This is a genomic window from Candidatus Aminicenantes bacterium, assembly GCA_026393855.1.
In the GTDB taxonomy this organism is placed as follows: domain Bacteria; phylum Acidobacteriota; class Aminicenantia; order Aminicenantales; family UBA4085; genus UBA4085.
In genome coordinates, this window is record JAPKZJ010000022.1 from 1 (window position 1) to 56893 (window position 56893).

Genomic DNA, 56893 nt, shown 5'->3' on the forward strand with positions numbered 1-56893 from the left:
AGTGGCCATGGTCGAGCCGTCTCCCGCCCACACTGAGAGGGGGATGCGGGATCTGACCCGGCAACAAGTCGCCGAGGAGGCGGCCGAAGCCGGGTATAAGCTGGAAACCGTGATCGAGGGGAAGTTCGAGCACGAAAACGTCTTCATCCTGCGGCCGGCGGTCTTCAAGAAATAGAAATTCCGCACATGAAAGGTTGCCGCGCCTCGCCTGCGGCGAAGGCTCGCAACGACAAAAGCATCTCTTTCCGCCGAAGGCGCGCAACGATACACGGCCCCGCTTTCCCGGAATCGGCCTACGCTGATATAATCGGCCGCAAAGACATCCATGCCGGAGATCGGAGTCCGATCATGAAGAAAACGCTCTCGGCCCTGATCCTCGCCGTCCTGCTCGGCCCGTTCTCTCTCGGGACCTCCCCGGGGCAAGCCCAGAATCTCAACGCCCTCCAAGCCGAACAAGCCCTGCGGCAAGGGATCTTCGAAGCCGAGAACAGCCGGGCTCCGGACGCCGCCGCCCTGAAAGCGCTGACCGCCGCTTTGAAAGACCAGAAGGCGGACATCCGGAGGATCGCCGTCCGGGCTTTGGGGCGGCTGGAACGGCCGTCTTTAAGCGAGACTATCGCCGTGCTTCTCGCCGATCCCGATGCGTCAGTGCGGGCCGAAGCAGCTAATGCCATCGGCCAGAGCGTAAACGCTCTCAAACCGGCCGGACCCGCCCCGGAAACCGGCCGCAAGGCCGACACCGCTTTCGTCGCCGCGGCTCAAGCACGGCTTTTCTCCCGGCTGGATTCCGAGCGGGATCCGGCCGTCCGGGGCGCTCTGGCCCAAACGATCGGCCGCCTTCCCTACCGGGATGTGGATTCGATCCGGGCCGCGGAAAAGGCCCTTCTCGCAGTCATCGGAGAGATCGGCGCAAGGCTCGATCCCGTCCGCCTGCCGGCCATCCACGGCGCGGCCAAGGGGGCGGAATCGCTCTTTCGCCTGCAGGCCCGTATGGGACCGGCCGGACCCGAGCTGGTCGCCGCCATGAAGTCCATCGTATCCGCCAAGCCCGATCCCGGCTGGAATCCGCGAACCCGGGAAACCGCGGCCGGGGCCCGGCGGCTCGCTCTCCTAGCCCTGACCTCGGCCAACAGGCTCGACGAGCCGGTCTTCGAAAGCGCGGCCGCCGACCCGGACGAGCAGTTGAGGCGGCTGGCGATGGCCGGCTTGAGCGGCCGAGTGCAAGGCTCGATCCCCGCGGCAGCCGTGGAGCGCTTGGTCCGGCGCGGACTTCAAGATACCTCCGGGATGGTCCGCTATGAAGCGCTAAGGGTTTACGGCCGGAGGCTGATGGCCGCCGACACCGCCCCCGCCTTCGCCGCCGTCCGGGATTCCTGGCCGCATACGGCGCTGCTGGCCTTGGACCTTCTGGGCCAAGCCGCGGCGCCAAAGGACCAGGTTCGGGAGCTTTTGGAAAAGACGGCCCGCGGGCTTCCGACAAATGCCGCGGCCTGGCACACAGCCGCCCACGCTCTCGTTTCGTTGGCCCGCATCGCACCCGATGCCGCCCGTCCGATTCTGCCCGCCTTCGAGTCCGCGGCCGCCTGGCCCATCCGCATGTACGCCGCCCGCGCGGCCGGCCTGCTCAAGGACGAGGCGGCCCTCCGAAGGCTGGCCGGCGACCCGCGCGACAATGTCCGCGAAGCCGCCCTGTCCGCTCTCGTCGGCCTGATCGGCCATCAAGCCGACGCCCTCCTCGTCGCCTCTCTGTCTCGGCCCGACTATCAGCTCATCCAGACGGCGGCCCGGGGCCTGAAGCAGAGCTCCGCCGCCGAAACGGCGGTTCCGGCCCTCCTCGAGGCCCTCGATAGGGTGACCGCCGAGAGACGGGATACATCGCGCGACCCGCGGCTGGCCCTCCTGGAGCGGATCGGCGAGCTGGCCACCCCCGCGGCGGCGACCCGAATTGCGCCCTATGCCGCGGACTTCGATCCCGCCGTGGCGGCCTCCGCGGCCGGAATCGTCGAGCGTTGGACGGGCCGCAAGCCGGAGGTCCGCCCACGGCCGATTTCGGTTGTTCGGGCCCGCATGGCGGAGGTGGAAAAGCTTGGTTCGGCCGTCGTTCAAGTGACCATGGCCGGCGGAGGTGTCTTTGAATTGAAGCTGCTCACGGACGAAGCGCCTGCGACTGCAGCCCGGTTCGCAACGCTGGCCCGGGCCGGATATTACAACCGGCTGACGTTTCACCGCATCGTGCCCAACTTCATCATCCAGGGCGGGAGTCCCGGCGCCAACGAGATTATGGGAGACGGGCCGTACCTGCGGGACGAGCTCGGGCTCGCTTCCCATGACCGCGGGACACTGGGCATCTCGACCCGCGGCCGGGACACCGGCGACGCCCAAATCTTCGTGAATGTCGTCGATAACCCGCGGCTGGATCACGACTACACCGTCTTCGCCCGGATCATCTCCGGGCTGGACGTCGTCGACCGCATTTTGGAATGCGACGTCATCGAGCGGATCGACGGACTTATTCCACAACGGCACGAATAAGCGCTGACAACAGCCACCCGCTTTATAGCGCCCCAAGGCAGAGAAATAAGGCAAACAATCAAACTAATCCGGTACGCGCTTTTTGCTTTACTGAATCGGCGAAGGGTGAGCGTCCATCGGCCAGTCGATATCGACGATCACGTTGTTGGTGTCGAGCTTCATCCACGCCCCCGTTGCCGCATCGACGATGACGGGGACAAGGCCAGCCAGGATATCGAGAATCAAGTATCCGGCCGCCATGTGATTGGTCAGCCGGAAGGTTTTTGCCTTGCCGTCAAGCTTGAATTCGATGTTGTAGGTCTTCTTCGATTCGAGCTTGAGTGAGACCGGCGTCGTGCCGATCTTTTGTCCGTCAATCCAAACCTCAGCTCCGCTGGGCTTGCTCTCCATCCGAACTTCTTCGGATGCTCCCTTGAACAGGGTTGCACATCCTGTGGCGACCAAGCCGATGACAACGAGCAGGGCAAAAATCTTTTTCATAGTACCCCCATGAAGAATATTAACGGCAATCGCTTTCGGAGTTTATAGGAAAAAAGCCTTCATATCAATCCTCTAGGCAGGGGGAGCGCTCGGCCAATCGCCTCCCCCGCCTCCTCCCTGAGGCGGTTTATTGACGGCTAATTGATCATATCAATCTCGAGGCAGGCGCCGTAGGCGGCCTGGGCGTCCGCGGTCATGGCCAGGGAGAACAGCAGGTCGTCGGCCGAGGGCTTGACCGGGCCGCGATAGGCCTCCCGGCCGTTGACCCGAACCACGACGTCCCGGGTCAGATCGACGAGCGTATTGCCGGTAACCGCAGCGTGGATTTCGGCCCCGGCCGGGGCTCCCTCGGCCTCGATCCAGAAGCAGCGCGGATAAGCCGCGTCGGCCAGAACGAAGTCGATGCGCCGGGGATAGGCGTTCCGCCGCCCGGACGCGAAGACGTCCAAAATTTCGGCGATGACCTCGCGGATGTCGATGTTGTGCTTGCGTCCGGGCATGACCCGCTGGGTCACTTGCCCGTCCGCCTGGCGCAGGATGTCGGCGGTCCGGCGGTCACCCTCAGGAGTCACCTGATCGTCCTGCGCGCCGTGGCTTAAAAAGACCCGGGCGTTGGTCAGATTCTTCAGGACCTCCAGGTTCTGCGGCTGCTCCAGGAATCGGCGATCGACAACCGGATAGCCCATATTCGCGGCCAGGCCGGCGAACCGGTCGGGCAGACGGGTTCCGAAGTAGATCGTCCCCATCCCGCCGTTGGAGCTGCCGGCCAGGAAGACCTGGTTCGTATCCACGGACAGCGTTTTCAGGGCGGCCGTGAGCACCCGGTTGACGACCGGTTCGACGTCCTTATCCCACCATTTGCCGTCGGCTTGGGGCACGAGCAGGATGAAATGGGACAGGGCCCCGGCGGCCCGCAAGCCGTTGTAGATGGCCTGGAAGGCCAAATCGCCGCGGCCGTCGCCCATGCCCAGATAGACGATCATGGGATAAGTCTCGGCCGGATCGTAGTCTTCGGGCAAAGAGACATAATAGGGATGGCGAAAATCCGTCGGCTCGCCGGGGAGGTAGTACCGGTAGCAGCCGCCCACGGCATCGTTGGCCGGCTTGAGAAACCGGAGCAGATCGCGCAGGGATTCCTCATCCCCTTGGAAAAGATCGGGCAGCTCCCCTCCCTCGTACAGCCAATTCTGGAGAACCCAAAAGACGAACTTTTTGTCGGGCGGCAGAACGTCGGTGCTGTGGTTGAAATAATCCGCCGCCCGGCGGGCGACATAAGGATCCGCGTCGCGGATCTTGGCGATGAGCGGGCGGGCGTCGCCGCCGAACTTGGAGAGCGCCTTGGCGGCGTTGAATCGGACGATCGGGTTGCGGGCGTAAAGGTAGCGCTTCATGTCCAGTCCGTCGGGGATGCCCCGGCGGGCGCAATAGGCCGCGGCCAGATTCTGCTCCTGGACGTCGGATCCGGCCAGAAAGCGCTTGATGATCCCGGCTCGGCAGGTCAGCCCCGCATCGGTGATGGCCCCCAGGACCAAGGCCCGGTCGACCATCGGATCCTTGTCCCAGGCGTGCCACGCGTCCCGTTGGACGCCCTTGAGCCGCACCGAGGCATGTTCGCGTCTCCGCTCGCCCGCGCCGCCGTAATCGGCGGCATATTCGAACCGGGCCGGCAGGCCCAGGTCGCGATCGACGGCCATGAGGGCCCAGCCGGCCGGGTGCCGGCCGCTGAAAACATGCTGGAACGACGAGCCTTCCTTCTTCACGCCTTCATAGACGATATCCATCGGCTGATCGCCCGAGGGTGTAGTACTCCATCCTTCCCAGATCGACTGAGTGGGAAGGATAAAAAGGCCTTTCATGGACGAGACGACGAACGAGGCGGCGTCCTGCAGGCTGTAGCTGCGGTTCAGGCTCCGCCCGAATTCGTCCACGATCCGGTAACGGACGGACGTCGTCTCGGCCCGCTCATAAAGCGACAGAATGTTGTCGGCGTCGCTTTCGCCCAAGGCCCTGACCAAGGCGGCACGCCCAGTGATACGGAGCTTGGTCCGATTGGCCTGGATGGCCGTCCCGACGGCGGTGCTGTTCCGGTTGACCACCGCGGTCTTGATCAGCCACTCTTCGTGGACCGTGTATTTCACGTCCGGATGGTCGAGCGGGCTGTTTTCGGTGTCAAAGACCCGCTCGTAAACCAGCACGTCGCCGACCGGAAACGCATACCGCAAATCGGACGGAGCCGGAGTTAAAGCGTCCGCGGGGCGGTTCGCGGGCACGGGCAAGCGACCGGCCGAAGGACCGCCGGCCAGAAGAGCTAGAACTATCGCGATGCCGAGATGCATCTCGGGCCTGCTTTCCCCAAGAACTTAGGACGCCGGACGGACGGCATTCCTTCCCGAAATATTATCGTCTTGCGCCGGGCTACTCTTTTCCCCCTGTCTGTGATAGGAAATCAACGATCGAATCAGGAGGTTCTTATGCCCCTCATCCGTCATCTCGTCTCCCGCCGATACTCCCGGGTGGTCTTTATTTCATCGGCCGTCCTTCTGGCGGCCTGGTTTTCTATCGCGCTCGCGGCCGAAATCGCTCCCCCGATGGCGGCAGCCGAGCCCGGCGGTAACATCCGGGCCGTCGATCTCCGCTGTCAAGGCGCCGTGGAGCCGATCGGCATCGACGCCCCCTTGCCGAGCCTGTCCTGGAAGATCGCGGGAGACGGACGCGGCCTGCGCCAAACCGCCTATCGGATCCAGGCCGCCTCGCGGCACGAGATGCTGGCGGCGGACCGGCCGGACCTCTGGGACAGCGGCAGAGTCGACTCGGGTGATACCGTCGGCATCGCCTATGCCGGCTGGCCTCTCGCCTCCTTCAAACGGGCGGCCTGGCGAGTCCGGGTCTGGGACCAGGACGGCCGGGAATCGTCTTGGAGCGAATCGGCCGGCTGGGCGATGGGCATCCTGCGACCCGGGGAATGGCGGGCCGTCTGGATCGGCGCCCTACCGGATAGAACCCCGCCCGCCCCCACTCGCCTGCTGCGCCGGGAGTTCGCCGTCCGGGCTCCTCTCGTCCGGGCCGACATGTTCGTCTGCGGGCTGGGTTTCTACGAAGCCACGATCAACGGCCGCCGGGTCGGGGAGTATCTTTTCTCTCCCGGTTGGACCAAATATGACAAGACCTGCCTCTACGATACCTATGACGTGACCGCCTTGGTGCGTCCCGGCGCGAACGCCATCGGGATTCTATTGGGCAACGGCTTCTACAACGTCACCGGCGGCCGCTACACCAAGTTCAAGGGCACGTTCGGCCCGCTCAAGGCCGTCGCCCTGCTGCGGCTGGAATATGCCAATGGCGCGGTCGATTTCGTCGGCAGCAACGGATCCTGGCGGACGGCACCCGGCCCGATCACCTTCTCCTGCGTATACGGCGGGGAGGATTACGACGCCCGGCTCGTCCCGCGCGGATTCGACGAGCCCGGCTTCCGCGACACGGCCTGGTCCGCGGCCGCCGTCCTGCCCGGGCCCGGCGGCGCGTTGCGCGGTTCCGCCGCCGCCGCGCCTGCCATCCGGGCCATTGAGACGCTCCATCCGGTGGGGACCCGGGCCCTGCGCCCCGGTGTGGAAGTCTATGACCTCGGCCAAAACGTCTCCCTCATGCCCCGACTTGTCGTCCGAGGGCCGGCTGGATCGTCGGTGCGGATCATTCCGGCCGAGCTCCTGGCCGCGGACGGATCGGTCGATCGCGGGTCGGTCGGCGGCGGGGAGGCCTACTGGCAATACACCTTGAACGGGGCGGGAACGGAAACGTACGTCCCCAAGTTCTTCTACCACGGTTCCCGTTATCTGCAAGTCGAACGGACGCCGGCCGAGCCGGGCGGCAAACAGCCTGTGATCGTCTCGCTGGAGGGAATCGTCGTCCACTCTTCGGCCGCGCCGGCCGGCGAGTTCGCCTGCTCCTCGGACCTCTTCAACCGGATCCGGACGCTCATCCGCTGGGCCCAGCGCTCGAACCTGATGAGTCTCGTCACGGACTGCCCGCACCGCGAAAAGCTGGGCTGGCTCGAGCAATATCACCTCAACGGGCCGTCCCTGCGCTTCGAGTGGGATCTGTCCCGGCTTTTCGCCAAGACCATGATCGACATGGCCGACTCCCAGCTTCCGGACGGACTGGTTCCCGACATCGCCCCCGAATACACGGTCTTCAGGGGCGGGTTCCGCGACTCGCCGGAATGGGGCAGCGCCTTCGTCCTCGTGCCCTGGCAGCAGTATGAATGGACCGGCGATCCCGATCTCCTGCGGCGTTATTACAACGGGATGAAGCGCTATGTCGACTACCTGTCGACCAAGGCCGTGGACGGCATCGTTTCGCACGGCCTGGGCGACTGGTACGACATCGGGCCCAAGCCGCCCGGCGAGGCGCAGCTTACGCCCAAGGCGCTGACCGCGACCGCCTTCCATTACGCCGACACACTGATCCTGGCCAAGGCGGCCGAAATCCTGGGCCGGCCCGAGGAAGCGCGGGCGTTCGCCGCCCGGGCCGAGGCCGTCAAGGCCGCCTTCAACGCCCGCTTCTTCAATGCGGCCGCCGGAGTCTACGCCTCCGGATCGCAAGCCTCCCAGTCCATCGCCCTGGTCATGGGGCTCGTCCCGCCCGGGCGGGAAGCGGCCGTGCTGGAGGCCCTGGTCAAGGACGTGCGGTCGCGCGGCGACGCCCTGACTGCGGGCGACGTGGGGTTCCGGTACCTTCTGCGGGCCCTGGCCGACGGCGGCCGTTCGGATGTCGTCTACGATATGAACAGCCGCTCGGACAAGCCCGGCTACGGCTTTCAGCTCAAGGCCGGAGCCACCAGCCTGACCGAAGCCTGGGACGCGGGCCGGGCCTCGTCCCAAAACCACTTCATGCTCGGCCACATCATCGAGTGGTTTTACCGCGACGTGGCCGGGATCGGCGGCGATCCGGAGGGCCCCGGCTTCAAGAAAATCCTCATTCGGCCTCAACCCGTCGGCGGACTGACCTGGGCCCGGGCCGCGATCGAGACGGTCCGGGGCCGGATCGAAACGGAATGGCGGATCGAGGGGAAGCGCTTCCGGCTGGCGCTGACGGTTCCGCCGAATACGAGCGCCGCGGTGGAGTGGCCCGGACACGCGTCCGGCCCGGTTCTGGAGGGCGGCCGGCCGGCGTTGGAAAGCGCCGGCGTCTCGGGCGTGACGGCGACGGCATCTGGCCGGACCATCATCCGCATCGGCTCGGGGCGCTACGTATTTGAATCTGCTTGGGAATAAATAACTCAATCCCCAATCTGTGTGGGATGGTGAGGCGGCGTGGGGATTGGCACCGGCGAAATCGCGAGGGTCTAGCCTTTTTCCACTTCTCTCCGAGGGAAGCCAGCGGCCGCCGGAGGATGTTTGAGCACGCGACTTTCAAGGAGAACGAGACGGAGTGGGTGGTCAAGGAAGCCTTAATGGACAAACACGCGGAGTTCCGGAGGCGCCAAGGAGATCGGTGGGAAAAGGCGTTAAAGACCCGAAGCCGCCGGGCCAATCCCCGCGTCGCAGGCCACACAGATTGAAAGTGAAATAAATGGAACCGTCTAGCGGATAACTTTGAATATCTCCCGCCACGAGGTGATCCGCAGGAGGGCCCCGACGGGCTGCTCCAGACGCTCGATCGTGGAATCGTATTCCTGGATGTAGACCTCGCGCTTATAGGACCCCGGCGCCTTCTGCCGCTCGCCGATGGTCACGGCCTTGCGGGCCTTGCTGGCGAGCTGAAGGCTTTCGACCGCGGTTCCGGAGGAGCTCTTCAAGGCCGAGCCGCCGAGGACGCTGCCGGCCACGGATTGGACGAATCTTGCGTACAGGCGGCCGAGGCTGGCCAAGTTGAGGCAGGGATTGACGTTCTCGATACTGCCCATCAAGGTGCTGAAATAAACGATTTTGTCCGAAATGACGGGATCGGCCCAGACCTTCTCGCCCGTCCCGAACGATCCCTTGCGCAGCGAAGAAGCCAAGCCCGTCTCGGCGGCGTCGCCCATGTACCATTCGATCGTCTGGGAGGTGCCGTCGTCGCGCAAATCGATGAGGGCATAGGGACGATCGGCCGGGGCCCGGTCGTCGCCGCCCGTGCCGAAAAAGACTCGCACGGGCAGACCGCCCGAAGCGGGATCCGGGTACAGCGCCGGCTTGGTGATGATCGGGTAGTTGCAGCGATCCGTGTAGATGGCGTTCAGCGTCCAATAGGTCGTACTGGTGGAGCTCAACGGCATCCGATAGAGGCGCCCGTCCAAGTCGCCGACATAGACGTATTCCGTCTTTCCGTCGCGGTTGATGTCCACCGCCGACGGCGAACCTGGGATTGCGTTGTAGATGTCGGTATAGCGGTGCGGATGGCCGGTGACATTGGTGTTGACGTTGGCCGCAGTCCGGTTGACCAGGATGGCCCCCGTGTCGAGACGGACCACATAGAATCGGTTTCCGACTACGGCGCTGGTGCTGTTGTCGTAGCCCGAGCCCATGAAGGCCACCCAGCGTGCGGTCGTGCTCTGGGTGACTTGGCCGATGGCGGGAACGGACCACGTTTCGCCCATATTGGCGTTGGTGAGCTCCCAGAGCGGCAGGGGATTGGCCGGGTCGGTGACGTCCAGGGCGAAATAGTAGTTCAGGCCTCCCCCGATCGAGCTTCCGTATCCCCCGCCCTGACCGCAGATGAGAACCGTCTTCCAAGCGCCGTTGATGTAGGCGTCCCCGATACTCGGGGTGCCATCCACAAAGAGATCCGACCGGAAATACCGTTCGCCCGTATAGGCGTCCTTGCCGGACATGTTCTTCAGCTTGGGGATCAAGTTGTAGGGGATCCAGCCCCACAGCTCCCGCCCCGTGGCCAGCTCGAAGCAATGCAGCATGCCGTCGTTAGCCCCGACGAAAACGACCGGCGTTCGCCCCGCCCAGGCCTGCATGAAGGCGGCGTAGCCCGCGCCCATGGCCACGGAGTCGCCCGCAGGCGGCCCCATGATGGTCGGACTGGAATGGAGGATGTCGCCCAGCTTCCAACTCCGTCCGACGCCGCGGACAAACTCGATCAGTCCGGCGTTGTCGGCGTCGGGGTCGACCAGGAGCGAAGCCAGGGTGCCGGTGTTGGCGGTCGTAAAATCGCGCCGCGAATAGGCCGTCGAGCTGTTCGGCCGGTAGGAGCAGTAGATCGTCCGGTTGGCCGGGTCCCGAACCTGCAATTGCTGCCCCGCGTCCCAGAAGATCTCGCCCCCGGAGGCGACGGTTCGGCCCGTGGAGCTGAACGGATCGGCCTGGGAGATCGTCTGGATGGTCGAGCCCCCGGTCGAGGAGACCCGGATGTTGGTCACGTCATAGGCCCGCAATTGACCTTCCGATCCGGGAAAGATGAAGGACGACGAGATCAGGAGCTTGCGGCGCCGGCCCGAAAGATCGGATGTCGTGGCCGCAGCCGAGGACCGGGAATACTCGCGCCGCTCCACATAGACATACTCCATCCGGAGGGTATCGACGACCGGCGTTTCGTAGGAGGCGTCGGTGTAGTCGGTCATCGCGTCTTCGGCGGCGGTGAGGACGGCCTTCCAGCGCAGGCTGGAGCCATAGGTATGGAAATCGTGCCAGGGTTGGTTGGTGACGTTGACGATTTGAGAACCGTCGTAGCCCGCGTAGTATTCCCAGTTTTGTCCGTCGTTGTTGGAGACGAAGTAGTCGATGGTCAAGCCGCTGGAGGAGCTGCCGATAATCCTTTGATCGATGGCCGTCATGCGGGCCTTGGTGATGGCGTACTGGCGGCCGGACATGGTCGGCGTGAGATTCAGCGACAGGCCGAGTCCCGACAAGTTATAGACGTCGGCCAGCGAGTTGACGAACAGGTAGTAATACTGGGAGTCGTTGCCGTCGGCGATCAGAAAATCCATGGATCCGTCTTTATTGAAGTCGAGCACCGCCCCCAGGTCGAAATCATAGACCGCGGGGGACTTGAGCGGGCCGTTGAAGACCAGCTTGACGGTGAAGTTGCCCGAGCCGCCGTTCTTGAAGTAATAGACCTTGCCGCCGTAGCCGTTGCCGCCGTAATTATAGTTGTCCGTCCCGATGATCAGGTCCTGATCGCCGTCGCTGTCGAAATCGTAAACCAGGCTGACGGTCGCTCCCCCGTCGTACATGTTGTTGTGGAGGTCGCCGGAGCCGTCCGTAAACGAGGCGGCCAAGTTGAAGTGCCCGGTCCCGTCGTTGCTGTAGAAACGCAGGTCGGCGGTGGAGACGCTGCCGACGATGATGTCCAGCCCGGGCGAGCCGTCGAAATCCGCCACCGAGACCGTGTTGACGCCCCGTCCGCCCCAACCGGTTGAGATGAGGGGGGTCGTCTCGACGAGGAACGTCTGCGCGTTGATCCGATTGTTCTTGGTGTTGGTGATCTTCAGGATGTCGCCGTCCCGGTTACCCATGATGACGTCGACGTCGCCGTCGGCATCGAAATCGATGGAGACGACCATCGTCGAGGACCAGGCGATGCCGCCGACCGTCCCGGACCAAGCCGAGGTCAGATCGGTCCGAACAAAGGACAAGACTCCCGTATTGCGGCCGCCCGAGATGAGGGTGTTTTCGTAGAGCCAGACCCGTTTCAGGTCGCAGCTACCCGCCGTGGTCGAGACGATCAGAATGAAATCGATGTCACCGTCGCCGTCATAGTCGCCCGAGGTCATGCCGCAATGGCCCTCATTGTCGATGGCCGCCCCGCCGACGCCGCGGGTCGGCCAGCCGGAGGCGTTGCCGGTGGAGCCGTCGATCCAGGAAGCGATCTGGAAAGTCCCGGGTGATCCCTGCGCCCCGAGGTTCCGGACGAAGGCCAGGCAGTTGCTGTAGGAGCTGCTGGTGCCGATGTAGTCGGGCCAGCCGTCCAGGTCGAAGTCGTTGGCCGTCAGGGCGTTGATCCAGGCCGGGACGTAGCTCGGGTTGGCGGTTTCAAAATTAGCCCCCACCCGATTGTTGGTCATGATGTCGCGCGGATTGGCCGGATCGTTGAACCAATACTTGACGGAGCTCGCCGCCGTATCCAGGTCGGAGGCGTCGCTGAAGGTCTCGGCAAAGGTCCCGGTGTTCTCCACACAGCTCTGGGACGAGGCCGTACCGACGAGCAGGAGGACCAAGGCCAGGGCAAGGGCGGCCGCGCCGATCCGGATGATGCGTGGCGTCATAGTGTCACTCCTCAATTTCCCTGGGCCTGGTAAGAGAGGCCGATCTCAAGGCGGGTCGAGGCCAGGGTGCGGGTCCCCTGGCGAACCTCGCCGATGACGACCAGCAGGGCGTCGCTCGGGTCCGCCGCTCCGCCGCCGGCCTCGTCGTTGATAAGAAAGGCCGTATAGACCAGCCGCGGGTCGACTGCTCCCGCTCCGTCCAGGGCGAACGTCTGCCGGAAGGCGACGAGGGGAGCCACGTCCGGCGTGCCGTCTCCCGCGGCGTCGAACAGCCGCATGAGCTCGTCGTCGGTCTTCCGCCGGAAATAGGCGGCGTTCGCAACACCGGAATTGAAGGGGATGTCGATGCCCGTCGGGACGGTCAGGGTGCGGCCGGAGAAATCGGTCCAATCGCCGACCGCGAAATGGTCCTCGATCTCGGCCCGGGCCGCATCGAAACCCGCCTCGGCGGCGTTGAAGGCCTCTTCCTGGGTTCGCAGGCCGCCCGCCATTTTGGGCCCCATCGCGGTCAGGGTCAGGATCGACAGCCCCATCGCGGCCAGGCAGGCCGCGATCAGGATAACGATAAAGAGGCCGGACCCCTGCTCGTGCTTGCGTCGCGCGGCCCGGCTCATCGCATCCCCGTGTTGTAGAGGTTCATGGACAGGTTCCGGATGGCGGAGGAGGATTCCAGCAGGAACCGCTTGTGCCAATCGTCGGTCGCGGCGGCGGCGGTGTTGGCCAGGGCCGGCCGGCGGTAGATATGAAGGCCCGGCGAGGCGACCTTGCCGATCGAGGCCATGACGTCGCGCGTCCGGCCCAGGATCTGGATCCGGACCTCGCGGATGCGGCCGATCTGAGCGTTGGTCCAGGCCGTACTCCAGTTCTGGAACCCGTCCAAGCGGCCGTCCGCATCGCCGTCGAAATCGCCGTTGTACTGGAACTGGAGGGACTCGATATTCTGGGCCAGAGGGTAGTGGACGCCGTTGAGGGTCATATAAAGGACGCCGCCGACGCCGCCCCCGATGTAGCCGTTCTGACCTGCGGTCAGCCCGGACACGCTGCCGGTGACGTCCAGCCAATACTCGCGGATGTCGGCGAATATGATGCTGCCGCCGTCGAAAAAGTCCGAGTCGGCGCAGACGTCGCGCAATCCGTGCTTCGGATTGATATTGGAGAGATCCTTCGTCGAGAACTGGAAGCCTTCATGGGTCCCCGGTTCGTTATGGAAGACGCCGGTGATCTCCCTTAAGGCGCTGCCGTTGCAGCCCGACGAGGGGTTGGGCAGGACCATGACGATTTTCCCCAGGTAGAAGGAGTCCGGATATCCGCTTCGCTCCAGGCTGTAGTCTTCGATCGTCACGTTTTTTGAAGAGCCGCTGTAGTTGGCAATGCGCAGGACAAGTGGATTCTCGATATTGCCCACGATGCACAACCGGTCGGGCGTTTCGGCGGTGCCCGTGGCTTCGTTGTCGACCCCTTCCAGGGCCCAGCCCGCGTAGACGTCGGGCAGCCCGGCGCCAGCCATGCGAATGTCCCGGGTCAGAAAAAACATCGCTCCCCGGACATCGTGCTGGAGCTCGACATACTGCTGCTGGTCTGCCGAGGACTTGTTGCTGCGGGAGAAGATGGCCAGCCCGCTGACCACGACGACCAGCATGACCGTGCTCGCGATCAGAAGCTCGAGCAGGGTGAACCCGGAGCGGCGCGCATCGTGTCTCATCGGCCGATCACCGTGTTCAGGACGGCCCGGACGCCGTTGGCCCAGGGGTCCGCCAGTAGTGTCGCCGCCGCAACCCCAGCCCGGGTGGACGGAAAGACGAGAACCTTGACGCTGTAGATCAGGCCCGAAACCTGGATCCGGGTCAGGCGGCGGAAATCGAGGTTGCCGTCGGAGTTGAAGTCGATCATCTCATCGGATTGCTCGCCCCGCGAGGTCGTGGGATACGATTCCAGCTCCTCGGCCGTCAGGGTCCGAAGATAATCGATTCTCTGTTGGGCCAGGAGGGAGGCATGGCCGATCTCCCCCGCTCGGCGGTTGTTGGCCATACCGATCAGGAAGGCCTGGGCCAGGCCGAGCATGGCGATGCCCATAACGGCGATCCCGATCAGGGCTTCGATCAGGGTGAAGCCGCGGCGGTCGCGGCGGAGGGGGAAAAAACGCCTCGGCTTCATCGCTCATCCTCCGTTGTCCGCCGACAAGAGGAACGATCCGCTGGCAAAAATGCGGATCAGCCGGCGGCCCGACTGGCCCATACCGGTCAGCTTAGCCGAGGCCAGGGCCACCGTGTTGCGGGCGGTATCGAAGCCGTCGACAAAGCCGGTCGGCGTGAAGATGACCGAGGCGTTGGCCGGCAAGGTCAGGGTCAGGACGAACTTGGTGGCCACGCTTCTAGTGGGTTGGCCGGGCTTGGCCGTCCAGGTGCCCGTCTGGCTCTCGAACTCGATGGCGTACCACCAGCGGCCGCTCAGGGAGTAGAAGCGCACGCGGTGATTGAGCTTGGCAGAGGCGGCCTGCCACTTGGCCAATTGTAGGGTGGACAAGATCTCTCGGGAGCCCATATCCAAAGACCGGACGTCGGTCGGGTTCATCAAGTTGGGATAGAAGGCCAGGGCCATGATCCCGATCACGGCGACCGAGATGATCATCTCGAACAGGGTGAATCCCGCGTTCGAGCGCCGCCGGCTCCCCATGGACATGAACCTCCATAAAGGACGGGATCCGGACGAATCCGCTCCCGTATCCGCCTCTTATGATACAGAAGGGCCGCCGCCGGGGCAATCGCCGAGGCCGATGAACCCGGGGGTGAAGAAAACGGCCGGCGACTAGCCGTCGGCGGCGAGGGGGGTGAGAAGGGCGGGCGCGGCGCGAAAAATCCCGTCCGGCGCGGGAGAAACGCTCACTCCACGAAGAGCAGAATCGGAGCAGGATGTTGGTGCGGAAGGGGGGACTTGAACCCCCACGGCCTTACGGCCATAAACTCCTGAGGCTTACGCGTCTGCCATTCCGCCACTTCCGCACGGGAAGAAAAACTCAGCCTCGGAAAGGGAAGGTATTATAGCCGGAAGGCATTCCAATGTAAAGAATTCGCGGCCCCTGAAAGAATCTTCTAAACACGCTCGTTTCTGGTATAATTTTCCACTCGAAACGACGCCGCCGGCCCGGGAGCGGTCGATTTCCACCCGTAAGGAGCAACCGATTCATGGACGCCGAACTCGGCAAACTCATCGAAAAACTTAAGTCGGAGGGCGTCGAGGAAGGCCGTCGGATCGGGCGGGAAAAGACCGAGGCGGCCGAGAAGGCGGCCGCGGCCATCCTCGATGAGGCGCGGAGCAAGGCGGCCGATATCCTGCAGCTGGCCGAGAACCAGGCTGAAATGTTCCGGGTCAAGAGCGAGACGGCCGTGCAGCAGGCGGCTCGGGATATCCGGCTTCTCCTCAAGGCCCGGATCATGGAATTGTTCGAACGGGCCTTCAAGACGGAAATCGCCGCTGCGCTGCGGCCCGAGCTCGTCCGGGACCTGATCTTAAAAGTCGTCGAGGACTGGTCCGAGGGCGGCGGGATCGAGCTCAGCGTAGCGGATCAGGACCTGACGGCGATCAAGGGCCTGCTCGGGAACGGCTTGCAGAAGCTGGTCGAAGACGGGGTCGTCCTCAAGACCGGCGCTTCCCTCCGGCACGGCTTCCGGGTCGCCCTCAAAGGCCGGGATGTCTTCGTCGATTTTACCGACGAAACCCTGGGCGAGGCCCTGTTCTCTCTCCTCAAGCCCCAATTGCGGGCTCTCTTGGACGGGACGGGCAAATGAGCGACAGATACTATTACCTCGTGGCCCAATTGCCGGGCTTGCGGTTCGGGCGGGAGCCGGGAATTTCCCTTCCGGCTTTCCTGGCGGAAACCGGCAAGTGGCTGGGCCGGAAGGCCATGGAGACGGTCCGCCAGGCCGCGCTCTTCGACCTCTCGGACGAGCCCGGCCCGTCCTCCCTGCTGAACCGGATCAAATCCTTCGAACGGGACTTCCGGACCGAGCTGGCGGCTTGGCGGCAGGCCCGTCTGGACGGCCGGGACCTCCGCACCTCTTTTCCGCCCGGGCTGGTCCGGGAGGGCGATCCACTCGAGGTCGAACGCCGGCTTCTTCGGTTTCGCTGGGACCGGCTCGAGGAAGAGGCACAGGGCCACCACTTCGATCTTGAAGCCGTCCTCATCTACCATCTCAAGCTGCAGATCCTGGTCCGGCTGGCGGTCTTCGACGCCATACGGGGCCTGGAAGCCTACCGGGATCTGACCGGGCGCGCGAGCTTACAAACATGACCGGACACATCACCGGCATCAACGGCAATATGCTCACAGCCTCCTTCGAGGGCGCCGTCACCCAGAACGAGGTCGGCTTCGCGATCAGCGGCGACGAGCGGCTCAAGGCCGAGGTCATCCGCATCCGCGGCAACACCGCCTTCCTCCAGGTCTTCGAGAGCGCCAAGGGGCTCCGCGTCGGTGACCCGGTCGAGTTCACGGGCGAGCTTCTCTCGGTGCATCTCGGCCCGGGCCTGCTCGGCCAGATCTACGACGGCCTTCAGAATCCCCTGCCCCGGGTCGCCGAGCGTTACGGGTACTTTCTCCCCCGCGGCGTCGTCCTGAACGCCCTCGACCCGGATAAAGCTTGGGCTTTCGAGCCGCTCGTCAAACCCGGCGACGTCGTCCGGGCCGGCGCCTTCCTGGGCTCGGTGCCGGAAACCCAATTCCGCCACCACATCCTGGTCCCTTTCGATTGGGCCGGCGAGTACACGGTCGTCAGCGTCCGGCCGGCCGGTCCGGCCAAGCTCCCGGACGTCGCCGCCGTGCTCCGCGACGGCCGGGGCGAAGAGCGCGCATGCCGTCTATCGTTCGACTGGCCGATCAAGATCCCGATCCGGGCCTACCGGGAAAAATTCCTCCCCAACGAGCCCCTGACGACCAAGGTCCGGATCATCGATACGTTCTTTCCGGTGGCCAAGGGGGGGACCTACTGCATCCCCGGTCCCTTCGGCGCCGGCAAGACCGTCCTGCAGCAGATCACCAGCCGCAACGCCGACATCGACATCGTCATCATCGCCGCCTGCGGCGAGCGGGCCGGGGAGATCGTCGAGACGATGCGGGAGTTTCCCACCCTGACCGATCCAAGGACCGGCCGCTCGCTGATGGAGCGGACGATCATCATCGCCAACACCTCCTCCATGCCGGTCGCCGCCCGCGAGGCTTCGGTCTATACGGCGGCTACGCTGGGAGAGTATTACCGCCAACAGGGCCTCGATGTCCTGCTCCTGGCCGATTCCACGTCCCGCTGGGCCCAGGCCATGCGGGAAGTCTCGGGCCGGCTGGAGGAGATCCCGGGCGAGGAGGCCTTCCCCGCTTATCTCGAATCCAGGATCGCCGAGTTCTACGAGCGATCCGGACTGGTCGAGCTGGAATCCGGCGGCCGGGGCAGCCTGACCATCGGCGGGACGGTCAGCCCGGCCGGCGGCAATTTCGAGGAACCGGTCACCCAAGCCACCTTGAAGGTGGTCGGCGCCTTTCACGGCCTTTCCCGCGAGCGGTCCGACGCTCGCCGCTATCCGGCCATACATCCTCTGGACAGCTGGTCCAAGTATGCCGGACCGGTCTCCGAGGGGATCGTCCACCGGGCCCGGAAGATCCTCGCCAAAGGGGCCGAGGTCCATCAGATGATGATGGTCGTGGGCGAGGAAGGCACCTCGCTCGACGATTTCATCGTCTACCTGAAATCCGAGTTCCTGGACGCCGTCTATCTTCAGCAGAACGCCTTCGATCCCGTCGACGCGGCGACGCCGCCGGCCCGCCAGCAGCGGACGGCCGAAGCGATCGACGGCATCCTGGAGGCGCGGCTTGATTTCGCGGACAAGGAACGCGCCCGAAGCTTTTTCCACGACCTGCGCCGATTATTTCTCGACCAAAATGCCCTAGAGACGGATGCCCAGGCCTTCCTGGAGAAGGACCGAGCGATCCGAGCGCTGCTGGACGGAGCGGCCCGCCATGCGTAAGATCCACAACAAAGTCCTCAGCGTCACGGGCAACGTCATCACCGTCAAGGCCGAGGGCGTGGCCTATGAGGAGCTGGCCACGGTCTCGTCCCGGAGAGGCCGCTCCCTGGCCCAGGTCATCAAGCTCGACGGGGACATCGTCTCGCTCCAGGTGTTCGCCGGCAGCCGCGGCGTCTCGACCCGCGACGAGATCGAATTCCTCGGTCACCCGATGCAGGCGGCCTTCTCCCCGGACATGCTCGGCCGCATCTTTTCGGGCAGCGGCCGGCCGCGCGACAACGGCCCCGAGCTGACCGACCATCTCATTCCGGTCGCCGGGCCTCCGGTCAACCCGGCCAAACGGATCATCCCCCGGCGGATGATCCGAACCAACATCCCGATGATCGACGTTTTCAACTCGCTGGTGGCCTCGCAGAAGCTGCCCGTGTTCTCGGTCTCCGGCGAGCCTTACAACGAGCTGCTGGCCCGGATCGCCCTGCAGGCCGAAGTCGACATCATCATGCTGGGCGGCATCGGCCTGAAATTCGACGAATACATGAAGTTCCGGAAGGCCCTGGAAGAGGGCGGGGCCCTGGCCCGGTCCATCCTCTTCGTCCATACGGCCGCCGATCCGGTCGTCGAAGGACTGATGGTGCCCGACTTGTGCCTGGCCGTGGCCGAACGCTTCGCCCTGGACGGCAAGAACGTCTTGGTCCTGCTGACGGACATGACCAACTTCGCCGACGCCTTGAAGGAGATCGCCATCACCATGGAGCAGGTCCCATCCAACCGCGGCTACCCAGGGGATCTCTACAGCCAGCTCGCCGCCCGTTACGAAAAAGCCGTCGATTTCGAAGGAGCCGGCTCGGTCACCATCCTGGCCGCCACGACTATGCCGGGCGACGACGTCACCCATCCCGTCCCCGACAACACCGGCTACATCACCGAAGGCCAGCTCTATCTGCGGCACGGCCGAATCGAGCCGTTCGGAAGCCTCAGCCGGCTGAAGCAGCTGGTCAACGGCAAGACGCGCAAAGACCATCGGGCGATCATGGACGGGATGGTCCGGCTCTACGCCCAATCGCGTGAGGCCGAGGAAAAGCGGGCCATGGGCTTCCGGATGAGCCCCTGGGACGAGAAGCTGCTGAAATACAGTCGCCGCTTCGAAGCGGGCATGATGGACCTCACCGTCAACATCCCCCTCGAAAAAGCCCTCGACTTCGGCTGGACCATCCTGGCCGATTGCTTCAAGCCCGAGGAGACGGGCCTGCGAACCGACTTGATCGAGGAATTCTGGCCGCGCCGCGCCGAATAGCGAAGGACCATGGCCAAGGCGCAATTAACCAAAAGCGGACTGAAGCGCGAGCAGGACGACCTCAAGCGCTACCTCCGTTTTCTACCCACCTTGGAGCTCAAGAAGCTGCAGCTTCTGGCCGAGATCCGGCGCGTCCGGGCCAGGATCGAGCAACTGGAGAGGGAAAGCCTGGAACGCGAGAAGGAGATCCGGCCGTGGGCGGCCGTTTTCGCCGAAGAAACCGAGATGGCCGATTGGATTCGCGTCAGCCGGGTCAGGACGTCTCTGGGGAACATCGCCGGCATCGGCATCCCCATCCTCGAGGACATCGAATTCGAAGCGGCTTGCTATGACCTCCGGGGCACGCCGCTGTGGGTCGACCGGGCCCTGCCGATCGTGAGGGAGGAAGTCCGGCTCCGGCTGCTGATCGGGGTCGCGCTAGAACAGCAGGCCATCCTCCGCCGGGAGCTTCGGACCACGATCCAACGGATCAAGTTGTTCGAGGAGGTCAAGATCCCCGAAGCCCGGGAAGCCATCCGGGCCATCCAGATCTTCCTGGGCGACCTGCGCACGGCCGAGGTCGTCCGAGGCAAGATCGCCAAGGCCAAAATCGAACTCAAGCGGGCCGCCGAAGCGGCCGGGAGCCCGGTATGATCGTGCCGATGAAGCGAGTGACGCTTCTCGTCGCCCGGGACGAGATGGACGCGGCCCTCCGCCGACTGCGCGGACTGGGCCTCGTCCATGTCACGCCCGGGCGCGAGCCGGAAGCGGCCGATCTGGCCGGGCTGACCGAGCAGGCCGTCCGGCTGGAGAAGGCGCTCCTCCTCCTCGGCCCGCCAGCCTCCTCGAACCCGGCGCCTGCCGCCGCGGCCTCCGGCGAAGAAGGCCGGTCGCTCGTCGATGCACTTCTCTCTTTGGAAGCGAGGCGGGAGGAGACCCGCTCCCGCCTGCGCGAAGCCGAAGAGCGGCGCGAGTGGTTCCGGGCCTGGGGCGATCCCTCCTGGTCCTCCCTTCAAGCTCTGGCCGCGGCCGGGCTGACGGCTCGCTTCTACCAAACCGACGCCGCGGCCCTGAAAAGCCTTCCGGATACGGGGACGGCGTTCGTCGCCGGCCGGGAGAAAGGCCGGATTCGGCTGGCTTGGCTGACGCCGGGGCCGGAGGGCGGGCTGGAGCTCAAGGAAGAGGCCGTCCCCCGGATCGAAGTGGCCGAGGTGGAATCGGAGATCGATCGCCTCCGTTCCGATCTCGCCAACATGGAACGCGAGCGACGGGAGCTGGCCGGGCGCCGGGCCGAGCTTCGCGCCTACGAGCGCCGACTCCGGCGAAGCACGGAATTCGGCCGGGTCCGGGCGGGGTTGGGCCGGGAGGAAACGTTCTCCTACCTGGAAGGCTACTGCCCGGCCGAGGCCGCGGGACGTCTCAAGGCGACGGCCGCGGACGAGGGCTGGGGCTTTGGAGCCGCCGACCCAGACGATCCGGCCGAAGTCCCGACCTTGATCCGCAACCCGGGCTGGGTACAGGCCATCCAGCCTCTCTTCAAGTTCATGGGGACCCTCCCCGGATACGCCGAGGCCGACGTCAGCCTCTGGTTCCTATCATTCCTCTCCGTCTTCTTCGCCCTGCTGATCGGCGATGCGGGCTACGGCCTTCTCTTCCTCGGCGCCACCCTCTGGGCCCGCCGGCGGGCCAAACCGGGCACGCCTCCTGAAGTCTTCCGGCTGATGATCCTCTTCAGCCTCGCCACGATCGTCTGGGGCGCCTTGACCGGAACCTATTTCGGCGCCGCCGCCATCGCCCACCTGCCGGGACTGCGCAGCTTGGTCGTAGGGCGGTTGGACAGCTTCGTCGAGGCCAACGGCGCGTTCATGATGTACCTCTGCTTCATCATCGGCTTGGCCCACCTGACCCTGGCCCACCTTATCAATATCGTCCGTCTATGGCCCTCGCCCCGTCTTCTCGGACAGGTCGGCTGGATCGCCATCGTCTGGGCGGTCTTTTTCCTGGTCGGCAAACTGGTTTCCGAGCGATCCCTGCCGGGGTTTTTCGGCCCGCTCTTTCTGGCCGGAGCCTTGTTGGCCCTCGTCTTCACCAACTTCCAGCGACGGCTGCTCAAGGGCATGACCACAACTCTGGTCGACCTGCCCTTAAGCATCATCAGCTCGTTCTCCGACATGATGTCCTACCTGCGACTGTTCGCCGTGGGCTTCGCCTCGTTGACGGTGGCCGGAAGCTTCAACGACATGGCCGTCGGTGCGGGCGTCCACTCGCTGGGGCAGGGCCTGCTGGCAGCCATCATCCTGTTTTTCGGGCACAGCCTCAACATCGTCCTCGGGGGCATGTCCGTGCTGATTCACGGCGTCCGGCTCAATATGCTCGAGTTCTCCAACCATTTGGGCCAACAGTGGACCGGCCTGCGGTACGAGCCCTTCCGGGACGACCTGGCGGAGGGACGGGGACGAAATTCGGCACGAAAGGAAAACCCATGATCACCGGATTCGGCGATTTCAACAGCTCGCTGGTTTTCGCGGCCATCGGCTCGGCTCTGGGCATCGGCGCCGCCGGCATGGCGGCCGTGGGCGCCTGGAAGAAGGCCTTCAGCCTGAACAAGGCCGCCCCCTTCATCATGGTCGCCTTCGTCGGGGCGCCCCTATCCCAAACTTTTTACGGCTTCCTGGTGCGGGACGCCATCCGCAAGGCTCCCTGGCCCGCGGAGGCGGGGCTGGCCCCGCTTTTAATCGGGACCCTGGCCGGAATCGCCATCGGCCTGTCCGCCTACATCCAAGGCAAGATCGGGGCTAAGGCGGCCGACGCCCTGGGCGAGACGGGCAAGGGCTTTGCCAACTACTTGATGGCGATCGGCATCATCGAGACCGTGGCCATCTTCGTCATGGTTTTCGTGACCATGGCCATGCCCAAGGGCTGACCCGCGGACGGGGCACTGGATCGGCGGTCCTCGCGACGACTAGCGAAACGCCGGTCGTTACGAGGGCTGCGAAACGGCTGTCCTCGCGACGACTAGCGAAACGCCGGTCGTACCGAGGACGCCCTCGACAGGACGATCGCCTCGACCGTCCTCGCGAGGACGGCTTGACAAAGCCCCGGCCCGCCCTTATGTTAGTCGTGCATGACCGTCTCCTTATCGCGGGAACGTGTCGAAGGCTCGATCGCCAAGGGGTCTTCCTGAAAACATCCTCATACGCTCGACGGCGGAGCTTTGTCCCGGCTTCGAGCCGGCGGGCGGCGCCCGGATATTCCAAGGAGGTTTCATGAAATTCTCGAGCCGCGCCCAGGTCGAATCGCTCTCCAAGTTCCGGAGCGAGAAGTACCTCACCCTGTCGTTCTTCCTGGATACCGACAAGCATCGACTGAGCAAGAAAGAGATTCTCGTCTCGGCCAAAAACCTGCTGGCCGACGCCCGGGCCCGCTTGGAGGCCCTGGACGCCTCGAAGGAGAAGAAGCAAAGCCTGGCGGCCGACCTGGACGCCGTCCAGGAGCTGACGGCCAAGGAGGCCGGCGCGAACGGCCCCGGGCTGGCCGTCTACGCCTGCTCCGGGGAGAAGTTCCAGGAAGTCCTCTCGCTGCCCGAAGCGCCGCGGAATCGAGTCGTCTTCGACCGCAACCCTTACGTTTTGCCGCTGACCATGATCCTGGACGAGTTCCGGCGGATGATCGTCTTCCTCATCGACCGCCGCGAGGCCAAGTGGTACGCCGCCGCCATGAACGAGATCACGGTGCTGGATCAGATGAAGAGCGAGCCGCCCCAGAAGATCAAGGGCGGCGGGGAGCGCGAAGAGGCCCGCCGGATCGAGCGCCACGTCGAGGCGGCCCTGCAGGGACATTACAAAAAGGCCGCTCAACGGACCTTCGAGCTGTTCAAGAAGAACGGGTTCCACGGCTTCGTCCTAGGCTGCCCGGACAACCTGGCCTCCGAGATCGAGCCGCACCTTCATCCCTATGTCCGCGAGCGGCTGCGGGGCTGGCTGCGGGCCAAGCCGGCCGATGCACCCGATATCGTCCTCAAGGAGACCCAGGCCCTGGAGCGAGCCATCAAGAAGGCCGAAGAAGAGGCAATCGTCAAGCGCTTCACGGCCGAGCTGGAGAAAGGCGGCCGGGCCGCTTCGGGGCTGCGGGACTGCCTGAGCGCCCTGGGCATGGGCGAGATCCAGACCCTGATCGTGACGAAGTACTACTCCGCGCCCGGCCGGCATTGCCCGCGCTGCAAGCTTCTCTACACCGAGGAGCAGATCAAGTGCCCCTCCTGCGACCGCAAGACCGATCCCGTGCTGGACGTCGTGGACGAGGCCATCGAGGCGGCCATGCGGCACGACGCCCAGATCCGCCACATCCAGCCGCCCTCGCGGCTGGATCACTACGGCCAGATCGGAGCCTTGCTGCGGTTCAAGTCGTAGCTTTGATCTTTTTGTCCCGGAAACGAACCTTCTCGAACAGACTGTACATGACCGGGATGACGAAGAGCGTCAGAAGCGTCGTTGCGATCAGGCCGCCGAGCAGGGTGATGCCCAGGGGGTTCCGCATATCGGCACCCGAGGACCGGCTGATGGCCATGGGGAATGTCCCCAGGATGGTCGTCAGAGCCGTCATCAGAACCGGGCGAAGCCGGGTCACGGCGCCTTCGACCACGGCTTTCTTCTTATCCATCCCGCCGCGCCAGAGCTGGTTGGTATAGTCGATCATGACGATGGCGTTGTTGACCGCCACGCCGGCCAGGATAATGATCCCGATCCAGACCGGCAGGTTCACCGGCCGGCCGGCGATAAGCAGCCCGAGGACGATTCCGATCAGGCACATCGGGATGGTGAACATGATGATGAAGGGGTGTTTGAGTGACTCGAACTGCGAGGCCATGACCATGTAGACGAGCAGGAGGGCCAGGGCAAAGACGCCGGCCAGGATAAGGAAGGCTTCGCTCATTTGTTGATAGGAACCGCCGATCTCGAGGAAATAGCCGGCCGGCAGGCCTTTTTCGACGGGAGCGATGCGGGCCTTGACGTCGCGGACCACACCGCCCAGATCGCGGCCGGAGATGTTGGCGGTAATCGAGACGCGCCGGGCTTGGTTCTCACGGGCGATCTGGATCGGCCCCTGGCCCGCTGCAACTTCCGCCACCTGGTCCAAGGCCACGGACGTACCCATGGGAGTCAGAATGGGGGTTGAAGCCACGGCCTGGATAGAGTCGCGAAACTCGGACTTAAACCGGACCCGAATGTCGATCTCTTCGCCGGCCTCCCGGTAGCGGGTGGCTACCTGACCGAGAGTAGCCGTCTGAACGGCGGTCTCGACCTGGTTGACGGTCAGCCCGAAGCGGGCCGCCCGGTCGCGATTGATCCTGATGTGGTACTCGGGCTTGGCCTGAGCCAGGGTATGGGTGGCGTCCCGAATGCCGGGCACGTCCTTGATCCGGGCCACGACGTCGTCGGCGAAGCGCCGCAGGTCGGGCAGCTCCTTGCCAAAGATCTTGATCTCGACGGGAGAGGTGGCCCCGCCCATGAAGGTTCCGGTCATGTCCATAGCCTCGACCTTGACGTTCTCGAAAACGGGAAGCTGCCGGCGGATCCGCTCCTGGACCTCGATCGTTTTGGCTTTGCGCTTTTCGATCGGCTGCAGCCCGATAAAGAATTGGGCCTCATGCGGGCCGGTGGGAGAGCCCCCAAAGCCCTGGTCCGAGGGATTGTCTTCGGCCGAGCTTCCGACCTGGAGGCTGATGATCTTGACCTCGGGCTGGGCGGCGATGACCTTCTCGATCAACGTCGCGATGCGGTCGGTTTCCTGAAGGGCCGTCCCGACCGGGGCGCTGACTTTGAAGAGCAGCATATCCATGTCCATGGACGGCATGAACTCCGTGCCGAGGACGGGGATGAGGGCCGCGGAGGCCAGGAAGAGGCCCAGGGTGCCGAAGATGACGGTCTTGCGGTGGGCCAGAGCCCAATTGAGGCCCTGGCGATAGAAGGCCTGGGGCCGGCTGAAGTCGCGGCCGATCGTCTTGCGAATGGATCGGGCATCGCCCTTCTTCTGCCTGAATAGAATCGAGCCGAGCATGGGCACGATGGTCAAGGCCACGAACAGCGAGGCGATCAAGGAGAAGACGATGGATAGGGCCAGGCCGGTGACCAGCTTGCCGGTGATGCCCTGGGCGAAGGTCAGGGGCAGGAAGACAACGATCGTCGTCAGGGTCGAGGCAGTGATGGCCATGCCGACCTCGGCCGTTCCGGCCTTGGCCGCCTCCTTGGCATCCTTGCCCATTTGGACGTGGCGGAACATGTTCTCGATGACGACAATGGAGTTGTCGACCAGCATGCCGATGCCCAAGGCCAGACCGCCCAGGGTCAGCAGGTTCAGGGTGAAGCCGGCGAAATAGAGGGCGATGAAAGTCGTGATGATGGATAAGGGAATGGAGAGGCCGATGATCAGGGTCGGCCGCCAGTTCCACAGGAAGAAAAAGATCACGGCGATGGCCAGCAGGCCGCCTTGCCAGGCGTTGTCCATCGTGCTCTTGGTCACGCCCTTGATCATGTCGGCCTGGTCCATGATCATGTGGAACTTGATGTCGGGCGGAAGGGCCTTGGCTAGGGACTCGAGGGCCTTCTGGACGGCGGCGCCGACGATGGCCGTGTTGGCTCCGGACCGCTTGGTCACGAATAGAAAAACGGCGTCCTGGCCGGCGATGCGGCCGACGTAGCGGGTCTCCTTGAGGGTATCGCGGACCTCGGCCACGTCCCGCACGTAGATGGGGCTGCCCTTGGCCGTAGCCCCGACTACGGTGGCCCGGATGTCGTCGAGGGATTCGAACTCGCCCAGGGTCCGGACGAGGTAATCGGAATGCCGCTCGACCAGGTGACCGGCCGGCATGTTGACGTTGTCCATGGCCAGGGCGCCCAGAACCTGGTTAAGCGACAGGTTGAGGGCCAGCAGGGACCGTTTATCGACGTCGACCAGGATCTCCCGGGTGCTCATGGAGGCGGTCTGGGCCGCGGCTACGCCCTCGACCCGCTCCAGCCGGCGGGCGACCTCGTCGTCGACGAGCTTTTTCATCTCCGTGGCAGGCCGGTTGCCGGTGATGCCCCAGAAGACGACCGGCATCTGGCCCATGTTGAACTTGACGACCAGCGGATCGCTCGCTCCCTTGGGCAGGTAGTTCTTGTACAGCCCGATCTGATCGCGCAGATCCTGGGCGGCGAAGTCGAGGCTGGTGCCCCACTCGAACTCGACCGAGAGGAGAGAGGTCCCCTCCGAAGATGTCGAGGTCAGCTTCTTAACCCGGTTGACCGAGGAAACGACCTGCTCGAGCGGGCGGGTGATGCTGTTTTCTATGTCCTCGGGAGAGGCGCCCCGGTAGCTGGTGATGACGGAAACGGTCGGGTATTCGAGGTCGGGAAAGAAGTCCAATCCCAGCCGGGTGTAGGAGATAGCGCCCACGACGACCAGGATCAGGGCCATCATGGCCGTCGTGACGCGCTTGTTGACGGCAAATTCCGGGAGCTTCATGGCCGGCTCACTTCTTGATTTCGACGGGCGAGCCTTCGATCAGGCCGAAGTTGCCCTCAATGATGACGAGATCGCCTTCCTTGAGCCCATCCAACACCTCGATCGTGGTCGTATTCTTGAGGCCCAGGGTGACGGGATGCTTGACGGCCTTGCCGTTCTCGGCCAGGAAGACATATTTGTTCTCCAGAATCGCTTTCTGGGGCACGGCCAGGGCATTCGGGTGCGACTGGACCTCGAAGACGATCGTGCCGTAGACTCCGGGGCGGAGCTTCCAGCCCGGGTTGGGCACGTCGACCTCGACCCGGAACTTTTTGGACAACGGATCTCCGGTCTGATTGATGACCGAGATCAGACCCGAATGGTCCGAAGACTCGCCGTTGCTGACGCGCAATAAGGCGGGATGCCCCTTCTGCAGGCGGCCCACATCACCGGGAGTGACTTCGACGATGACCTTGATCCGGGAGTCGTCCACCAGGGTCACGACCCCGTATCCGCCCATCATCGGATTGATGACGTCGCCGACTTGGGCGTTCTTCGACGAGATGATGCCGGCCCAGGGAGCGGTCATGACGGCGCTCGCCCGGGCGTGACGGGCCAGGGCGACGCCGGCACGGGCTTGTTCGAGCTGGGCTTTGGCCGCGTCGAAGCCCAGCCGGGCCTGTTCGGACTGCTGCTCGGAGACGGCTTTCTGGGCCTGCAGACGGTCCATGCGATCCCTGGTCCGGACGGCGTTGTCGTAGGAGGCTTGGGCCACGGCCAGTCCGGCCTCGGCCTGGCGGAGCTGGAGGCCGATGGACTCGGCGTCGAGCTCGGCCAGGAGCTGGCCGGCGGCGACCCGCTGGCCTTCCTCGACCAGGATGCGGGCCACCTTGCCGCCGGTCTCGGGGGTGATGTTGATCTTGCGCCAAGCCTCGAGCGTTCCGGTGTAAGTCAGCTTTTCGGAGACGGTCTGGCGCGCGGCCGGGACGACGGAGACGACAGTCGCGGCGGCGCCGGCCGCGGCGGACGGATTCGCGGCCTCTTTGGCGGACGGCTTGCAGGCCGGCAGCGTCGAGGCAGCGAGAACGATCAGGACGAAGGCGGCGACAAGGCGTAGATATTTCATGGCATCACTCCGTTATCTTTTACTTTTCGTAGGCGTCTTGGTTCAGGCCGACGGCTTTTTCCAGCTCGGCCATGGCCACGGCATAGTCATAGAGGGCTTGCGTGTAGTTGGTCCTGGCTTCGCTCAGGGCCACCTGGACGGAACTGACGTCCAGATTGGTGACCAGGCCCTCGGTGAAATTAAGCTCGGCGATCCGGACGGCCTCCAGGGCCTGCTCGACGTTCTTCTCCTGCGAGAGAAGCGATTCGCGGGCCTGCTGGAGGCCCAGAATGGCCGTCTGGACTTCAAACTTGACGGTCTCGGCCAGCCCCCTTTGGCTGTAGTCGATCTGCTTGAGGGCGGCCTGCGACTGGCCCAGCCGGGCGCTGTTGACGAAGCCGTTGAAGATGGGGAAGCTCAAGACCATGTTGATCTGATAGAAGCTCTCCCAGGTGTTGCGGCCGAAGTTGAGCTTGTCGGCCCAATAGTTATAGGCGCCGCCGACGGCCAGGGTCGGCAGGTAGGCCGCCTTGGCCATCTTGACCATCTCGGCGGCCATGAGCTTCTGGTAGCGCAATTGGTTGACCTCGGGCCGTTGGGCCAGGGCTCGGGCGATGTTCTCGTCCACGTTCACGTCCACGGCCTTGATGCTGAGCTCCCCTTTGACCTCGATGGCCTGGTTCAGGTCCAGGCCGAGCAGGGTCTTGAGGCCCAGCTCGGCCGCGCGCAGGCCGTTGCGGGCTCGAATGAGCTGGGGCTTGAGGTTGGCCGATTGGACCTCGGACCGGAGCATGTCGAAGCGGGTGGCCATCCCGGCTTCGTAGAGGTTGCGGACGTTCTTGACGTGCCTGTCGGCCAAGTCGACCGCCTCGCCCGTGACGTCCACGAAGGCCCGCGCCAGCAGGACGCCGTAGAAGGCCTTTTTCACGTTGAAGACGGTTTCCTGCTGGGACAGGCGGATGCCTTCCTGGGTCGACTGCAGGTTGAGGTTGGCCTGCTTGAACCCCGCCATCAGCCGGCCGCCGGCGTAGAGAGGCAGGCTGAAGTTCAGGGAGAACTGATAATTGCGGGTGAAGTCGAGCTTGACCTTGGTCGGCGGCTGGCCCGGGACGAACGAGGGGAAGGTGACGGAAAAGACCTTCTTGTCCAGCACGTTCTGACCCTGGGCATTGAGGGTCGGGAAGAATCCGGATACGGCTTCGCGGACGGCGGCCGAGGCCCCATCTTCTTTGGCCTTCTCGGCCAGGTAGAAGAGGTTTTGGCGCAGGGCCAAGCGGATGCTGTCGTCGAGGGTCAGAGTCAGCGTCTCCGGCCCCTGACCGGGGCGCGCCTCCATCCGAACAGGGAGTGCGGCCAGGACGGCCAGGCTGGCTATCAGAGCGGCGATTCTTCTCATCGGGTTTCTCCTCGGTCGGCGGTGCGGGCGGCGAATCCCCGCAATAGAAAATCGGATATGAGTGATACGTCTTTTTCAAGGTCGGGTTTATGCGGCGCCCAGAATCCTTCGGTGAACACGCCCTCGATGACCGCGGCCACGTAGAAGGACGCGGCCCGGACGTCGAAGGCCCGGAATTCGCCGTTGGCGACCCCTTCGGCCAGCAAGGCCTCCGTGCCCTTCATCAGGTCGGCGCGGCGGGCCCTGAGGCGGTCGATGAACTGGCTTTCGCGGCCTGAGCCGGCAGCCCCCGTCCGGCCGACGAACAGGGGGATAAACTTGAGGAAAGTCCGATCGGCCAGAAAGACGCGGGAGAGATTCTCCTTTTCGGCCAGAGAGCCGAGGAGGCAAGCCACTCGGGTATTTTAGGATCTCGCTCCAAACGTGTCAAGGGGGGGAAAGGAGGGAAGAGAGGCGGCGCCCCCGCCTCCGGACCTATCCGCGGCGTAAAAGCTTTTTACGCAGCGGTTGCTTTGAAAAAGGATGGAGGTGCGGCTACAATGGAAGTATGAGAAGCCTGACCGGGCGGACGGCCCTGCGGACCGCGGCCGCCTTATGGCTCGGGCTGGTCGTCGTCAGCCTCCCGGGTCGACCTCTGCCCGGCAAATGGGACATCCAGATCGTGGTCGAGGTCGAAGGCCGCTACGGCCTGGAGGCCCGCGACGCCCGCCACGAGGGCAGCTATGCCTTGCGGGCTCACTGGCTCGGGCTGATGGAAAAAGACGACGAGGATTTCCTTCTCATCCACAAAGAGCGCAGCCTCGAGAAGTGGGAGGCCGAGGAGAGGTCCAGCCGGGGAGCGACCGTGACGATCCTCAGGACCGAGGATTTTCCGGAGAAGCCGGAGCTGCGCGTGAACTACGTCCTGCGGGAGGGAGACAACCTCCGCGTCGATTTCGCGGTCATCGGCTTCGAGGTCCCGCGGGCTCTCGCCGAAGATACCTTTCCCCTGATTCTGCCGGCCGCCGCGGGCAACCGGACCGGGGCGCCGGGCCAGGCTTACGATCCCTACGTGATCAAAGGCTCGAACCTGATCATCGTCCCCCTGTCGGCCATCCTCAAGGGCCCCGAGGTTCGCAAGATCCCCTGGTCCTGGCGCTACCGCGGCTGGCTGCAGCGCGAGACCCAGAACCTGTTGGTGACCCAGAGCCACGACGCCGTCGTCACAATCTCGATCACCCCGCATGAAGAATAAGGAACATCTCCCGATCCCGGGAAGAGCGATTCGGAGTCACCGTTGGGGGCAACGGTGCTATGCGCCGTAATCAGATCTCTCCAAATCCTTGATCCGAACGCTATCGACGGCGCATTGATCGTCCCGGCCAATCCTCTCGGCGCCTCAGCGCTTCGCAGTCCTCGTCGGAACGTCGCTTCGATAGTTCCCGCGAGGGCGGAACTGCGCGTTCGAGATCTCCCGGTCATGGAGACCACCCACTCCGTTTCGATTCCGCAGGATGGTCGCGTGCTCAAACAGCCCTCGGCACATGCAGCCGAAGGCGCTATCCTATCCCCGCCTTCGAAGGCGGGGTAGGGGTGGTGATATCAATGAGAATAAGAGTGTTGTGCGCCTTCGGAATAAAAAGCTTTTCCCGCGCGATTTCGCCGTTGGACGGATACCGCGCCGCTAAAGCCCTCGGAGATGGGAATTCAATAAAAGAAGACGATAAATTTAAGCCCGGGGATGGAACTTGTCGTAGACCTTGCGCAGGCGCTCCCGGCTGACATGGGTATAAATCTGAGTCGTCGTGATCTGGCTGTGGCCGAGCATCAGCTGGACCGAGCGCAGATCCGCCCCCCGTTCCAGAAGATGGGTGGCGAAAGAGTGGCGCAGGACATGGGGATGGACTTTGTCCCCCAGCCGGGCCGAGGCTGCGTATCCCTTGAGCGTCTTCCAAAATCCCTGCCGGGTGAAGGCCGAGCCGCGACGGGTGAGGAAAAGCGTCTCCGAAGCCCCTTCGGCCGCGGGGGACCGAGGCGACGCCGTTTTCTTCTTCGAGAGAAAATGGGGACGCGCCTCCCCGAGGTAGCGCGCCACCGCTTCGACCGCCGACCGCCCCAGCGGCACGATTCTTTCCTTGCCGCCCTTGCCGCGGCAAAGGAGAAACCCGTCCCGCAGGCGGACATCCATGATCCGAAGCCCGACGAGCTCCGAGACTCGGAGGCCCGAAGCATACATGACTTCGAGCATGGCCTTGTCGCGAAGGCCTTGGGCGTCCGATGAGTCGGGCTGGTCGAGCAGGGCTTGGACCTCTTTGACCGAAAGGAACTTGGGCAGGGAGAGCCAGGCCTTGGGCGAGGTCAGGTTAAGGGCCGGGCTTTTCTCGATCCGGCCTTCCAGCACGCCCCAGCGATAGAAGGCCTTGAGGGCCGAGATGAGGCGGGCCAGGGACCGCGGCGAGAGCCCCGCCCGGCTCTCGGCGTGAATGAACCGGACCAGGTCGGCCTCACCCGCCCGGTCCCAAGCGGCCTTGGATGTCTCGAGAAAGGCGAAATATTTACCCAGATCGCGGGCATAAGAACGCTGGGTATTGACGGCCAGGCCGCGCTCGACGTCGAGGAAAGACTGGAATTCGGCCAGAAGCGAGGCGGGATCGTCCGGGCCGCGGCGGGCGGTCATGCCGGATAGGTGTTGGCCGCGCGCTCCTGGCCGATCGTGGTCAGGGGCCCGTGGCCAGGCAGGACGACCGTGTCGTCGGGCAATACCATCAGCTTGTCTCGGATGCTGGCCTCCAGCTGCCGCTGGTTGCCCCCGGGCAGATCGGTCCGCCCGACGCCCTCGAAGAACAGGGTATCGCCCGAGAGCAGGAATCCGTCGCCGAGGAGGCAGACACCTCCCGGCGTATGGCCCGGCGTGTGAAGGACGCGGAGCTTCCCGTTGCCGATGTAGATATCTTCGCCGTCCGCAATCAACCGGTCGGCCGGAGGCGAGTCCTGGGCACCCAGGAAGAGGCTGATCTCCAGGTTCTGCATCTTGCCCAGCAGATCTTTGTCACCGGCGTGGATAAGCAGGGGGATGTGATATTTGTCCTTGATGTCGCGATTGGCCCCGATATGGTCGATATGGCCGTGGGTGTTGATGAGCAGGATCGGACGGAGGGCCTCCTCGGCGATGACCGGATAGACTTTGCCGGCCTCCGCCCCCGGGTCGACGACGGCGCACTCCTTCGTGCCGGGGCAGTACACCAGGTAGCAGTTGGTCTCCAGGCCGCCGACGATGATGAGCTTATAGCGCATGTCCCTTCCTTGAGTCTTATTTAGCCCATTCATCGGATCAAGTCAATCAGAGAGGCTCTGGCGATTTGGATTCATATTCTTCCCGAATAAGATGCGAGGCAAACGGAGAAGGCTTCCTCGAGGGGGTGGCAGAGAAGCGCCGGCCGAAGGCCGGTGCGAAACGTTGGAGGGGGAACCACTCAAAGGTTCCCCCTCCAAGGGAGTCCAGTGATATAATCCCGGCGTGAACGAGACTCCCTGGCAGCTTCAAATCGTTAAGCGCTCGCTCAAAAAGAAAGAGAAGCTCGACCTCATCGACAAGCACCTCCGCGTCCGCCCCGGCGAACGGATCCTCGACCTGGGCTGCGCCCAGGGCATTCTGAGCTACTTCCTCCGGAAGAAGGGCGGGACCTGGGTCTCCACCGACCTCGACCTGACCAACCTGCGCTCCAGCCAGGCCCTGTTGAAGGGCGGCCTGGTCCAGATGGGATCGCCCACTCTCCCCTTCCGCGACGGCGCCTTCGACCAGGTCGTCTGCCTCGACTACCTGGAGCACGTCGACGCCGACGCCGCGACCCTGGCCGAAGTCCGCCGCGTCCTGAAGCCCGGCGGCCGATTCCTGCTCATCACCCCGCACGACGGGGGATTCTTCCTGCTCCAAAAGATCCGGCCGGCCGTGGGGCTGAAGATCGAGTTTTACGGCCACAAGCGCGAGGGCTACAGCCTGCCTAACCTGCGCCGGATGTTCGCCGCCGCGAGCTTGAGGCTCACCGGCTACACAACCTACTCGCGCTTCTGCACCGAGCTCCTCGAGCTCATCCTCAACGCCCTCTACGTGAACATCCTTTCGACCAAGCCCCAGAGCAAGCTCCGCGACGGGCACATCCGGCCTTCGACCTCGGACGAGTTCGCGGCCCAGAAAAAGGCCTTCGGCATCTATAAGATCATCTATCCCTTCCTCTGGCTGGCCTCGCGCCTGGACACCCTGCTCTTCTTCCAGCGCGGATACGCCATCATGGTCTGGGGGGAAGCCGAATCGAAACCCAAGGAGTCCGGACATGGCCATCGTTCTTGACGGACAGTCGCTGACCCTGGAAAAGCTCGTCGCCATCGCCCGCGGCGCCGAGAATGTCGAAATCGCCCCGGCCGCGCTGGACAGAATCCGGGCCTGCCGGGCCGTGATCGAGGAGAAGATCGCGGCCCGCGAGATCATGTACGGCGTCAACACCGGGATCGGCGAGTTCTCCGAGGTCGTCCTGACCGACGAACAGGTCAAGGACTTCCAGAAGTATCTCATCTACAACCACGCCGCCGGCATCGGCAAGCCCGCACCGATCGATCACGTCCGGGCGGCCATGGCCGGCCGGATCAACGTCCACGCCAAGGGCCGCTCCGGCTGCCGCCCCGAGATCCCGCTGACCCTGGCCGCCATGCTCAACGCCGGGGTGACCCCCGTCGTCTGCCGCAAGGGCTCGGTCGGCGCTTGCGGCGACCTGGCCCCGATGTCCCAGATCGCCCTGCTTCTCCTGGGCGAGGGCGAGGCTTTCTACGGGGCCGAGCGCCTGCCCGGCCGGATCGCGATGGAGAGGGCGGGCATTCCCATTCCCGGTCTGCAGGCCCGCGACGGGCTGGCCGCCATCAACGGCTCCAACCTGCTGACCGCCATCAGCGCCCTCTGCCTCTACGACATCGACCGCTGGCTGAAGCAGGCCGAGATCGCCTGCGCCATGTCGCTCGAAGCCCTGATCGCCAACCTCAAGCCTTACGACATCCGCCTCCATGAGGAGCGCGGCTTCGCCGGCGCCATGCGTTCGGCCCGGGCCATCATGAAGTGCCTCGAGGGCAGCGATCTGGCTACGGGCAAGATGAAGACCAAAGTCCAAGACGCCTACTCCATGCGCTCGACCCCCCAGGTCATCGGCACCGCCCACGACGCCGTGGCCTACGCCCGCAAACAAGTCGAGATCGAGCTCAACGGCGTCGGCGATAACCCCATCTTCCTGGCCGAATCCAAGACCACCCTGACCGGGGCCAACTTCCAAGGCTCGCCCGTGGCCTTGCCGATGGATATGATCGGGGCGGCCGTGACCATGGTCTGCGTCCTGTCCGAGCGGCGGCTCAATCGGCTGACCAATCCCGCCCTGAGCGTCGGCCTGCCGGCCTTCCTGACCGAGGGGGCGGGCATGTTTTCCGGGATGATGCTGAGCCAGTACACGGCCGACCATCTGATCGTCGAGCAGCGCATCCTGTCCGCTCCGGCCTCCATCCAGTCCATCCCGGCCGCGGCCGACCAGGAAGACTTCGTCTCGATGGGCATGAACACCGCCCTCAAAACCGTCCAGATCCTCGACAACGCCTACGGCATCCTGGGCATCGAGATGATGGCCGCCGCCCAGGCCATGGATTTCCGATCCTTCGCCTTCGGCCGGGGGACCGAGACGGCCCGCACCGTCGTCCGCCGCTATGTCTCCCACCTGGACGTCGACCGGCCGCTTCACATCGACCACAACATGATGAAGACCCTGATCCAGACGGGCGAAGTGCTGGACGAGGTTGAAAAGGCGGTCGGACCGCTGGCTTGAGCGGGCAGAAGAATAATATGGACGCCTATCTGACGCCGGATGCCCGCCTGGCCCTCCAGGCGCTCGCCGTCACTTCCGGGCGTGCCGCCTCCGCCGGCTTTCTGATCGGCCATGTCCGGGGCGGCCGTTTTATCGTCGAAGGGCTCGTCCCGGCAGCTTCTCCGACGACCATCAGCGATCCCGAAATCTTCTTCCGGCTGGATGCCCTCTACGCGGGCCGGATCATCGGGTTTTTCCTCGCCGCCTCGGCGGCGTCCGCCCGCAAACCGCTCCTGCGGCCCCATGCCTGCGGCAAGCTGGTCCTGGCGGCCAGGAAAACACCGTCGGGTCGGTCCGCATGGAAAGGATTTTTGATCGAGTTTGACGGCGAATTCTCCTTCGCGCGGGCTCAAATCATTTCCGAAACCGAGAGAAAGCCATGAAGAAAAAAGCCGTTTGGGTCGTTTTAATCCTCGCCGCCCTGCTCCTGCAGAGCCCCCATCCCTCCCCCGCCGACCCGGAGGCCAAGATCCGGCCGGCCCTGGGATTGGCGATGCGGGAAGCCCCCGATTCGGCGGCGACGCTTCATGTCTGGGTCAACTTTAAAGATAAGGGCATCGCGGATGGAACGGCGCTTCGGCAGGCTCTGGCCGTGACGCGGACGGGCCTGCGCGCGCACAGCCTCCAGCGCCGGGCCAAGTCGCTGCCCCTCGACGCCCTGGTCGACGAGCAGGACCTTCCGGTATCGCCCGACTACGCTTTGCGAGCCCGCGCCCTATCCTCCGGCGTTCGGGCCGTCTCGCGCTGGCTGAACGCCGTCAGCGTCGAGGCGACCCCGGCCCAGGTCCAAGCGCTGGCCGGGCTGGATTGCGTCGCCTCGCTCGATGTCGTCCACGGTTTCAAGCGCGAGGAACCGCTAATCATCGAGCGGGAGATCGGCGATTTGGCGGCAGCCGGGCCGGACCCCATTCCCGGACTCAAGCCGTTTTACGGCGGCGCTTACCGCCAGGTGGGGATGATGGGCGTACCCGAGCTGCATGCGGCCGGATTGACCGGGCGCGGCGTCATCGTCTGCCTGCTGGACATCGGCTTTCGCAAGACCCATGAAGCCTTCCGGACGGCCCGGGTTATCGCGGAGCACGACTTCGTGATGAAGGACGGCGATGTCCAGCGCGATCCCTCCAACCCGCTCGACTACACCGATTTCCACGGCACGGCCTGCTGGTCGCTCCTGGGCGGCTACCGGCCCGGCACGCTCGTCGGCCCGGCCTTCGGGGCCGATTTCATCCTCGGCAAAACCGAGGATGACCGGTCCGAAACGCCGGTTGAAGAGGACTATTGGGCGGCCGGGATCGAATGGGCCGAATCGCTTGGTGCCGACGTCGTCTCGTCCTCGCTCGGATATACCGATTGGTACCGCTTCGCCGACATGAACGGCCGGACGGCCGTGACGACCAAGGCCGCCAACCGGGCCACGGCCCTCGGCGTCGTGGTCGTCAATGCCGCCGGCAACGAACGAGGAGGCTCGTGGGGCCATATCATCGCCCCGGCCGACGGATTCGACGTCATCGCCGTGGGCGCGGTCGACGCCAAGGGCAAAATCTCCACCTTCAGCTCGCCCGGCCCCACGGCGGACGGGCGGATCAAACCGGAAGTTTGCGCCATGGGCGTTCGGAACTTCACGGCCATGAGCGGGCCGAACCTGGGCGATGCTTCGTATTCGATGGGCAGCGGGACTTCCTACGCGACGCCTCTCACGGCGGGTGTGGTGGCCCTGCTTCTCGAGGCCTATCCGAATTGGACCGTGGCCCAGGTCAGGGACGCCCTGATGTCGACGGCCGCCAACGCCGCGACGCCAGACAACGACTACGGTTGGGGGCTGGTCAACGCGCCGGCGGCGGTGAGGAAGTAACAGTCCGCGCGACTAACTTTTTGGCCTTGCTCCTGGGATCCACTTTCATAATCTCGCACAACCCGTGCGAGAATCGTCCAACCGAGAGTTCGACTATTTGGGCTTCCCGGCCGGCTTACGCCGCCAAGCCATCTTCATGTACTTGCGGCCGCCCTCGAGCTCGGCCAGCATCTGCTCTAGGCGGGAAGTCCGCGTCTCTTCCCGGACAGCCCGGGTGATCCAGCCGATGTAGTCATTCTGCTGGTAGTCCGGACGGCTCCGATAGGCAGCCATCAAGCCGCGCTCTTGCAGCGCTTTTTTGATGAAAGCCGGCATCGGATAGCGAAGCCTTTTCAGCCGCGTCGCTATTCTTACATCCATGCTGTTCGCGCCGATTCTCGAAGCCAAGCCGTTACGGTTGGTTTGCTTATTTTCCTGCCAGCCCGATAGTGAATTGCCGCGCCCGCTTCTTGACGGTATCCAGCACGGTGGTTTTGATCCACCCCGAGCTTTTCAGGTTTGAGGCGCGAGTGAACACCACCGCGATGGTGGTTTGTTCGCCCTTGGCCAGGATTCGCGAGCTCTCCCACGGATTGGCGAGAGAAAAGCCCGGCCCGGAAATCGTCGGCGGGTCCACTTGAAGGGGACGAGTCCCTTTATTGATAAGCTTGATTTCGCGAGTCGCCGTAAGGCCGACGCTCAACTTGCCGAAGTCCAATTGAGAAGGGTCGATGGAAATAGTCGGACTCTTGGAGAACGAACTGGCGATGCCCCCGATGATGAATAGCCCGGCCACGATGCCCGCGGAGATGAGGAGCGCATTCGTTATCTTGCTGCTTTCCGCGCCCCAATTGACGGCATTGCTATAACGGCCGGCCGGCCGACCTTGCCCGAAACAGGGAGCCGTGAGCAAAGCCGCGACCAAAAGCAGACTCCACAGGCTTCGTCCAGACCTGAACGCCCTCTTGATCCAAGCGCTTTTCATGACTGGCTCGCGACTTTCCCCAAGATACCTGCCACCCTCTTGACCAGCGGCCGGGAAGGCGCGTTCATGAGCAAGAGCAGAACGGCCATCGGAAGGACTCCGATGCCAACCACGAAATAGCCTAGGCTCAGGCCAAGGATGAACATGGCCGCAAATCCTCCGATGATGATCGCGGCTCGCAGGCCATCCGAGGGCATATATCCATAGGGGCCACGGCAGATCGTCCGCCCATCCCTTTCTCGCACCTGGACCGCGCAACCCTTAGTGGCGTCCTGGATGATTTCGATTCGTTTCGGCTTGACCTTCATACGGAAAGCCGGGCCGAGCTCCTTCTGGATGATGTCTTTGATTTCTTCACCGGTCATGATCTTGTCAAATGCGTACTTGCCCATTTGAACCTCCTGCCACAGCCGACGAACAACTGTGAGGCGGAGCCGAATGAGGAAAGGCGTCTCGGCGCATCGGCTGAATACTCCCCCCGCCAAAATGGCCTCCATAGTAATTCACGAATTCAAGCCTGTCAAACGCAAGGTCGACCTGATCTCGAACCAAAAAGAATCCAGGTTCAGCTTTAACGCCCTAATCGAGCCTGGAAGAGGAAAGGCCCGAGTCACAGCTTGGGCCGGGGCGGCGCTTGACATAACGGCCCATTTCACTAAGATGGAAAAAGCCACCCGTAGCAGATTTGGAGGATACGCATGAAGAAAGCAGTCCTGATCACTTTGATGGTCGTCTTCGCCCTCGGCTTCCTCGGCACCACCCTGCGGGCCCAGGGAACGCTGGCCGGCCTGTGGAAGACGATCGCCGACGAAGGCCCCGACAAGGGCAAGGCCAAGTCCTACCTGGAGCTCTTCGAGAAAGATGGAGTCTTCTTCGCCCGCATCAACAAGCTCCTGCTCGAGCCCCAGGACAAGGTCTGCGACAATTGCAAAGGCGCCCTCAAGGGCAAGCCCCTCATCGGCATGGTCCTCATGTCCGACATGAAGAAGACGGGTAAGATCGACAAGGACTTCGGCGAGGAGTATGCCGGCGGCGAGATCATGGACCCCGACAACGGCAAGTCCTACCGCTGCAAGATCTGGGTCAAGGGCGACAACCTGACGGTCCGCGGCTACCTGGCCATGTTCCACCGGACCCAGAACTGGTACCGCGTCAACCCGTAACCCGGGCCTCGGCCTTTTTATTCGGGTCGACGGGCCAGAAGCGCGTCGGCCCGGCCGTCCAATTCGCGCAGGATTCGCTCCACGCGCAGCCGTTCGCTTTCCAGAGCCTCACCTTCGATTCCGCGGGGAATCTCGATCGGCTCACCGAATAAAGCCACGGCCCGGGAGAACAGGCGGGGAACCTCGAAGCGGTCCCAGCTGCGGAAGACTTTTTTCCTCGAGGCCCCGAGCGTGTAGGGAACGAGAAGCGCCCCGGTCTCGGCCCCCAGCTTGACGGCGCCGAGCTTCAGCTCCCGGTCGGGGCCGCGCGGCCCATCCGGAACGATCAGGACCTCGCCGCCCGCCGCGAGCTCCCGCATCATGATCACCCAGGCCCGCTTCATTGAATGGGAGCCCGAGCCGCGGATGACTTTGTAGCCCCAATTGTCGATGAGCCTGGCGATCAGCTCGCCGTCCTGGGACGGGCTGACGAGGGGCATGATGTTGCGGCGGCGGAACATCCAAGGGGCGCTGAAGATCTTGCCGTGCCAAACCAGAATGACGACCGGCCGACCGGCCCGGCGCAGGTCGCGATAGGCGGATTCGCCCTCAACCCGCAGGCGGAGGGTCTTCATCCAGGCGGACATGAGCGGCCGGCCCAGGAAATCGATGGCCGCCTGCTCGAGCTTTTTGCGGAAAGGCATGGCGGATTTCATGCTATGCGAAACGGCGTACCGAGTCAAAGAAGGGCTCGGGGTATGAGGGGCCAAACACGCTCGCTCCCCCAGCGAGGGAACTCGCTCTGCCGACTCGGTCGCTCCCCTCGCCTTTCGGCGAGGGACCGTGCCCGCTCCCTCGTCGATCGGTTTGACCCCTCAAACCCCTCGCCCCGGTCTAAGGCCTTTTCGGAAACGATAAAATTGCATTCATGGGAAAAGGCTACCATGAAGGGGAGGCAGGACGACGGCTATAGGCCGGAGGACGTTGGAGGGGGAACCCTGCAAAGGTTCCACCTCCAAGGGAGGCCGGTCGCTCCCTCGCCGACCCTAAGCTATCGCTTAGGGCTGCAAAGCCCGTGGGTTTGGCCCCCAATCGCCCTCGCCCTTTGATCCAAAGCAGAGCCAAAAGCGAATCCCGCCAAGCTCAATCCCAGGCCGTAAGGCAGCGAAAAGGGCCAGGCGGGAATGGGCAACGGCAACACGCCCGAAGTCGACAGGAAAGAAAGAACCGCGAAGCCGCCGCCCAACCCCAAGCTCAAGAGGCCGGCCCACGGCCGACGGCGCACCGAGAGGATCATCGCCAATCCCGGGACGAAGAAACCCTCAGCCAGTATCTCCGACGCCAATCCGATCGTCTTGAGGATACTCTGAAAACGGGTGGCTACCGCAAACGCCGCCGCAGCGGCCAGAATAAGCGCGGCTCGGCTCGCGAGAGCACCCCTTTCCGGCCGTTCGGCCGCCTTCCGGCCGAAGACGTCCCGAGCAATGGCCAGACCGCCGGCATTGAGGGCCGTGTCGAGAGTGGACATCACGGCCGCCAGAACAGCGGCAAACAGCAAACTCCCGAGCCACGGCCCGAGCTTGTCCGCGATCATGGCGGGGAAAAGGGATCCCTCGGGCACCCGCCCTCCGAACAGCGGCCGGGCCAGCCCCCCTATCAGGACGACCAGGACATAGAGAACGGCCAAAGCCGCCGCCGAAGCCGCCAACCCTCCCCGCGCCGCCGTGCCGCTCCGCGCAGCCTGAATGCGCTGGTGCGCGATAGGCGAGATCGTCCAGGCCAGGGTGAACGAAAGGAAGATCAGGCCGCTCTGCGGGAATCCGGCCAGCAGGCCGGGGCCACCGGTAATCGCGCCGAGCACGGCCGAGCTGCCCCCGGCCTTGCCCGCCAAAAAGACGACCAAGCCCGACAGGCCGACGGCCAGCAGCGCGCATTGGATGATATCGGTGGCGACGACGGACCGCAGCCCGCCGGCCAAGCTGTAAATGAGCACGACCGCCGTCCCGAGCGCCAGGCACTCGAGATAGGGGCGCTTCATGAACACGCCCAAAAACCGTCCCATGGCGACCATCTGCGAAGCAGCCAGCAAGATCATGTACCAGATGAGCAGGCCCGAGGCAATGGACCGGACCACGCGCCCGTAGCGCATCCCCGCCAGTTCGGGGAGGGACAAGGCCGGCAGGCGGCGAAGCGGGCCGGCCAGCGCAAATAGGATCAAAATCGAGGCTACGGCCGGGAGCCCGACCAGCCATAGGGCCCCAAGACCGGTGCGGAAGGCGTCGTCCGTCGAGACCAGGATCGAAGCCGCCCCGAACCAGGAAGCGGTCAGCGACAGCGCTACAAGAGTCCCCGGCAGGCGGCGCGAAGCCAGAAAGAAGTCCTCGAAGCCCTTCATCCGGCGCCTGGCGGTCAAACCGATAACGAGGACGATGGCGAAATAGGAAGCCAGGGCGATCAGCAATCCGGGGCGCATAGGGGATTCCTAATATATGCTATAATTTCGCCGGGATGAAGAGGAATATCCTTTCAGCAGCCTTGGTTTTAGCCGCCGTCTGCCTGGCCGCCGCCCAGGAAACCCCCGAAGCCATTCTGGCCCGCATGGAGAAAGCTTTCGGCGGGATGGCGGCCTTCCAGTCCGATTTCGAGCAGACCTCGAGCTCCACGATGACGGCCATCCCCATGACCCAGAAAGGCCGGGTCTACTTCCGGCGGCCCGACGCGATGCGCTGGGAGTACGGCGCCCCCGAGAAAAATATCTTCGTCTTTAAGGCGGGGCTTCTCTTGTCGTACTTCCCCGAGGACAACCAGCTTTGGCGGCAAAACATCCCGCCGGAAAAAAACGAGACCGAGATCCTAGCTCTGTTGGCCGGGAAAGGCGGTCTTTCAAAAAAATATATCGTTGAGGAAAGCCCCTTCCCCGAATCGGCTCCCGGCTCCGCCCAGCTCAAGCTGACGCCGCGGGAAGAAAGCGAATATTCCTATCTTCTGCTGGAAATCGACCGCAAAAGCGCCCTCATCCGGCGGGCCATCTTTTTTGATTGGGGGGGAAACCGCAGCCAATTCGTCTTCTCACGGCTCAAGTCCGGGGTCAAGCTGGCCGATTCGGTCTTCGAGATCAAAGTCCCGTCCGACTGCGAGATCATCGACGAGACCGGGCCGATCAAGCGCTGAACCATCGGCCGCCGAATCCGTATAAACCCATGCATGACGATCAGGAACTCGTTCGAAGGACCCTCCGCGGCGATCGCGGCGCCTTCGAGGAGATCGTCCGGCGGTACCAGCAGGCCGTCATCAATTACATCGGCCGGATGGTCCGGGAGCGCGAAATGGCCCTGGACTTCAGCCAGGAGATCTTCCTCAAGGTCTACTCTTCACTCCGCTCCTACCGCCCCCAGTTCAAGTTCAGCACCTGGCTGTTCAAGATCGCATCGAATTACATGATCGATTATTGGCGGAAGAGAAAGATCGCGACCACGTCCTACGATCAGCCCGTGGACGGTGTCGACGGGTCCGCCTGCATTCAGGTGACCGACGACGGCCCCTCCGTCTCCCGCCAATACGAGATGCAGGAGCTGCGCGGCCGGATCGAGGAGGCCATGGACCGCCTCCCCCCCGCCCTGCGCGAGCTCTTCGTCTGGCGCCACGTCAACGGCTTCAGCTACGAGGAGATGGCCGACATCAAGTCGCTCCCGGTGGGCACCGTCAAGAACCGCGTCTTCCAGGCTAAAGAGATGCTCAAACAGCTTCTCGAGGAGCCCGCATGAGCTGCCTGCGGTTGGACGAGATCCACGAATTCCTCGAAGGCGGGCTGGATGAGTCCGGCGCCCGCCGCGTCGAGGCTCATGCCGCGGACTGCCAGGCCTGCCGAGGCGCCTTGGACGCCCGGCGCCGGATCCACCAAGCCGCCCTCTCTCTCGAGCCGATCGCCGTGCCCGACGGATTCGCCGCCGGCGTCCTAGCCCATCTGGATCTGGTCGAGGAAGCTTCCCTGCCCCGGCTGAGCCTGCGCGGCTGGCTGGCCGCGACCATGGCCGGCACGGCCACCTTCGCCGCCACCCTGATCGGGCTGGCGCTTCTTTCCGGCCGCAATCTGGGCGGCTACCTCTTCCACCTGTCCGACGGGCTTCTGGGGTACCTCCAAGGCGCCGCAGCCACCGTCGTCAAGCTGGCCAAATACGCCCTCGTTTTCCTCAAGATCGCCCGGGAATTCACCGGCGCCTTGCTCGAAGTCCTCAAGCGCGCCACGGCGTTTATCGGACCCGAGGTTCAAGCGGCCTGCTTCGTGGCCGCCCTCGTCTTCCTGGCCGCAGGTGCCGTACTCTGGAAGCGCCGCCAACTCACTCTGGAGAACCGCCATGACCAATAAGCCTCTCCGGATCGGATTCGTCGCCCTGCTCGTCCTGAGCGCCGCCTGCGTCGTCACCGCCCAGGACCGCGGCGACCGCGTCGTCTATAAGGACACGATCGTCGTGGCCGCCGGAGAGACGCGGGAGAACATCATCGCCTTCGGCAGCGACGTCGTCGTCGAGGGCACGGTCAAGAAGACCGTCCTCGCCATCGGCGGCTCGATCACGGTTTCCGGCACGGTCGGCGAGGCGGTCGTCGGGATCGGCTCGCGGATCAAGCTCCTGCCCCAGGCCAAGATTGACGGTGACTTGGTCATGATCGGCGGGAGTGTCGCCAAGGAGCCCGGGTCGAGCGTGGGAGGCGATACGGTTTCGATCAAGGTCGGGGATTTGACCGGCAAGTTCTTCGGCCAGGGCTTCGCGGGCCTGTTCTCGCTGGCCTTCTGGCCCCTGTTGATCATCCTCAAGCTGGTCAACGCATTCATCTGGCTCCTGGTGGCCATCGTCGTAGCCGCCCTCTTTCCGCGCCAGGTCGTCTTCGCCTCCGGGCGCATCCGCCGCCAGTTCTGGCCCATCTTCGGCACCGGCTTCCTGGCCCTGGTCATCTTCACCGTCTTCGTCGCCTTCGCCGCCGTGCTTTGCCTGGTCCTGATCGGCATCCCCATCCTGCTCTCGCTTGTCCTGGCCGGTATGGTCGTCAAGATCTTCGGCAAGGTCGTCATCTTCTTTCTCATCGGCGAAAGCCTGGCCCAAGCCTTCAACCGCAAATCGGTCACCCCCGTCGGCGGCGCGCTGCTCGGCCTGTTCCTGCTGACCCTGATCAGCTTCGCGCCGTTCCTCGGCTTTCTGGTTTCGACGGCCATGAACATCCTGGGCTGGGGCGTGGCGCTTCGGACCAAGTTCGGGACGCACGAGAACTGGTTCCAGCGCGGCCCGCATGTGCATCCGGCTTACCCCGGAACGCCCGCTCCGCCGACGCCGCCCGCGGCCTGACCGGACGAACGAACGACGGCATTCTCCCGAGGAGCCCCCCATGAACGAAGTCTTGCGCGCGATTCGAAACCGCCGCAGTCTGCGCCGATTCAAGCCCGATCCCCTCCCCGAGGAGGCGCTGAAGGCGATCCTGGAGGCCGGGCTTCAGGCCCCCACCGGGCACAACGATCAGCCCTGGTTCTTATCTGTGGTGTTGGATCAGGCCTTGCTGCGGGAAATCAGCGATGGCGGCAAAGCGGCGATGAGGACGATCCCGGTCCCCTGGATCGCCGAATTGGGGAAGAACGAGAAATTCCAGATGTTCTACGGCGCCCCGGCCGTGGTCTTCGTGTCGGCCCGCAAGGACGCCGTCTCGCCCTTAGCCGACGTCTGCGCCGCCATCCAGAACATGCTCCTGGCGTCCGAGAGCCTGGGGATCGGCTCCTGCTGGATCGGCTTCGCCAAATTTTATTTCACGGGCCCGGATCGCCTGGCCCAGCTGGGCATCCCCGAAAGCCACGAGGTTCATTACGGCGTGGCTTTGGGATTCCGGCCCGACGGGCTCGTCCTGAACCCGCCGGACCGGAAGTTCGAACACTTCTATCGGATCATTCGCTGATCCTTTAGTTCATCCTCATGCCCGCCATGCCCGGCGAGAGCGTGCGCAGGCTGCCGCCGACAAAGGCGGCGATGTCCTCCGGCTTCCAGCCGAGCTTGATCAGCCCGAAGTAGAAAGCCCGCTTAACCGTCAGGTCATTGGCCTTTTCGATCGTCTTCAAGTTGGCGATCAGGTTGGAGGCCGAGCCGAGGACTTTCTTGGCCGCATCGGCCCTGACCAGCCCGGCCGGAACGTCCTCGGGGTCGTAGTCGACGCCCCAGATCACCTTCTTGGCGATGATCTTGTCCTTCAAGCCTTCGGGGACCACGGCGAGGCCGGTCACCAGGAACGGCTTCTCGGCCGCGCCCAGGAAATCCCCGAGCAGGGGCTCGCCGGGATTGATGAGCTGGGCGAAGACGCCGTTGGCTTCCATCGCCTTGAGGGCCGCCTTGCCGGAGTCGGTCAGGCGCCCATTGACCACCCAAGCCGTGTCGTCGCCCGCGAACTCCACCCGGCCGAAGCCGACGTTGGCCGCGGTCAGGTCCAGGAACTTGACGTCGCCGCCGAAGACAGGACTCTTGACGCCCACGGCAGGATCCTTGCGGACCGGCTGGGGCTGGCCGGGTGCGGCCGGGGCTCCCATGTCCAGGAGGGCCATGATCTGGGCGACGCGGGGGTCCGACGCCTGGGACGTGGCGGCGCGGGAAATCTCCCGCTCGTACATCCGGCCCAGCACGGCGGCCTTGTTGGCGAAATCGCTGTTCTTCCAGGCCGCGCCGGGCAGCGCGGCGTTGATGTTGGTGAACCGCATCATCATCGAGTTGTAGAGGTACTGCCGATCCGGGATGAGCATGTTGACGGTCGTCTCGTTGGCCGTGTTGATCGTCCCCTGCAGGACGAACTGGGCCGTCTTGCGCAGGATCTCGGCGTCGATCTTGGAAGTGTCGTCGCCGCTGTCATGGTAGTCGGGGTGGCCGACGCCGCCGTCGGTCATCAGGGCCAGCGATTCAATGCCCTTGGTGATGAAGGCGGAGTAGTCGCTGCCGCCGGGTCCGGCCGTGCCGGGGTGGACGACCGAGATGACGTCGGGGTCCTGGTCGCGCTTGATGACCTTGTCCCAGATCTCGGGGAAGTTCAGGGCGCCGGGGGCGCCGATGCCGTTGCCCAGGCCGACCATGTCGCAGTTGAAGTTGGCTACGACCTTGTCCATGACGATGCCGGCCGGAGGCTTGCTGCCGAAGTAGTTGGACCCGAGCAGGCCCATTTCCTCACCGCACCAGGCGGCGAAGATGATCGTTCGCTTGGGCTTGAAGCCGGCCTGGGTCAGCACCCGGGCGACTTCCATGACCACGGCCGGGCCGGAAGCGTCGTCGTCCGCTCCGTTCATGACGACCGAGCCCCGGGTTCCGAGGTGGTCGAGATGCCCGCCCAGGACGATATACTGATCCTTCAGGGCCGGGTCGGTCCCTTCGATCTTGCCGATGACGTTGAGGCCGTCACCGCTGTATTTGTTGATCTGGTCGTAGCCCTTCAGCGCGATCATGGCGCCGGTGGCCTTGGAGCGGGACTTCTTGCCGCGGATGTCCCAGCGCAGGGCGTTGAGCGTCTTGGTAAACTCGTTGTTCGAGGCCGTGGCCGGCTTCCGCATCAAAGCCCGGAAGACGCGCTCAGTGACGTCGAAGGCCAGGAAATTGCGGGTGAAGGCCGCCGGGGCGTTGGGGCCCCCCATAGGGCCGCCCATGACCATGATCCGCCCCATTGGGGACGGGTTGGGATCGTAGAGCAGGATCGCCGCGGCGCCCTTGTCGAAGGCCGTCTTGATTTTCGCGGCGTCGGAGGTCTCGTCGTTGGTCAGCCCGAGCGGAGCCGGAGGCGGGCCTTGAGGGTCCCCGCCCATCATCCCCCTGCCTCCGGGCATGGTGAACGCATCCGGCGAGCCTTTGTAGGCCAGCACGATTTTGCCCTTGACGTCGGTGCCGGCGTACTCGTCCAAGCCCTTGGCCGGGAGCGACAGCCCGTAGCCCACGAACACGACGGCGCCCTTGACGGCGGTCTTGGCCGTAGACAGGGCGTTGACGGTGAAGTCGGAGTCGTCGGAATAGAAGGCCTTGCCGTCGACCGCCAGAGCGGGGACGCCAAGGTTGACGGTAACGGGCCGTTGGATCGGGACTTTCTGGAAATAGGACGTTCCGCCGTCGCCGCTCGGCTTCAGTCCGTACTCCTTGAACCGGGCCAGCACGTAATCGGCCGCCTTCTGGTAGCCGGGCGTGAGGGTCTGGCGGCCTTCGAGCTGGTCGGAGGCCAAGTACTCGATGTGGCTTTTGACTTTGTTGCCGTCCGCCTTGTAGGTTTGGGCGAAGGCGGGGGTCAGGCAGAGGGTCGCGACCGCCGCGACCAGCAGAAAGGACGCGGTCTTGCGCAAAGACATGGTTGAATCCTCCTAGAGAACATGAAGATGGGATTATAACCCCGGCGGGGGCAGACTCCAACACTTCCGCGGGGATCCATCACTGAGATATACTCGCCGGCATCCTTAAAAGTTCCGTCTTTTATAAATCTTCCAGCCGACGACCATCACCCGCGCGGGTATTCCTGAGGAGAGGGAAAGGCCTACGAAGGCTCGCCTCAACGCCTCATTTGGCGCCGCCGAGGCTCTCCTTGATCCGAGCCGGGGTCATCGGGAGATGGCGCAGGCGCGCCCCCATCGCGTCGTAGACGGCGTTGGCCAGGACGGCCCCGACCGTGATGATGGCCGGTTCGCCGCCGCCTGAGATCGGGACCTCGGGCGAGTCGACGAGGACGGACTCGATCCTGGGCAGCCAGGTGAAACGGGGCAGCTCGTAGGTGTCGTAATTGAGGTCCAGCACCTGCCGATTCTTGAACCGGACTTCCTCGCTCAAGGCATAGCCCAGCCCCATCGTCAGGCAGCCCTCGATCTGCAGGCGCATGCCTTCCGGGTTGACGGCGACGCCGGAATCGTGGGCGCAGGTCATCCGCTCCACCCGGACCCGGCCGGTCGCGGGGTCAACCTCGACCTCGGCCATGGTGGCGATATAGGTCCCCAGGTAATCCGCGCAGGCCAAGCCGCGCCCCCGCCCCCGGCCTGCAGCCGCGGCCGGAGTCGGGGCGGGCTTCCAATCGAACGCGGCCGCGGCGGCGTTCAGAACGCGGGCCAGCCGCGGGTTGGCCAGATGGGCCAGCCGGAACTCGAGCGGGTCGCGACCGGCCCGGACGGCCATGATGTCGATCTGGCTCTCGCGGGCGAAGGTATTGGTGTTGCTGGCCGGCGCCCGCCAGGCGCCTACGTCGAACGGGTGGGCGCTCGCTCCTCCCCCGCTCCATTCGCCCCGCACGACCGTGCGATGATTGGGGATGTCATAGAACTGCTGGGAGCTGCGCTCGCCGGCATAGAAGACTTCGTAATCCCAGAAAACGATCCGGCCGGCGGCCGAGAGCCCCGACTTGATCTTGACCACCGCCGCGGGGCGAAAAGTGTCGTAGAAGAATTCGTCCTCGCGGCTCCAGGCCACCTGCACGGGCCTTCCGGTCGCCTTGACCAGCCGGGCGGCCTGGACGGCCTGCAGGTTGCGGCTCTTGCCGCCGAACCCGCCGCCGACATACGGCATGATCACATGGACTTTAGCCGCGGGGACGCCCAGCGCTTGGGCCATCTCGTCTTTCAGCCGGAACGGGGCCTGGGTCGAGGCCCAGACCCTGGCCCGGCCGTCCTTGAGCTCGACCAGCGCGGTATGCGGCTCCATCGGGGCATGGGCGACATAGGCGTTGGTGAAGGTCTCGTCGAACGATTGGGTCGCGGCTTTCGCCCCCTCGGCCAAGTCGCCGGCTTGGGCGACCGCCCTCCCCTGCGGGGCATTCTTGACCAGATGATCGAAGATGTTGGCCTCGTTCAGGCCCGTCTCCGGGGCCTCCCATTCGGCCTTAACGGCGTCCAACGCGGCTGCGGCCCGGTCGGGACGCTCGTGAACGACGGCGATCAGATCGGCGTCTTGGATGACTTTGGCGCCGGCGATCTTTTCCGCTCCGGAGAGGTCCAGGCGCACCAGCTTGGCGCCGTGGGCCGGAGGCCGCAGGATGCGGGCGTAAAGCATCCCGGGAACGCGGATATCGCCCGAGTACATCGCCGCCCCCGTCGCCTTGGCGACGGCATCCCGCCGCATGGCCGGCCGACCCATGACTTTGAATTCCGCCGGCGGCTTGAGCGGCGGCTTCGGCGTGACATGCCGCTCGATCGTCCGGCCTTGGGCCAGCTCGCCGTAAGACACTCTATTCGCCGGCTGGGTTTTATCGACGATAAAACCGGATCGGGCCTGGAGCCGGTCGAGGGGCGTGCGCAGCCGTTCCGACGCCAGCTCCAACAGGACCGCCCGGGCTTCGGCCGCGGCCGCCCGCAAAGCCGGCCCGAACGACCGGATGGTCTGCGATCCGAACGTCCCCATGTCGTAGGGGCAGAGGTCGGTGTCGCCCATGACCATATCCACGGCGGCAGGGTCGATCTCCAGCTCCTCGGCCAACATCAGCGGCAGGGCGGTGTTGGCGCCCTGGCCCTGCTCGATCTTGCCGGTGAAGCAGGTCACCCGGCCGTCGGCGCCGAGGCGCAGGAAGGCGTTGAAGTCCGACGGCAGGCCGCGCCCTCCGCCCTGCAGGCGGGCCGGCTCCTGGCCCGGGAAAAGAGGATCGCCGGCGGCGACGAAGACGATGATGCCGCCGCCCAGCCGCTTGAGGAACTCGCGGCGATCCAGCCTCGCTTCCCAAGCGGAGCGAGGGCGGCTAAGGCCCGAATAGGCGCTCATCGATTTCCTCCCGCCATCCGGGGTGCGGCGTCCAAGACGGCCTGGACGATTCGAGTGTGGGCGCCGCAGCGGCAGATGTTGTCATCCAGCCCGCGCAGCACGGCCTCCCGGGTAGGCTTGGGATTCTTTTTTAGGAAGGCCAAAGCGGTCAGAATCATGCCGGGCGTGCAGAAGCCGCACTGCATGGCGTCGTGCTCGACGAAGGCCTTCTGCAGGGGGTGAAGCGTTCCGTCCGGCCCGGCCAACCCCTCGATCGTGACGACCCGCTTGCCGCGGACGTCCTTCAGCCGGAGCTGGCAGGAGCGGGCCGCCGCGTCGTCCACTAGGACCGTGCAGGCGCCGCACAGGCCGACGCCGCAGCCATGCTTGGCCCCGGTCAGGCCCAGATCGGTCCGCAGGACCCAAAGCAGAGGCCGTTCGCCGTCAGCCTCCAGCCGGACAGGCTTGCCGTTGAGCGTCAATGGGATGGCTTCGATCATGGCCGGTCCTCCCTGCGGGCGGCCGGGAAGCCGCTCCGCCGTCTACCATTGGCCTCATGATACCACCGCGGGCCGGGGAAAAGCCAAAGCCGGGGGGCTACTGAACGCCGGTCAACTGGATGTCGGTGACCGTGATCATTCCGGTCGCCAGGCTGCGGTCCTGGGTGATCTTTCGCAGCAGCAGGCCGCGGGCCCGTTCATAAACATAAGTGAACGATTGGCGCGGCCCGTCCGATTGCAGGGCGACATACTGGGCATCCGCGTTGGCCACCCGGACGGCGAATCCGGTCAGGGGATCGCGGTCGATCACCTGTCCGACGGCGAGTCCGGCCAGCACGGCCGGCGGGATCGCCAGTGGCGCCAGGCTGCCGGGGCCGTCGACGCTGTTGAACTCCGTGATCCCGAACGTGCCCTGAGTCTGCGTTCGGCCGTGCAGCCAGAGCCAATCGGCGCCGCTTCGCTGGAGCTGGAGGCTGGCCGTGATCGCCAAGGGCGTCGGCACGATGCCCTGCCCTTGCAGGACGGACTGGCCGCGATAGGCCAGCGTCCGCGCCGCTCGCAGGCTCTCCGCCATGGGCTTGCCCAGCCAGGGCAGATTCAGTTGCCGAGCCCCGCGGAAGCGCAGAAAAGTGGCGTAGGAGACCGAATCCGAGAGCGGCTGGGTACGGTCGCGAATCGCGGGCGGCTCGCTCGTCAGGCGGCTCAAGTAGAGCAGGTATCCGCCGGCCTGGTCGTAGATGTAGGAGGTCCGGCTGGCCCCGCCGATGATGACAATGTGGGTCGCCTGATAAGTCCGCCCGGCCTCGTCCCGCCAGGCCGTGGTCCGGGCCAGCGTCCGGCCCGCCAGCGGCAGTCCATTCCAGGGATAGTCGCGGAGGACTTGGGCCTGACGCCGCGGATGCATCCAGAAATCGCCGCCGGTGTCCGAGGTGACCAGAGAGTCCAGGCTCGTATTGTAGATGGGCGTCGTGTCGCCGCCGTTAAAAAGATAAAACGGCTCGGCCAGCGCAAACACACCGCCATCGCCTCCGACGACGGTGGCCTGGATCAATCCATGCGAGCCGAGGCCCTTACGCTCCGTGGCGTAACGGCGGCCTTGCCGGTCCGCCCAATCGCCCTCTTCGTCCGGCACCCAGCCGTTGACCGAACCGGACAGGCTCCCGGTCATCAGATAATAGGTCAGCCGGAGCCCGGGCTTGATCGAATCCGGGGCGAGGGCGGCTGCGGCGGGCGGGGCTTGAAACCGGGAGGCCGCCCGTCTCGCGGCAGAAGCCGCAGTCTCGGAACGGAGAAGCCCGGTGGCCGCGCCCAAGGCCGCTAGCCCAAAGAGGCCGAGCAGAGCGAGAAACATCCGGCGGCGTTGGATCATGGAGAGCCTCCTAGGCGCCGGAACTATATGAGATTCCGGCGCCCTTGGCAACACTCCCTCGGTCGCCCGATCGGATCCCCCCGCCTCGATCCGCAAAAGTGCGGGCGGAGCTTGACATTGACGTAACGTAATAGTTTAGAGTGAGGGGGAATAAACCCGCTCGATCCCCCGGGCTTTTAGCCCGGGGGATTAACAGGGTTAATACTGAGCGGCGCTTTAGCCCCCGATTTGAAAATCGGGGTTCGAGCGCCGCGAACGTATCGAGGTGAGCTCGTGACCTACACCGTCAAGAAGCTGGCCGACCTGGCCGGAGTCAGCCCGCGCACCCTGCGCTATTACGACCGGATCGGGCTCCTTACGCCGGACGCCGTCGGCGCCAACGGCTACCGGTATTACGGGGAGAAATCGGTCCTGCGCCTGCAGCAGATTCTTTTTTACCGCGAGCTGGACCTGCCCTTGGTCGAAATCAAGACGCTTATGGGCCAGCGCGGCTTTTCGGCCCAGCGGGCCCTGCGAGGGCACCGCGAGGCCCTGCTCGGCCGGGTCACTCGGCTCCAACGCCTGATTCGGACGGTGGACGACACGATCCTGTACCTGCAAGGAGAGAAACCGATGACCAAGAAGCAATTGTTCGAGCCGTTCAGCGAAGAGACGCAGGAGGCTTATGCCAAACGGGCCGAGGAAATGTACGACCCGGAGACCGTGCGGGCGTCCAATCGGAAGTGGAAGGCCTATAGCCAAGCCGAGAGAAAGAGGATCATGGACGAAGGGAACGCGGTTTACGCCGACCTGATCGCTGCGATCCCGGAGGGCCCGGCGGGCCCTGCGGTCCAAGCCTGCATCGCCCGCTGGCACAAGCACCTGCAATACTTCTGGGCACCGAACCGGGATCAATTATTGGGCCTGGCCGCGCTGTACAACGATTCGCCGGAGTTCCGGGCCAATTTCAATGCCCTGGACCCGCGCCTGGCCCCCTTCATGCGGGAAGCCGTGGCGGTATACGTCGAACGGATGGGATAAGCGCCGCGGCGCCTGATCCGGCAGCCTTCAATCACCGTAGGCCGCCGGGCTCCGATCCGGCCTCATGGACGATCCGTCCATCGATAACGGTCATCAGGACCCGGACGGACGGGAGGGTTTCGGCTGGTGATCGAAAAAGGTCGCGATCGAGAAGAATCAAATCCGCCAGCTTGCCCGGCTCCAACGTGCCTTTGTCCGCCTCGGAGAACTCGGCAAAAGCCGCATCGCGGGTGTAGGCGGTCAGACACTGCTCGCGGGTCAGCCGCCGGCCGTCCGGCCCCGGGCGGGCCATGGCCAGAGCGATGACCTCAAAGGGAGACATCAAGGGCGTGGCCGTCACCGAATCCGTCCCAAAAACAATCTTGACACCGGCATCGAGCAGACGCCGGCAGGGGAATAAGTCCTTGGGCGGCGGGCCGCCGCCCTCCCCGCGGTCGAAAGCGGCCAACAGGGGCGGTTGGACGCTGGCGATGACGTGCGCCGCAGCGTAAAGACGAATCCACTCCGGCGGCACATTATGGGCGTGTTCGATGCGAAACCGGGGATCCCGCGGATGGACGGAGTCGTTGACTCGATTGAAGATTTTAAGGATCTCGAAACCGCCGGCATGGACCATGATCGGGAGCCCGGCCAGCGTCGCGCCTTCGAACCAGCCGTAGACTTCGGCCTCCGTGGGCAGACTGGACCAGCGGTCCGGACGGCCCGAACGGTCGAGGACGGGAGCCTGAGTCCAGGACATTTTAAACAGCTTGAGCGCGCCCCAGCGAAGCCAGGCATCGCCCCGCCCGTGCGCTTGGACGTAGTCCCGCAGCCGCGTCCAGGCCGGCAGCGGGACGGCGGCATAGATCCGAACAAGCAGGCGATTCTCCCGGCGCAGCCGCTGGAAAATGAGGAGCTCCTGCCAGTTTCCGGAATGTTGAACCGAAGTCACGCCCCAGGAGGCCAGGCGAGCCATGATCGCTTCCGACGACTTCCCGGCTTGCTCCCCGGCCCGTTCGGCCAGAACGGCATCCATGAGCTCCATCGGTCCGCCCCAAATCAACCCCGTCGGGAGACCGGTCCGGTCCCGAACGATTCCCTCGGGAGGACTGCCTCGGGTATCCCGACCGATCCCGGCCGCCTCGAGCGCCGCCGCGTTAGCCAAACCCGCCTCGCCGCGCCCCCGCAGCAACCAGACCGGATTCCGCGGCGTGGCGCCGTCGATCCAGTCCCGCGTCGGGAGCTCGCCGCCCCATTTGCGTTCGTCCCAGCCTTCACCGAAGATCCACTCCCCGGGCGGAACGGTCCGGGCATACGCCGCCACCGCCTCGCTGAATTCCTTTTTCCCGGCCATGTAGCGGAGGCTCAGGGGCGCAACACCTCCGGTCGTATTCAAGTCAAGAAGATGGAAGTGGGCGTCAATCAAGCCGGGCAGGACCGAGCATCCACCGGCGTCGATGATCCGCGTCTCCGGCCCCGTTACGGCCCGGATCTCGCCGTTCGAGCCGACGGCGGTGATCCGTCCGTCTTGAACGGCGAGGGCCTCGGCCCAAGGCCTTTGCGGGTTTCCCGTCCAGACCCGGGCCTTGATAATCGCCAGGGATACGGCCGGACCGGGCGCGGCTCGGCCTGCGGAGGCCGAAAGCAGGACGGCCGCCGCGAAGGCGCCGAACCTGTGGAGACGCGGGAGGATCATGGTCGAGGAGACCGGGCCGGAGCCCGGAGGCTCAAACCTGCATGATGTCTTTTTCTTTGGCCGCGACGGCTTCCTCGGTCTTCTTGGTGAAGTCGTCGGTGATCTTCTGGAGGTCCTCGAGGCCCTTGAACCGGTCGTCCTCGCTGATCTCCTTTTCCTTCTCCAGCTCTTCGATGAAGTCCTTGGTCTCGCGCCGCATGTTGCGCAGGGCGGTCTTCTCGTCCTCGAGCATCTTCTTGACGCCCTTGACGATCTCCCGCCGGCGCTCTTCGTCCAGCGGCGGCACGGGGATCTTGAGGAGCTTGCCGTCATTGAGCGGGTTGAGGCCCAGCCCGGCCGCCCGGATAGCCTTGTCGATGCCCTCCAACAGGCTGTGGTCGTAGGGCTGGACGGTGATCAGGGTCGGGTCGGGGATGCCGATCTTGGCCATCTGGTTGACGGGGGTGGCGACGCCGTAGTAGTCGACCTTGATGTCCTCGAAGATGCCCAGGTTGGCCCGGCCCGTTCGGACCCGGCCGAGCTCCTTGCGGAAGTGCTCGAGCGAGGCCTTCATCTTCTTTTCGAGATCTTTCAGCACGTCTTTGACCATGATGAACCTCGGGAGCGGCCGCCGCTCAGTACACCCGGGTGCCGACCACCTGGCCCAGGACGGCCCGCTTGATATTGCCGGACTTGCGCAGGCTGAAGACGATGATCGGCAGGTTGTTGTCCTTGCACAGCGAGATGGCCGTGGCGTCCATGACCTTGAGGCCCCGCTTGAGGACGTCCATGTAGCGAATGGAGGCGAACCGCTTGGCCGTCTTGTCGATCAGCGGATCGGCCGTGTAGACGCCGTCGACCTTGGTGGCCTTGAGAATGACCTGGGCCCGAATCTCCAGGGCCCGCAGCGCGGCCGCGGTGTCGGTGGTGAAGTAGGGGCTGCCCAGTCCGGCGGTGAAAATGACGACCCGGCCCTTTTCGAGGTGGCGGATGGCCCGCCGCCGGATGAACGGCTCGGCCACGGCCCGGATCTCCAGGGCCGACATGTGCCGGGTCGGGACGCCTTCTTTTTCCAGGGCGTCATGGAGGGCGATGCCGTTGATGATGGTGGCCATCATGCCCATCTGGTCGGCCGAAGCCCGGTCCATCCCTTCGCCCGTGCCCCGCACGCCGCGGAAGATGTTGCCGCCTCCGATCATAAGCGCGACCTGAACCCCCAAGCCGTGCAATTCCTTGATTTCGCGGGCCACGTGGGAGGCGGTGACGATGTCGATGCCGAAGGCCAGCTTGCCCAGCAGGGACTCGCCCGACAGCTTCAGCAGGACGCGATCGTAAGCGGGGCGCGGCGAGTCCATAGCCGCCTCACTTCTTGATTTCGAACCGGGCGAAGCGCCCGATCTTGGTGTTTTCCTTGAATTTGGCGACGAACTGAACGACGAGGTCCTTGATCTTGACCTTGTCGTCGCGGACGTAGGTCTGCTCGAGGAGGCAGACTTCCTCGTAGAACTTGGTCAGCTTGCCCTCGATGATCTTCTCGATGATCTCGGGCGGTTTCTTGGAGTCCTTGAACTGCTCGCGGGCGATGGCCCGTTCCTGCTCCAGGATCTCGGCCGGAACGTCGGCCGGGGCCACGTACTTGGGGGCCGCGGCCGCGATATGCATGGCGATATTCTTGACCAGCTCCTTGAACTCCTCGTTGCGGGCCACGAAGTCGGTTTCGCAGTTGACCTCGAGCAGAACGCCGATCTTGCCGGTCATGTGGATATAGGATCCGATCAGGCCCTCGTTGGCGATCCGCTCGGCCTTATCCTTGGCCCGGGCGTAGCCCTTCTTGCGCAGGATCTCGATGGCCTTGTCCATGTGACAGCCGGCCTCGTCCAGGGCTTTCTTGCATTCCATCATGCCGATCCCGGTGCGCTCGCGCAGCTCCTTGACCTGTTCGGCGGTGACATTTGCCATAGGGTGCTCCTTGTCGCGGACGCCGGACGGCTCAGGCCGAAGCGGCTTCGTCGGCATCGGCGGCGGCGTCGCCGCTCTTCTTGTCCTCGAGCATGTCTTTTTCCACCCGGGCCTTGCGGCCCTCCATGATGGCTTCGGCCATTTTGTTGGTGAACAGCTCGATGGCCCGGACGGCGTCGTCGTTGCCGGGGATGGGGTAGGCCAGGTTTTCGGGGTCGCCGTTGGTATCGACGATAGCCACGATGGGGATGTTCATCTTCGTGGCCTCCAGCAGGGCGATCTCCTCGTTGGAGGAGTCGATGACGAACATGGCCCCGGGCATCCGGGTCATGGTCTTGATGCCGCCCAGGTTCTTGGACAGCTTGCGGTAGACCTTCTCCATCCGGG

Annotated in this window: 49 protein-coding genes and 1 tRNA gene (1 of these 50 cut by a window edge); 22 read left to right on the forward strand and 28 right to left on the reverse strand. The window is 64.5% G+C overall.

Features of this window, described 5'->3' with window-relative positions; all coding sequences use genetic code 11:
- The first annotated feature begins 348 nt into the window (after window positions 1-348).
- Window positions 349-2532 (forward strand): peptidylprolyl isomerase, encoded by a 2184-nt coding sequence (locus NTZ26_02915; GenBank protein MCX6559445.1) that lies wholly within the window; start codon window positions 349-351, stop codon window positions 2530-2532.
- Between the two features lie 87 nt (window positions 2533-2619).
- Here the strand turns inward: NTZ26_02915 and NTZ26_02920 are convergent, their stop codons facing one another.
- Window positions 2620-3012 carry a PEGA domain-containing protein gene (locus tag NTZ26_02920; protein MCX6559446.1) on the reverse strand — a complete coding sequence of 131 codons (393 nt, stop codon included), beginning with the start codon at window positions 3010-3012 and terminating at the stop codon, window positions 2620-2622.
- Window positions 3013-3149: 137 nt separating this feature from the next.
- Window positions 3150-5348: a hypothetical protein gene (locus NTZ26_02925; protein MCX6559447.1), complete on the reverse strand. Its 2199-nt coding sequence runs from the start codon at window positions 5346-5348 to the stop codon at window positions 3150-3152.
- A gap of 135 nt (window positions 5349-5483) precedes the next feature.
- On the opposite strand from NTZ26_02925, the gene NTZ26_02930 reads away from it, so the two are divergent.
- Window positions 5484-8282 carry a family 78 glycoside hydrolase catalytic domain gene (locus NTZ26_02930; protein ID MCX6559448.1) on the forward strand — a complete coding sequence of 933 codons (2799 nt, stop codon included), beginning with the start codon at window positions 5484-5486 and terminating at the stop codon, window positions 8280-8282.
- A 308-nt stretch (window positions 8283-8590) separates the two neighbouring features.
- Here the strand turns inward: NTZ26_02930 and NTZ26_02935 are convergent, their stop codons facing one another.
- The 6 genes from NTZ26_02935 to NTZ26_02960 all read right to left on the reverse strand — a co-directional run bounded on the left by NTZ26_02935 (window position 8591) and on the right by NTZ26_02960 (window position 15201).
- Window positions 8591-12202: a PilC/PilY family type IV pilus protein gene (locus tag NTZ26_02935; protein MCX6559449.1), complete on the reverse strand. Its 3612-nt coding sequence runs from the start codon at window positions 12200-12202 to the stop codon at window positions 8591-8593.
- An 11-nt stretch (window positions 12203-12213) separates the two neighbouring features.
- The gene (locus NTZ26_02940) at window positions 12214-12816 is read right to left on the reverse strand and encodes a pilus assembly PilX N-terminal domain-containing protein (GenBank protein ID MCX6559450.1); all 603 of its coding nucleotides are present in this window, start codon (window positions 12814-12816) and stop codon (window positions 12214-12216) included.
- Complete coding sequence (locus tag NTZ26_02945; protein ID MCX6559451.1) at window positions 12813-13904, reverse strand: prepilin-type N-terminal cleavage/methylation domain-containing protein; 1092 nt, start codon at window positions 13902-13904, stop codon at window positions 12813-12815. The genes NTZ26_02940 and NTZ26_02945 overlap by 4 nt, the downstream gene beginning before the upstream one ends.
- Entirely contained in the window at window positions 13901-14356 is a 456-nt protein-coding gene (locus NTZ26_02950; GenBank protein MCX6559452.1) for a type II secretion system protein, read from the reverse strand. Before NTZ26_02950 ends, NTZ26_02945 begins: the two co-directional genes overlap by 4 nt.
- 3 nt (window positions 14357-14359) lie before the next feature.
- On the reverse strand, window positions 14360-14881 hold the full coding sequence (locus NTZ26_02955) for a prepilin-type N-terminal cleavage/methylation domain-containing protein (protein MCX6559453.1): 522 nt from the start codon (window positions 14879-14881) through the stop codon (window positions 14360-14362).
- 234 nt (window positions 14882-15115) lie between these two features.
- A tRNA-Leu gene (locus NTZ26_02960) sits at window positions 15116-15201 on the reverse strand.
- A gap of 183 nt (window positions 15202-15384) precedes the next feature.
- On the opposite strand from NTZ26_02960, the gene NTZ26_02965 reads away from it, so the two are divergent.
- The 8 genes from NTZ26_02965 (at window position 15385) to NTZ26_03000 (ending at window position 23893) form a co-directional block, all read left to right on the forward strand.
- Window positions 15385-15987 (forward strand): hypothetical protein, encoded by a 603-nt coding sequence (locus NTZ26_02965; GenBank protein MCX6559454.1) that lies wholly within the window; start codon window positions 15385-15387, stop codon window positions 15985-15987.
- Window positions 15984-16490 (forward strand): DUF2764 family protein, encoded by a 507-nt coding sequence (locus NTZ26_02970; GenBank protein ID MCX6559455.1) that lies wholly within the window; start codon window positions 15984-15986, stop codon window positions 16488-16490. Before NTZ26_02965 ends, NTZ26_02970 begins: the two co-directional genes overlap by 4 nt.
- A complete protein-coding gene (locus tag NTZ26_02975; GenBank protein ID MCX6559456.1) occupies window positions 16487-18211 on the forward strand; it encodes a V-type ATP synthase subunit A in 1725 nt (574 codons plus the stop codon). Before NTZ26_02970 ends, NTZ26_02975 begins: the two co-directional genes overlap by 4 nt.
- Complete coding sequence (locus NTZ26_02980) at window positions 18204-19505, forward strand: V-type ATP synthase subunit B (protein MCX6559457.1); 1302 nt, start codon at window positions 18204-18206, stop codon at window positions 19503-19505. Before NTZ26_02975 ends, NTZ26_02980 begins: the two co-directional genes overlap by 8 nt.
- 9 nt (window positions 19506-19514) lie before the next feature.
- Entirely contained in the window at window positions 19515-20138 is a 624-nt protein-coding gene (locus NTZ26_02985; protein ID MCX6559458.1) for a V-type ATP synthase subunit D, read from the forward strand.
- Window positions 20135-21970 (forward strand): hypothetical protein, encoded by a 1836-nt coding sequence (locus NTZ26_02990; GenBank protein MCX6559459.1) that lies wholly within the window; start codon window positions 20135-20137, stop codon window positions 21968-21970. Before NTZ26_02985 ends, NTZ26_02990 begins: the two co-directional genes overlap by 4 nt.
- On the forward strand, window positions 21967-22407 hold the full coding sequence (locus NTZ26_02995; protein ID MCX6559460.1) for a V-type ATP synthase subunit K: 441 nt from the start codon (window positions 21967-21969) through the stop codon (window positions 22405-22407). The genes NTZ26_02990 and NTZ26_02995 overlap by 4 nt, the downstream gene beginning before the upstream one ends.
- A gap of 343 nt (window positions 22408-22750) precedes the next feature.
- On the forward strand, window positions 22751-23893 hold the full coding sequence (locus NTZ26_03000) for a hypothetical protein (GenBank protein MCX6559461.1): 1143 nt from the start codon (window positions 22751-22753) through the stop codon (window positions 23891-23893).
- Here the strand turns inward: NTZ26_03000 and NTZ26_03005 are convergent.
- The 4 genes from NTZ26_03005 to NTZ26_03020 are packed head-to-tail and all read right to left on the reverse strand — an operon-like array spanning window position 23883 to window position 29862.
- Window positions 23883-26987: an efflux RND transporter permease subunit gene (locus tag NTZ26_03005; GenBank protein ID MCX6559462.1), complete on the reverse strand. Its 3105-nt coding sequence runs from the start codon at window positions 26985-26987 to the stop codon at window positions 23883-23885. The two genes, NTZ26_03000 and NTZ26_03005, sit on opposite strands and share 11 nt — an antisense overlap.
- A gap of 7 nt (window positions 26988-26994) precedes the next feature.
- On the reverse strand, window positions 26995-28092 hold the full coding sequence (locus NTZ26_03010; protein MCX6559463.1) for an efflux RND transporter periplasmic adaptor subunit: 1098 nt from the start codon (window positions 28090-28092) through the stop codon (window positions 26995-26997).
- 19 nt (window positions 28093-28111) lie between these two features.
- Window positions 28112-29467, reverse strand: a complete 1356-nt coding sequence (locus NTZ26_03015) for a TolC family protein (GenBank protein ID MCX6559464.1) — start codon at window positions 29465-29467, stop codon at window positions 28112-28114.
- Complete coding sequence (locus NTZ26_03020) at window positions 29464-29862, reverse strand: hypothetical protein (GenBank protein MCX6559465.1); 399 nt, start codon at window positions 29860-29862, stop codon at window positions 29464-29466. Before NTZ26_03020 ends, NTZ26_03015 begins: the two co-directional genes overlap by 4 nt.
- Window positions 29863-30014: 152 nt before the next feature.
- On the opposite strand from NTZ26_03020, the gene NTZ26_03025 reads away from it, so the two are divergent.
- Window positions 30015-30701: a hypothetical protein gene (locus NTZ26_03025; GenBank protein ID MCX6559466.1), complete on the forward strand. Its 687-nt coding sequence runs from the start codon at window positions 30015-30017 to the stop codon at window positions 30699-30701.
- 474 nt (window positions 30702-31175) lie between these two features.
- Here the strand turns inward: NTZ26_03025 and xerD are convergent, their stop codons facing one another.
- Window positions 31176-32123 (reverse strand): site-specific tyrosine recombinase XerD, encoded by a 948-nt coding sequence (gene xerD / locus NTZ26_03030; GenBank protein ID MCX6559467.1) that lies wholly within the window; start codon window positions 32121-32123, stop codon window positions 31176-31178.
- Window positions 32120-32740: an MBL fold metallo-hydrolase gene (locus tag NTZ26_03035; protein ID MCX6559468.1), complete on the reverse strand. Its 621-nt coding sequence runs from the start codon at window positions 32738-32740 to the stop codon at window positions 32120-32122. Before NTZ26_03035 ends, xerD begins: the two co-directional genes overlap by 4 nt.
- Before the next feature lie 223 nt (window positions 32741-32963).
- Here NTZ26_03035 and NTZ26_03040 point away from each other — a divergent pair, with 223 nt between their 5' ends.
- Genes NTZ26_03040 through NTZ26_03055 form a run of 4 tightly spaced genes read left to right on the forward strand, consistent with a single transcriptional unit; the run spans window position 32964 to window position 37192 of the window.
- Window positions 32964-33794, forward strand: a complete 831-nt coding sequence (locus tag NTZ26_03040) for a class I SAM-dependent methyltransferase (GenBank protein MCX6559469.1) — start codon at window positions 32964-32966, stop codon at window positions 33792-33794.
- Window positions 33778-35301, forward strand: coding sequence for an aromatic amino acid ammonia-lyase (locus NTZ26_03045; protein ID MCX6559470.1), 1524 nt, complete (start codon window positions 33778-33780; stop codon window positions 35299-35301). The genes NTZ26_03040 and NTZ26_03045 overlap by 17 nt, the downstream gene beginning before the upstream one ends.
- 17 nt (window positions 35302-35318) lie before the next feature.
- Window positions 35319-35723, forward strand: coding sequence for a hypothetical protein (locus NTZ26_03050; protein MCX6559471.1), 405 nt, complete (start codon window positions 35319-35321; stop codon window positions 35721-35723).
- Window positions 35720-37192 carry a S8 family serine peptidase gene (locus NTZ26_03055; protein ID MCX6559472.1) on the forward strand — a complete coding sequence of 491 codons (1473 nt, stop codon included), beginning with the start codon at window positions 35720-35722 and terminating at the stop codon, window positions 37190-37192. The genes NTZ26_03050 and NTZ26_03055 overlap by 4 nt, the downstream gene beginning before the upstream one ends.
- Before the next feature lie 93 nt (window positions 37193-37285).
- Here NTZ26_03055 and NTZ26_03060 read toward each other — a convergent pair whose 3' ends face one another.
- The 3 genes from NTZ26_03060 to NTZ26_03070 form a co-directional block, all read right to left on the reverse strand.
- Complete coding sequence (locus tag NTZ26_03060) at window positions 37286-37507, reverse strand: YdeI/OmpD-associated family protein (protein ID MCX6559473.1); 222 nt, start codon at window positions 37505-37507, stop codon at window positions 37286-37288.
- Between the two features lie 91 nt (window positions 37508-37598).
- Window positions 37599-38096, reverse strand: a complete 498-nt coding sequence (locus NTZ26_03065; GenBank protein ID MCX6559474.1) for a hypothetical protein — start codon at window positions 38094-38096, stop codon at window positions 37599-37601.
- Window positions 38097-38152: 56 nt separating this feature from the next.
- On the reverse strand, window positions 38153-38548 hold the full coding sequence (locus NTZ26_03070; GenBank protein MCX6559475.1) for a hypothetical protein: 396 nt from the start codon (window positions 38546-38548) through the stop codon (window positions 38153-38155).
- Between the two features lie 306 nt (window positions 38549-38854).
- On the opposite strand from NTZ26_03070, the gene NTZ26_03075 reads away from it, so the two are divergent.
- Entirely contained in the window at window positions 38855-39319 is a 465-nt protein-coding gene (locus NTZ26_03075; GenBank protein ID MCX6559476.1) for a DUF2147 domain-containing protein, read from the forward strand.
- Between the two features lie 17 nt (window positions 39320-39336).
- Here NTZ26_03075 and NTZ26_03080 read toward each other — a convergent pair whose 3' ends face one another.
- Complete coding sequence (locus tag NTZ26_03080; GenBank protein MCX6559477.1) at window positions 39337-40002, reverse strand: lysophospholipid acyltransferase family protein; 666 nt, start codon at window positions 40000-40002, stop codon at window positions 39337-39339.
- Between the two features lie 347 nt (window positions 40003-40349).
- Window positions 40350-41771 (reverse strand): sodium:solute symporter family protein, encoded by a 1422-nt coding sequence (locus NTZ26_03085; GenBank protein MCX6559478.1) that lies wholly within the window; start codon window positions 41769-41771, stop codon window positions 40350-40352.
- 35 nt (window positions 41772-41806) lie between these two features.
- On the opposite strand from NTZ26_03085, the gene NTZ26_03090 reads away from it, so the two are divergent.
- The 5 genes from NTZ26_03090 to NTZ26_03110 are packed head-to-tail and all read left to right on the forward strand — an operon-like array spanning window position 41807 to window position 45235.
- Window positions 41807-42469: an outer membrane lipoprotein carrier protein LolA gene (locus NTZ26_03090; protein MCX6559479.1), complete on the forward strand. Its 663-nt coding sequence runs from the start codon at window positions 41807-41809 to the stop codon at window positions 42467-42469.
- Between the two features lie 29 nt (window positions 42470-42498).
- On the forward strand, window positions 42499-43062 hold the full coding sequence (locus tag NTZ26_03095; protein MCX6559480.1) for a sigma-70 family RNA polymerase sigma factor: 564 nt from the start codon (window positions 42499-42501) through the stop codon (window positions 43060-43062).
- Window positions 43059-43664 carry a zf-HC2 domain-containing protein gene (locus NTZ26_03100; GenBank protein ID MCX6559481.1) on the forward strand — a complete coding sequence of 202 codons (606 nt, stop codon included), beginning with the start codon at window positions 43059-43061 and terminating at the stop codon, window positions 43662-43664. The genes NTZ26_03095 and NTZ26_03100 overlap by 4 nt, the downstream gene beginning before the upstream one ends.
- Window positions 43654-44637 carry a hypothetical protein gene (locus NTZ26_03105; GenBank protein ID MCX6559482.1) on the forward strand — a complete coding sequence of 328 codons (984 nt, stop codon included), beginning with the start codon at window positions 43654-43656 and terminating at the stop codon, window positions 44635-44637. The genes NTZ26_03100 and NTZ26_03105 overlap by 11 nt, the downstream gene beginning before the upstream one ends.
- Before the next feature lie 40 nt (window positions 44638-44677).
- On the forward strand, window positions 44678-45235 hold the full coding sequence (locus tag NTZ26_03110; GenBank protein MCX6559483.1) for a nitroreductase: 558 nt from the start codon (window positions 44678-44680) through the stop codon (window positions 45233-45235).
- 4 nt (window positions 45236-45239) lie between these two features.
- Here NTZ26_03110 and NTZ26_03115 read toward each other — a convergent pair whose 3' ends face one another.
- The 4 genes from NTZ26_03115 to NTZ26_03130 all read right to left on the reverse strand — a co-directional run bounded on the left by NTZ26_03115 (window position 45240) and on the right by NTZ26_03130 (window position 51873).
- The gene (locus tag NTZ26_03115) at window positions 45240-47642 is read right to left on the reverse strand and encodes a M20/M25/M40 family metallo-hydrolase (protein ID MCX6559484.1); all 2403 of its coding nucleotides are present in this window, start codon (window positions 47640-47642) and stop codon (window positions 45240-45242) included.
- 205 nt (window positions 47643-47847) lie between these two features.
- On the reverse strand, window positions 47848-50025 hold the full coding sequence (locus tag NTZ26_03120) for a molybdopterin-dependent oxidoreductase (GenBank protein ID MCX6559485.1): 2178 nt from the start codon (window positions 50023-50025) through the stop codon (window positions 47848-47850).
- Window positions 50022-50504: a (2Fe-2S)-binding protein gene (locus NTZ26_03125; protein MCX6559486.1), complete on the reverse strand. Its 483-nt coding sequence runs from the start codon at window positions 50502-50504 to the stop codon at window positions 50022-50024. Before NTZ26_03125 ends, NTZ26_03120 begins: the two co-directional genes overlap by 4 nt.
- Window positions 50505-50601: 97 nt before the next feature.
- Complete coding sequence (locus NTZ26_03130; protein ID MCX6559487.1) at window positions 50602-51873, reverse strand: hypothetical protein; 1272 nt, start codon at window positions 51871-51873, stop codon at window positions 50602-50604.
- 273 nt (window positions 51874-52146) lie between these two features.
- Here NTZ26_03130 and NTZ26_03135 point away from each other — a divergent pair, with 273 nt between their 5' ends.
- A complete protein-coding gene (locus NTZ26_03135) occupies window positions 52147-52893 on the forward strand; it encodes a MerR family transcriptional regulator (protein MCX6559488.1) in 747 nt (248 codons plus the stop codon).
- A gap of 31 nt (window positions 52894-52924) precedes the next feature.
- Here the strand turns inward: NTZ26_03135 and NTZ26_03140 are convergent, their stop codons facing one another.
- The 5 genes in view from NTZ26_03140 to rpsB are tightly spaced (at most 31 nt apart) and all read right to left on the reverse strand, a layout consistent with a single transcriptional unit that may run on beyond the window.
- Entirely contained in the window at window positions 52925-54568 is a 1644-nt protein-coding gene (locus tag NTZ26_03140) for an amidohydrolase family protein (GenBank protein ID MCX6559489.1), read from the reverse strand.
- A gap of 31 nt (window positions 54569-54599) precedes the next feature.
- Complete coding sequence (frr, locus tag NTZ26_03145; GenBank protein MCX6559490.1) at window positions 54600-55157, reverse strand: ribosome recycling factor; 558 nt, start codon at window positions 55155-55157, stop codon at window positions 54600-54602.
- Between the two features lie 25 nt (window positions 55158-55182).
- A complete protein-coding gene (gene pyrH / locus NTZ26_03150) occupies window positions 55183-55902 on the reverse strand; it encodes a UMP kinase (GenBank protein ID MCX6559491.1) in 720 nt (239 codons plus the stop codon).
- 7 nt (window positions 55903-55909) lie between these two features.
- The gene (tsf, locus tag NTZ26_03155) at window positions 55910-56506 is read right to left on the reverse strand and encodes a translation elongation factor Ts (GenBank protein ID MCX6559492.1); all 597 of its coding nucleotides are present in this window, start codon (window positions 56504-56506) and stop codon (window positions 55910-55912) included.
- A 31-nt stretch (window positions 56507-56537) separates the two neighbouring features.
- On the reverse strand, window positions 56538-56893 hold the 3' portion of the coding sequence (gene rpsB / locus NTZ26_03160) for a 30S ribosomal protein S2 (GenBank protein ID MCX6559493.1). Its footprint extends 403 nt past the window's final position; the window shows 356 of its 759 coding nt (coding positions 404-759); its start codon lies beyond the right edge, outside the window; its stop codon occupies window positions 56538-56540.

Coding starts and splice junctions, on each gene's coding strand:
- NTZ26_03080 (MCX6559477.1), bottom strand. CDS start 40,002: ATGCCTTTCCGCAAAAAGCTCGAGCAGGCGGCCATCGATTTCCTGGGC.
- NTZ26_03070 (MCX6559475.1), bottom strand. CDS start 38,548: ATGGGCAAGTACGCATTTGACAAGATCATGACCGGTGAAGAAATCAAA.
- NTZ26_03045 (MCX6559470.1), top strand. CDS start 33,778: ATGGCCATCGTTCTTGACGGACAGTCGCTGACCCTGGAAAAGCTCGTC.
- NTZ26_03120 (MCX6559485.1), bottom strand. CDS start 50,025: ATGAGCGCCTATTCGGGCCTTAGCCGCCCTCGCTCCGCTTGGGAAGCG.
- tsf (MCX6559492.1), bottom strand. CDS start 56,506: ATGGCAAATGTCACCGCCGAACAGGTCAAGGAGCTGCGCGAGCGCACC.
- NTZ26_03110 (MCX6559483.1), top strand. CDS start 44,678: ATGAACGAAGTCTTGCGCGCGATTCGAAACCGCCGCAGTCTGCGCCGA.
- NTZ26_03125 (MCX6559486.1), bottom strand. CDS start 50,504: ATGATCGAAGCCATCCCATTGACGCTCAACGGCAAGCCTGTCCGGCTG.
- NTZ26_03105 (MCX6559482.1), top strand. CDS start 43,654: ATGACCAATAAGCCTCTCCGGATCGGATTCGTCGCCCTGCTCGTCCTG.
- NTZ26_03075 (MCX6559476.1), top strand. CDS start 38,855: ATGAAGAAAGCAGTCCTGATCACTTTGATGGTCGTCTTCGCCCTCGGC.
- pyrH (MCX6559491.1), bottom strand. CDS start 55,902: ATGGACTCGCCGCGCCCCGCTTACGATCGCGTCCTGCTGAAGCTGTCG.
- NTZ26_03130 (MCX6559487.1), bottom strand. CDS start 51,873: ATGATCCAACGCCGCCGGATGTTTCTCGCTCTGCTCGGCCTCTTTGGG.
- NTZ26_02955 (MCX6559453.1), bottom strand. CDS start 14,881: ATGTCCATGGGGAGCCGGCGGCGCTCGAACGCGGGATTCACCCTGTTC.
- NTZ26_03015 (MCX6559464.1), bottom strand. CDS start 29,467: ATGAGAAGAATCGCCGCTCTGATAGCCAGCCTGGCCGTCCTGGCCGCA.
- NTZ26_03005 (MCX6559462.1), bottom strand. CDS start 26,987: ATGAAGCTCCCGGAATTTGCCGTCAACAAGCGCGTCACGACGGCCATG.
- NTZ26_03090 (MCX6559479.1), top strand. CDS start 41,807: ATGAAGAGGAATATCCTTTCAGCAGCCTTGGTTTTAGCCGCCGTCTGC.
- NTZ26_02925 (MCX6559447.1), bottom strand. CDS start 5,348: ATGCATCTCGGCATCGCGATAGTTCTAGCTCTTCTGGCCGGCGGTCCT.
- NTZ26_03035 (MCX6559468.1), bottom strand. CDS start 32,740: ATGCGCTATAAGCTCATCATCGTCGGCGGCCTGGAGACCAACTGCTAC.
- NTZ26_03140 (MCX6559489.1), bottom strand. CDS start 54,568: ATGATCCTCCCGCGTCTCCACAGGTTCGGCGCCTTCGCGGCGGCCGTC.
- NTZ26_02985 (MCX6559458.1), top strand. CDS start 19,515: ATGGCCAAGGCGCAATTAACCAAAAGCGGACTGAAGCGCGAGCAGGAC.
- NTZ26_02935 (MCX6559449.1), bottom strand. CDS start 12,202: ATGACGCCACGCATCATCCGGATCGGCGCGGCCGCCCTTGCCCTGGCC.
- NTZ26_03010 (MCX6559463.1), bottom strand. CDS start 28,092: ATGAAATATCTACGCCTTGTCGCCGCCTTCGTCCTGATCGTTCTCGCT.
- NTZ26_02915 (MCX6559445.1), top strand. CDS start 349: ATGAAGAAAACGCTCTCGGCCCTGATCCTCGCCGTCCTGCTCGGCCCG.
- NTZ26_02930 (MCX6559448.1), top strand. CDS start 5,484: ATGCCCCTCATCCGTCATCTCGTCTCCCGCCGATACTCCCGGGTGGTC.
- frr (MCX6559490.1), bottom strand. CDS start 55,157: ATGGTCAAAGACGTGCTGAAAGATCTCGAAAAGAAGATGAAGGCCTCG.
- NTZ26_03115 (MCX6559484.1), bottom strand. CDS start 47,642: ATGTCTTTGCGCAAGACCGCGTCCTTTCTGCTGGTCGCGGCGGTCGCG.
- NTZ26_02975 (MCX6559456.1), top strand. CDS start 16,487: ATGACCGGACACATCACCGGCATCAACGGCAATATGCTCACAGCCTCC.
- NTZ26_03050 (MCX6559471.1), top strand. CDS start 35,319: ATGGACGCCTATCTGACGCCGGATGCCCGCCTGGCCCTCCAGGCGCTC.
- NTZ26_02965 (MCX6559454.1), top strand. CDS start 15,385: ATGGACGCCGAACTCGGCAAACTCATCGAAAAACTTAAGTCGGAGGGC.
- NTZ26_03000 (MCX6559461.1), top strand. CDS start 22,751: ATGAAATTCTCGAGCCGCGCCCAGGTCGAATCGCTCTCCAAGTTCCGG.
- NTZ26_03055 (MCX6559472.1), top strand. CDS start 35,720: ATGAAGAAAAAAGCCGTTTGGGTCGTTTTAATCCTCGCCGCCCTGCTC.
- NTZ26_02980 (MCX6559457.1), top strand. CDS start 18,204: ATGCGTAAGATCCACAACAAAGTCCTCAGCGTCACGGGCAACGTCATC.
- xerD (MCX6559467.1), bottom strand. CDS start 32,123: ATGACCGCCCGCCGCGGCCCGGACGATCCCGCCTCGCTTCTGGCCGAA.
- NTZ26_02950 (MCX6559452.1), bottom strand. CDS start 14,356: ATGAAGCCGAGGCGTTTTTTCCCCCTCCGCCGCGACCGCCGCGGCTTC.
- NTZ26_03085 (MCX6559478.1), bottom strand. CDS start 41,771: ATGCGCCCCGGATTGCTGATCGCCCTGGCTTCCTATTTCGCCATCGTC.
- NTZ26_02990 (MCX6559459.1), top strand. CDS start 20,135: ATGATCGTGCCGATGAAGCGAGTGACGCTTCTCGTCGCCCGGGACGAG.
- NTZ26_03025 (MCX6559466.1), top strand. CDS start 30,015: ATGAGAAGCCTGACCGGGCGGACGGCCCTGCGGACCGCGGCCGCCTTA.
- NTZ26_02940 (MCX6559450.1), bottom strand. CDS start 12,816: ATGAGCCGGGCCGCGCGACGCAAGCACGAGCAGGGGTCCGGCCTCTTT.
- NTZ26_03060 (MCX6559473.1), bottom strand. CDS start 37,507: ATGCCGGCTTTCATCAAAAAAGCGCTGCAAGAGCGCGGCTTGATGGCT.
- NTZ26_02945 (MCX6559451.1), bottom strand. CDS start 13,904: ATGAGACACGATGCGCGCCGCTCCGGGTTCACCCTGCTCGAGCTTCTG.
- NTZ26_02970 (MCX6559455.1), top strand. CDS start 15,984: ATGAGCGACAGATACTATTACCTCGTGGCCCAATTGCCGGGCTTGCGG.
- NTZ26_03100 (MCX6559481.1), top strand. CDS start 43,059: ATGAGCTGCCTGCGGTTGGACGAGATCCACGAATTCCTCGAAGGCGGG.
- NTZ26_03095 (MCX6559480.1), top strand. CDS start 42,499: ATGCATGACGATCAGGAACTCGTTCGAAGGACCCTCCGCGGCGATCGC.
- NTZ26_02995 (MCX6559460.1), top strand. CDS start 21,967: ATGATCACCGGATTCGGCGATTTCAACAGCTCGCTGGTTTTCGCGGCC.
- NTZ26_02920 (MCX6559446.1), bottom strand. CDS start 3,012: ATGAAAAAGATTTTTGCCCTGCTCGTTGTCATCGGCTTGGTCGCCACA.